This is a genomic window from Leptospira yasudae, from assembly GCF_003545925.1.
Taxonomy (GTDB): Bacteria; Spirochaetota; Leptospiria; order Leptospirales; family Leptospiraceae; genus Leptospira; species Leptospira yasudae.
Map to the genome: position 1 here is coordinate 173,015 of NZ_QHCU01000002.1, position 56,857 is coordinate 229,871.

At 43.6% G+C, this 56,857-nt stretch carries 56 protein-coding genes and 4 tRNA genes (1 of these 60 only partly in view); 27 read left to right on the forward strand and 33 right to left on the reverse strand.

All coding sequences use genetic code 11. The features are described 5' to 3' along the window. Positions 1-73 precede the first annotated feature (73 nt). On the forward strand, positions 74-3,274 hold the full coding sequence (locus DLM76_RS05945; protein ID WP_118954451.1) for a SpoIIE family protein phosphatase: 3,201 nt from the start codon (positions 74-76) through the stop codon (positions 3,272-3,274). A 103-nt stretch (positions 3,275-3,377) separates the two neighbouring features. On the opposite strand, the gene DLM76_RS05950 is transcribed toward DLM76_RS05945, so the two are convergent. The 3 genes from DLM76_RS05950 to DLM76_RS05960 all read right to left on the reverse strand — a co-directional run bounded on the left by DLM76_RS05950 (position 3,378) and on the right by DLM76_RS05960 (position 5,228). Next, positions 3,378-3,848, reverse strand: coding sequence for a DUF2147 domain-containing protein (locus DLM76_RS05950; protein ID WP_118954450.1), 471 nt, complete (start codon positions 3,846-3,848; stop codon positions 3,378-3,380). 75 nt (positions 3,849-3,923) lie between these two features. Continuing rightward, positions 3,924-4,445, reverse strand: coding sequence for a dCTP deaminase (gene dcd, locus DLM76_RS05955; RefSeq protein WP_118964665.1), 522 nt, complete (start codon positions 4,443-4,445; stop codon positions 3,924-3,926). Beyond that, positions 4,446-5,228, reverse strand: coding sequence for an enoyl-CoA hydratase-related protein (locus tag DLM76_RS05960; protein WP_118964666.1), 783 nt, complete (start codon positions 5,226-5,228; stop codon positions 4,446-4,448). It lies immediately after the preceding gene. Positions 5,229-5,326: 98 nt separating this feature from the next. Between DLM76_RS05960 and DLM76_RS05965 the strand changes: the two genes are divergently transcribed. Further along, positions 5,327-6,055 (forward strand): LIC10067 family putative lipoprotein, encoded by a 729-nt coding sequence (locus DLM76_RS05965; RefSeq protein WP_425528924.1) that lies wholly within the window; start codon positions 5,327-5,329, stop codon positions 6,053-6,055. Between the two features lie 54 nt (positions 6,056-6,109). After that, the gene (locus tag DLM76_RS05970) at positions 6,110-6,319 is read left to right on the forward strand and encodes a hypothetical protein (RefSeq protein ID WP_118954446.1); all 210 of its coding nucleotides are present in this window, start codon (positions 6,110-6,112) and stop codon (positions 6,317-6,319) included. A gap of 88 nt (positions 6,320-6,407) precedes the next feature. Here the strand turns inward: DLM76_RS05970 and DLM76_RS05975 are convergent, their stop codons facing one another. From DLM76_RS05975 to DLM76_RS05985, 3 genes are all read right to left on the reverse strand, one after another. Then, positions 6,408-6,776, reverse strand: a complete 369-nt coding sequence (locus DLM76_RS05975; protein ID WP_118954445.1) for a VOC family protein — start codon at positions 6,774-6,776, stop codon at positions 6,408-6,410. A 110-nt stretch (positions 6,777-6,886) separates the two neighbouring features. Then, positions 6,887-7,975, reverse strand: coding sequence for a hypothetical protein (locus DLM76_RS05980; protein ID WP_118964667.1), 1,089 nt, complete (start codon positions 7,973-7,975; stop codon positions 6,887-6,889). Next, on the reverse strand, positions 7,972-9,615 hold the full coding sequence (locus DLM76_RS05985; protein WP_118964668.1) for an NAD(P)-binding protein: 1,644 nt from the start codon (positions 9,613-9,615) through the stop codon (positions 7,972-7,974). Before DLM76_RS05985 ends, DLM76_RS05980 begins: the two co-directional genes overlap by 4 nt. 94 nt (positions 9,616-9,709) lie before the next feature. On the opposite strand from DLM76_RS05985, the gene DLM76_RS05990 reads away from it, so the two are divergent. Further along, positions 9,710-10,459 (forward strand): HAD family hydrolase, encoded by a 750-nt coding sequence (locus DLM76_RS05990; protein ID WP_118964669.1) that lies wholly within the window; start codon positions 9,710-9,712, stop codon positions 10,457-10,459. Here the strand turns inward: DLM76_RS05990 and DLM76_RS05995 are convergent. Continuing rightward, entirely contained in the window at positions 10,448-11,299 is an 852-nt protein-coding gene (locus DLM76_RS05995; RefSeq protein WP_118964670.1) for a class I SAM-dependent methyltransferase, read from the reverse strand. The genes DLM76_RS05990 and DLM76_RS05995 overlap by 12 nt on opposite strands. 147 nt (positions 11,300-11,446) lie before the next feature. On the opposite strand from DLM76_RS05995, the gene dapF reads away from it, so the two are divergent. After that, positions 11,447-12,292: a diaminopimelate epimerase gene (gene dapF / locus DLM76_RS06000; RefSeq protein ID WP_118964944.1), complete on the forward strand. Its 846-nt coding sequence runs from the start codon at positions 11,447-11,449 to the stop codon at positions 12,290-12,292. A gap of 51 nt (positions 12,293-12,343) precedes the next feature. Here the strand turns inward: dapF and DLM76_RS06005 are convergent, their stop codons facing one another. Next, positions 12,344-13,048 (reverse strand): lysophospholipid acyltransferase family protein, encoded by a 705-nt coding sequence (locus DLM76_RS06005; protein WP_118954440.1) that lies wholly within the window; start codon positions 13,046-13,048, stop codon positions 12,344-12,346. Positions 13,049-13,087: 39 nt separating this feature from the next. Further along, positions 13,088-13,378 (reverse strand): hypothetical protein, encoded by a 291-nt coding sequence (locus tag DLM76_RS06010; RefSeq protein ID WP_118964671.1) that lies wholly within the window; start codon positions 13,376-13,378, stop codon positions 13,088-13,090. 545 nt (positions 13,379-13,923) lie between these two features. On the opposite strand from DLM76_RS06010, the gene DLM76_RS06020 reads away from it, so the two are divergent. Further along, entirely contained in the window at positions 13,924-14,271 is a 348-nt protein-coding gene (locus DLM76_RS06020; RefSeq protein ID WP_118954438.1) for a slr1659 superfamily regulator, read from the forward strand. A gap of 14 nt (positions 14,272-14,285) precedes the next feature. Here DLM76_RS06020 and DLM76_RS06025 read toward each other — a convergent pair whose 3' ends face one another. Together DLM76_RS06025 and DLM76_RS06030 are read right to left on the reverse strand one after the other, a co-directional pair. Continuing rightward, positions 14,286-14,867 (reverse strand): slr1658 superfamily regulator, encoded by a 582-nt coding sequence (locus DLM76_RS06025; RefSeq protein ID WP_118954437.1) that lies wholly within the window; start codon positions 14,865-14,867, stop codon positions 14,286-14,288. 109 nt (positions 14,868-14,976) lie between these two features. Beyond that, positions 14,977-15,480: a WbuC family cupin fold metalloprotein gene (locus tag DLM76_RS06030; protein ID WP_174714639.1), complete on the reverse strand. Its 504-nt coding sequence runs from the start codon at positions 15,478-15,480 to the stop codon at positions 14,977-14,979. 655 nt (positions 15,481-16,135) lie between these two features. Between DLM76_RS06030 and DLM76_RS06040 the strand changes: the two genes are divergently transcribed. Next, entirely contained in the window at positions 16,136-16,834 is a 699-nt protein-coding gene (locus DLM76_RS06040; protein ID WP_147455780.1) for a hypothetical protein, read from the forward strand. Between the two features lie 220 nt (positions 16,835-17,054). Here the strand turns inward: DLM76_RS06040 and DLM76_RS06045 are convergent. From DLM76_RS06045 to DLM76_RS06065, 5 genes are all read right to left on the reverse strand, one after another. Further along, positions 17,055-17,131: transfer RNA gene (locus DLM76_RS06045), tRNA-Arg, on the reverse strand. A 5-nt stretch (positions 17,132-17,136) separates the two neighbouring features. Further along, on the reverse strand, positions 17,137-17,547 hold the full coding sequence (locus tag DLM76_RS06050; RefSeq protein WP_118964673.1) for a hypothetical protein: 411 nt from the start codon (positions 17,545-17,547) through the stop codon (positions 17,137-17,139). Then, a complete protein-coding gene (locus tag DLM76_RS06055) occupies positions 17,501-17,947 on the reverse strand; it encodes a hypothetical protein (RefSeq protein ID WP_118954432.1) in 447 nt (148 codons plus the stop codon). Before DLM76_RS06055 ends, DLM76_RS06050 begins: the two co-directional genes overlap by 47 nt. 43 nt (positions 17,948-17,990) lie before the next feature. Continuing rightward, positions 17,991-18,077 (reverse strand) — tRNA-Ser (locus tag DLM76_RS06060). Positions 18,078-18,088: 11 nt separating this feature from the next. Then, positions 18,089-18,172: transfer RNA gene (locus DLM76_RS06065), tRNA-Ser, on the reverse strand. A 101-nt stretch (positions 18,173-18,273) separates the two neighbouring features. Here DLM76_RS06065 and DLM76_RS06070 point away from each other — a divergent pair. Next, positions 18,274-19,539 (forward strand): class I SAM-dependent RNA methyltransferase, encoded by a 1,266-nt coding sequence (locus DLM76_RS06070; protein ID WP_118964674.1) that lies wholly within the window; start codon positions 18,274-18,276, stop codon positions 19,537-19,539. A gap of 100 nt (positions 19,540-19,639) precedes the next feature. Continuing rightward, entirely contained in the window at positions 19,640-20,233 is a 594-nt protein-coding gene (locus DLM76_RS06075; protein WP_174714640.1) for a hypothetical protein, read from the forward strand. Positions 20,234-20,337: 104 nt separating this feature from the next. On the opposite strand, the gene DLM76_RS06080 is transcribed toward DLM76_RS06075, so the two are convergent. After that, positions 20,338-21,090, reverse strand: coding sequence for a helix-turn-helix domain-containing protein (locus DLM76_RS06080; protein WP_206610251.1), 753 nt, complete (start codon positions 21,088-21,090; stop codon positions 20,338-20,340). 35 nt (positions 21,091-21,125) lie between these two features. After that, complete coding sequence (locus tag DLM76_RS06085; RefSeq protein ID WP_147455781.1) at positions 21,126-21,740, reverse strand: hemerythrin domain-containing protein; 615 nt, start codon at positions 21,738-21,740, stop codon at positions 21,126-21,128. 290 nt (positions 21,741-22,030) lie between these two features. Here DLM76_RS06085 and DLM76_RS06090 point away from each other — a divergent pair, with 290 nt between their 5' ends. The 5 genes from DLM76_RS06090 (at position 22,031) to DLM76_RS06110 (ending at position 27,593) form a co-directional block, all read left to right on the forward strand. After that, the gene (locus DLM76_RS06090; protein ID WP_118954429.1) at positions 22,031-23,302 is read left to right on the forward strand and encodes a hypothetical protein; all 1,272 of its coding nucleotides are present in this window, start codon (positions 22,031-22,033) and stop codon (positions 23,300-23,302) included. A 92-nt stretch (positions 23,303-23,394) separates the two neighbouring features. Then, on the forward strand, positions 23,395-24,081 hold the full coding sequence (locus DLM76_RS06095; protein ID WP_118964677.1) for a hypothetical protein: 687 nt from the start codon (positions 23,395-23,397) through the stop codon (positions 24,079-24,081). A 109-nt stretch (positions 24,082-24,190) separates the two neighbouring features. Further along, entirely contained in the window at positions 24,191-25,675 is a 1,485-nt protein-coding gene (locus DLM76_RS06100; RefSeq protein WP_167450745.1) for a HEAT repeat domain-containing protein, read from the forward strand. A gap of 8 nt (positions 25,676-25,683) precedes the next feature. After that, positions 25,684-26,727, forward strand: a complete 1,044-nt coding sequence (locus DLM76_RS06105) for an LIC_10091 family lipoprotein (protein ID WP_118954426.1) — start codon at positions 25,684-25,686, stop codon at positions 26,725-26,727. Then, complete coding sequence (locus DLM76_RS06110) at positions 26,724-27,593, forward strand: N-acyl homoserine lactonase family protein (RefSeq protein ID WP_118964679.1); 870 nt, start codon at positions 26,724-26,726, stop codon at positions 27,591-27,593. Before DLM76_RS06105 ends, DLM76_RS06110 begins: the two co-directional genes overlap by 4 nt. A gap of 59 nt (positions 27,594-27,652) precedes the next feature. On the opposite strand, the gene DLM76_RS06115 is transcribed toward DLM76_RS06110, so the two are convergent. From DLM76_RS06115 to pabB, 5 genes are all read right to left on the reverse strand, one after another. After that, on the reverse strand, positions 27,653-29,704 hold the full coding sequence (locus DLM76_RS06115; protein ID WP_118954424.1) for an AMP-dependent synthetase/ligase: 2,052 nt from the start codon (positions 29,702-29,704) through the stop codon (positions 27,653-27,655). A 175-nt stretch (positions 29,705-29,879) separates the two neighbouring features. After that, entirely contained in the window at positions 29,880-30,170 is a 291-nt protein-coding gene (locus DLM76_RS06120) for a hypothetical protein (protein WP_118954423.1), read from the reverse strand. A gap of 76 nt (positions 30,171-30,246) precedes the next feature. Then, complete coding sequence (gene aat / locus DLM76_RS06125) at positions 30,247-30,906, reverse strand: leucyl/phenylalanyl-tRNA--protein transferase (protein WP_118954422.1); 660 nt, start codon at positions 30,904-30,906, stop codon at positions 30,247-30,249. A 44-nt stretch (positions 30,907-30,950) separates the two neighbouring features. After that, entirely contained in the window at positions 30,951-31,490 is a 540-nt protein-coding gene (gene thpR, locus DLM76_RS06130) for an RNA 2',3'-cyclic phosphodiesterase (protein WP_118954421.1), read from the reverse strand. Positions 31,491-31,548: 58 nt separating this feature from the next. Further along, positions 31,549-33,315, reverse strand: a complete 1,767-nt coding sequence (gene pabB, locus DLM76_RS06135) for an aminodeoxychorismate synthase component I (protein ID WP_118964680.1) — start codon at positions 33,313-33,315, stop codon at positions 31,549-31,551. Positions 33,316-33,345: 30 nt separating this feature from the next. On the opposite strand from pabB, the gene DLM76_RS06140 reads away from it, so the two are divergent. From DLM76_RS06140 to DLM76_RS06150, 3 genes are all read left to right on the forward strand, one after another. Then, complete coding sequence (locus DLM76_RS06140; protein WP_118964945.1) at positions 33,346-35,520, forward strand: MASE1 domain-containing protein; 2,175 nt, start codon at positions 33,346-33,348, stop codon at positions 35,518-35,520. Between the two features lie 51 nt (positions 35,521-35,571). Then, positions 35,572-36,183 carry a TetR/AcrR family transcriptional regulator gene (locus DLM76_RS06145; protein ID WP_118954419.1) on the forward strand — a complete coding sequence of 204 codons (612 nt, stop codon included), beginning with the start codon at positions 35,572-35,574 and terminating at the stop codon, positions 36,181-36,183. Between the two features lie 282 nt (positions 36,184-36,465). Continuing rightward, entirely contained in the window at positions 36,466-37,380 is a 915-nt protein-coding gene (locus tag DLM76_RS06150; RefSeq protein ID WP_118964681.1) for a hypothetical protein, read from the forward strand. On the opposite strand, the gene DLM76_RS06155 is transcribed toward DLM76_RS06150, so the two are convergent. Next, positions 37,377-38,879, reverse strand: coding sequence for an aminotransferase class I/II-fold pyridoxal phosphate-dependent enzyme (locus DLM76_RS06155; protein WP_118954417.1), 1,503 nt, complete (start codon positions 38,877-38,879; stop codon positions 37,377-37,379). The genes DLM76_RS06150 and DLM76_RS06155 overlap by 4 nt on opposite strands. A 61-nt stretch (positions 38,880-38,940) precedes the next feature. Then, positions 38,941-40,005 carry a peptide chain release factor 1 gene (prfA, locus tag DLM76_RS06160; RefSeq protein WP_118964682.1) on the reverse strand — a complete coding sequence of 355 codons (1,065 nt, stop codon included), beginning with the start codon at positions 40,003-40,005 and terminating at the stop codon, positions 38,941-38,943. A gap of 40 nt (positions 40,006-40,045) precedes the next feature. On the opposite strand from prfA, the gene DLM76_RS06165 reads away from it, so the two are divergent. Both DLM76_RS06165 and DLM76_RS06170 read left to right on the forward strand, forming a co-directional pair. Continuing rightward, the gene (locus tag DLM76_RS06165; protein WP_118964683.1) at positions 40,046-40,651 is read left to right on the forward strand and encodes a hypothetical protein; all 606 of its coding nucleotides are present in this window, start codon (positions 40,046-40,048) and stop codon (positions 40,649-40,651) included. 26 nt (positions 40,652-40,677) lie between these two features. After that, positions 40,678-41,805 (forward strand): TolB-like translocation protein, encoded by a 1,128-nt coding sequence (locus DLM76_RS06170; protein ID WP_118954414.1) that lies wholly within the window; start codon positions 40,678-40,680, stop codon positions 41,803-41,805. Between the two features lie 115 nt (positions 41,806-41,920). On the opposite strand, the gene DLM76_RS06175 is transcribed toward DLM76_RS06170, so the two are convergent. The 5 genes from DLM76_RS06175 to DLM76_RS06195 form a co-directional block, all read right to left on the reverse strand. Then, positions 41,921-42,976, reverse strand: coding sequence for a hypothetical protein (locus DLM76_RS06175; protein ID WP_118964684.1), 1,056 nt, complete (start codon positions 42,974-42,976; stop codon positions 41,921-41,923). Between the two features lie 11 nt (positions 42,977-42,987). After that, positions 42,988-43,422: an NUDIX hydrolase gene (locus DLM76_RS06180; RefSeq protein ID WP_118954412.1), complete on the reverse strand. Its 435-nt coding sequence runs from the start codon at positions 43,420-43,422 to the stop codon at positions 42,988-42,990. 113 nt (positions 43,423-43,535) lie between these two features. Continuing rightward, positions 43,536-44,201, reverse strand: coding sequence for a rhomboid family intramembrane serine protease (locus tag DLM76_RS06185; RefSeq protein ID WP_118954411.1), 666 nt, complete (start codon positions 44,199-44,201; stop codon positions 43,536-43,538). Next, positions 44,198-44,890 (reverse strand): TetR/AcrR family transcriptional regulator, encoded by a 693-nt coding sequence (locus DLM76_RS06190; RefSeq protein ID WP_118954410.1) that lies wholly within the window; start codon positions 44,888-44,890, stop codon positions 44,198-44,200. Before DLM76_RS06190 ends, DLM76_RS06185 begins: the two co-directional genes overlap by 4 nt. 750 nt (positions 44,891-45,640) lie before the next feature. Beyond that, positions 45,641-45,724: transfer RNA gene (locus tag DLM76_RS06195), tRNA-Leu, on the reverse strand. Between the two features lie 117 nt (positions 45,725-45,841). Between DLM76_RS06195 and hisB the strand changes: the two genes are divergently transcribed. From hisB to DLM76_RS06230, 7 genes are all read left to right on the forward strand, one after another. Beyond that, entirely contained in the window at positions 45,842-46,423 is a 582-nt protein-coding gene (gene hisB / locus DLM76_RS06200; protein ID WP_118954409.1) for an imidazoleglycerol-phosphate dehydratase HisB, read from the forward strand. Continuing rightward, positions 46,420-47,052, forward strand: coding sequence for an imidazole glycerol phosphate synthase subunit HisH (gene hisH / locus DLM76_RS06205; RefSeq protein ID WP_118964685.1), 633 nt, complete (start codon positions 46,420-46,422; stop codon positions 47,050-47,052). Before hisB ends, hisH begins: the two co-directional genes overlap by 4 nt. Next, positions 47,049-47,774 (forward strand): 1-(5-phosphoribosyl)-5-[(5-phosphoribosylamino)methylideneamino]imidazole-4-carboxamide isomerase, encoded by a 726-nt coding sequence (gene hisA / locus DLM76_RS06210; protein ID WP_118954407.1) that lies wholly within the window; start codon positions 47,049-47,051, stop codon positions 47,772-47,774. Before hisH ends, hisA begins: the two co-directional genes overlap by 4 nt. Positions 47,775-47,863: 89 nt before the next feature. After that, positions 47,864-49,084: a vitamin K epoxide reductase/DsbA family protein gene (locus DLM76_RS06215; RefSeq protein ID WP_118954406.1), complete on the forward strand. Its 1,221-nt coding sequence runs from the start codon at positions 47,864-47,866 to the stop codon at positions 49,082-49,084. A 17-nt stretch (positions 49,085-49,101) separates the two neighbouring features. Next, positions 49,102-49,626, forward strand: a complete 525-nt coding sequence (locus DLM76_RS06220; RefSeq protein WP_118954405.1) for a zinc ribbon domain-containing protein — start codon at positions 49,102-49,104, stop codon at positions 49,624-49,626. Between the two features lie 6 nt (positions 49,627-49,632). Continuing rightward, complete coding sequence (locus tag DLM76_RS06225; protein WP_118964686.1) at positions 49,633-51,039, forward strand: PP2C family protein-serine/threonine phosphatase; 1,407 nt, start codon at positions 49,633-49,635, stop codon at positions 51,037-51,039. Between the two features lie 75 nt (positions 51,040-51,114). Then, complete coding sequence (locus DLM76_RS06230) at positions 51,115-52,932, forward strand: DUF885 domain-containing protein (protein ID WP_118964687.1); 1,818 nt, start codon at positions 51,115-51,117, stop codon at positions 52,930-52,932. 7 nt (positions 52,933-52,939) lie between these two features. On the opposite strand, the gene thiD is transcribed toward DLM76_RS06230, so the two are convergent. Genes thiD through DLM76_RS06245 form a run of 3 tightly spaced genes read right to left on the reverse strand, consistent with a single transcriptional unit; the run spans position 52,940 to position 56,027 of the window. After that, positions 52,940-53,749, reverse strand: a complete 810-nt coding sequence (thiD, locus tag DLM76_RS06235) for a bifunctional hydroxymethylpyrimidine kinase/phosphomethylpyrimidine kinase (RefSeq protein WP_118964688.1) — start codon at positions 53,747-53,749, stop codon at positions 52,940-52,942. A gap of 44 nt (positions 53,750-53,793) precedes the next feature. Continuing rightward, complete coding sequence (locus tag DLM76_RS06240) at positions 53,794-54,207, reverse strand: MGMT family protein (RefSeq protein ID WP_118964689.1); 414 nt, start codon at positions 54,205-54,207, stop codon at positions 53,794-53,796. A 2-nt stretch (positions 54,208-54,209) separates the two neighbouring features. Then, on the reverse strand, positions 54,210-56,027 hold the full coding sequence (locus DLM76_RS06245; protein WP_118964690.1) for an ATP-binding protein: 1,818 nt from the start codon (positions 56,025-56,027) through the stop codon (positions 54,210-54,212). An 18-nt stretch (positions 56,028-56,045) separates the two neighbouring features. Here DLM76_RS06245 and rsgA point away from each other — a divergent pair, with 18 nt between their 5' ends. Next, positions 56,046-56,857, forward strand: the 5' portion of a protein-coding gene (gene rsgA / locus DLM76_RS06250) for a ribosome small subunit-dependent GTPase A (protein ID WP_118964691.1). The gene runs 145 nt beyond the window's last position; the window shows 812 of its 957 coding nt (coding positions 1-812); it begins with the start codon at positions 56,046-56,048; its stop codon lies off the right edge, out of view.

Here is a 56,857-nt window from a genome sequence, read left to right on the forward strand (position 1 = left end):
TGTTCGGAAAAAATAGAAATCGGTTCGAATTGAATCGCCGAGAGATTTTTTAAAAGAAAAGGTTTGTAAGACTATGGGCGAAACAGGATCCATTTGGGACAATATACTTCTCAATTATTATTCGTTTGGAAGTTTGTTATCGTTTTTAACAGCCATCCTTATTTCCGGGGTTTTTCTTTTTATCGATAAGAAAGTATCGAGCACTAAACATCTCGCGCTTGGCGCGTTTTTGCTCGGTGTTTTTCAGTTCGGTTATGTTTTTGCCGCGGTTCTTTATCATCCGTTTGCAGCGTATCACCGATGGATTACGGCGGGCTTAATTCTTCCGGCGATTCTCCATATCGGACAGTTCGTCGCACGTTATCCTGAAAATGATTTTCCGAGATTCAACTTCGTCACAACGATCGTGTTGTGGGTCGTCGCCGCTTTGTCCGTAGGCTACTTCTGTTTTTCCACCTGGAACGCTTCGGTTAAATATCACTTCACGGCGCATCATTGGGATTTTAACGCGGAAAACGTAAGTCGCACGATTGCGATCATCATCTTTACGTATGTGTTCATCAACTTCGTCGCGATTCCTATCTGGAGAATGACGTTGCTCAAAGGTAAAACGAGATGGATCATCTTCGGGTTTATGATGTCCTTTCTGATCGGCGGAACCGTTCCGGTCGTCGCCAACCTTTTGAGCCGAGACGGTTATATCGAAAGATCGATTTATCTTACCTCGATCGTTCTTTTGTTTATGGCGGCTTTCTTTATCATTCTTATCTTATATCTGAACTTTTCCGTAGAAAAAACTTCGTTCATGTTGAAAATCGTAGGAATCACTTTCGTTACGGTTCTCATCATCATGCAAGCGCTCGTCTACATCTCCAACCAGGACAAAGAATCAGAGTACGACACTCTGAGTCAGATTCATATGGAAAGAGCGTTGGAAGGAGGTGCGATCGAAGAAGGAATTTCGTACGTAATCCGATGGAATAAAAATAAGAATACGTTCGATCGCGATAAATACGATCCGAAGATCCATCCCGATCAAGAACAGCTTGAGATCGATTTCAAGAACACGCTTTTATACGAGGAGATATTCGGTCTCCAACCCCAAGGATTTCGCGAATCCTTAATGAAACTCGTGGATCATTCCCATGAGAATTTCGGAGGATATAAGTATTCCATAATCAACTTTCTAAAAGATCATCCCGAGTTGGAAGACGCGGCTTTGAAAACCGCGTTGGGCAAGGAACTATCAAGACTCGGTCTTCACGTATTCGTTGCTTCTAACAAACTCGATAATATTTTTGCGGAGGATTTCTGCGCGAAAGGGAGAAGTTATCTGGACGGCGCAAAAGAAGTGAAGATGTTCCGCATCTCCTTGGAATATCGATGGAACTTCTGTAAATGGGACGGCAAAGCCGTAACTCCCGCAAAGTTAAAGGAAGAAGTTTTGAATTACTTCCGTCCGTTCGTACCTTCTCTTACGAGATACTATCGTAAGAAGGATGTGGACAACCATAGCCAGCATTATATCGGCTTTATCAAATACGATCGCGAAAACGATACGGTGAACGAAGTCGGTTTTTCCTATAGGGCTTACCGCGAATTTATGCACCCGACCGCGTTGAAACAAATCATCGTGTTGGGCGTCGTGATCGTAGTGATCATTCTTCTCTTTCCGTTGTTCTTTAGAGGAAGTCTCGTTTCGCCTCTGAACGATTTGCTGAGCGGCGTGGAAAAGGTAAACGACGGAAGTCTGGAAGTTCAGGTGCCGATCCGCGTTAAAGACGAGATCGGATTTTTAGCGGATTCGTTTAACAACATGGTTTCCTCGATTCGAGACGCGAGAAAAGAACTCCAGGATTACGCGGAACACCTCGCGACCAAAGTCCGTTTAAGAACGGAGGAATTATCCGAAAAAATCGACGAATTCCAAAAACTGAAGATTCAACAAGACGGGGATTATTTCTTAACATCCCTTCTTGCAAAACCTCTGAACTACAACGCGAGCAAGTCTTCGCGCATCTCCACTCAGTTTCTTCTGAGACAAAAAAAGCAGTTCGAGTTTAAGGGAAAGCGCGCCGATCTCGGTGGGGATATCTGCGTTACCGGAAATCTCCGTTTAGGAACTCCTTCCGATTTTAAACGATACGTCTTTGCGATGAACGGGGATGCGATGGGTAAGTCCATGCAGGGAGCGGGAGGTTCTCTTGTAATGGGGGTCGTTATCAATTCGATTTTGGCCCGATCCGCGGCTGACAATCGAATTCTTGACATGTCTCCGGAACAATGGTTAACCGAAACTTACGAAGAAGTAAACGCGGTCTTTAAGTCGTTTAACGGGAGTATGGTGATTTCCGGGTCGTTCTTTCTCATCGAAGAAGAATCGGGAAAATGTTTTTATTTCAACGCGGAACATCCATTTACCGTTCTGTATCGTGACGGACGCGCTACGTTTTTGGATTCTTCCTTAACGCTGCGTAAGATCGGATTAGAATCGGAGTATCCTTTCAAAGTTTTTAATACGACTTTGCGGAAGGGGGATGTATTGATCGTCGGTTCGGACGGAAAGGACGATTTGGATCTTACTCCCGATAAGGACACTCGATCGATCAACGAAGACGAGACTCTCTTTCTCAAAACGGTTGAGTTAGGTAAAGGAGATCTCGACAAAATAGAGCATCTGATTTACAAAAACGGGGAAATCACGGACGACCTTTCACTCTTAAGAATCGAATTCGGAATTCTTAAAACGGAACAAACGCGAGGATCGTCCCTCGATGCGGATCATTCGATTGCGGCATCCTTAAACGAAGAGCCGAACGATTGGAGCATTTCGTATTCCCACGCGCGTCAGCTGTATAAGGATGGAAACGTAAAAGAGGCGATCGACGAACTTGCGGATCTTTATTCGAAAACACCGGAAGATTCTAAGGTTATAAAATTACTCGGCCTTTTGAGTTTTAAGGATAAGGATTACGTCAAGGCAGTCGAGATATTAGGAAAGTATCTCGAGCTCGATCCGGAATTGAGCGAGTATTGGTATTATCTTTCCGTAGCGAATAAGAAATTGGGAAGACTTCCCGAAGCGATTTCTGCTTCCGAAAGAGTGATCGCCAAACAGCCGGATAACGCGAACAACTTGGTCAATCTTTCCGATTTATATCGGATGCAACAGGATTACACTACCGCGAAAGAGTTTGCGATAAAAGCTTTGGATTTGGATCCACAGAACGAAAACGCGAAGAAGATTTTAAAGAAGATTGAAAATCACGTTTGAGGAATTAGAATCTCTCCGTTTGTATTGATCGGAGAGATTCTAATTTTCAGTTTTGCAACAAAGGATCTTTTTTATTTCCTCTGATTGGCGAGAATAGACCGAATTATTTTACTCTAGTCCAAGTGGATTCTTTTCCGATCATCATGAAGCCGACTTTGTATCCGCCTTTGAGATCCAGAGTATCCGCGTTTCTTAAAGTAAGTCTTCCGTCGTATGTTTTACCGCCTTTCGGATCGTAAACTCTTCCGCCGGTCCAAACTTGTTCACCTTCATAGGAGAAGCCGGTAAGGAACACAAGTCCCAAAGTAGGGCGTGTGCGAAGACTTTCGTCCTTATTATGAATGTCCAATTTTGGAGTCCCCGGAGTTCCCTCGGTGCTTCCCGCAGGATAAAGGGGCTCTTTCAACCATACGATTTTTCCGCAAATTTTCGCTCCGCATTTGTGTAAGTCTACTTGTGCGTCTTTTTCTTTGTTCCACCATTTTCCAAGAATTGCATCGTCTTCTCCGGCAAACGCAGGCGCGGAAATAAATGCGAACGCAAGAAAAATTGCGACCGTTTTAAACTTCATCATTCCATACTCCAAAAAGTGTTTTGAGGTCAAAATTCTCGAGAGAATGCGAAGAAAGTCAACAAAAAAGAAAGAATTCTATTTCTCGAAGTCTTTATATAACATCGAAGGCTGGATACCCTGGTTCGCTTGATATTTGCCTGATGTGTATTCCGTTATTTGTCCTTCAAGCGTGTGATAAAAAATCTGACAAACTTCCACACCCGGATAAACGATGAGAGGTTGAATGACGGAAATTTCCAAAGTCCAAAATCCTTTGAATCCCACGTCTCCGAATCCCGCCGTAACGTGAACGAGCATTCCCAATCTTCCGATCGAAGACCTTCCTTCGAGCATCGGTACTAAGTTATGCGTCTCCGTAAATTCCAAGGTTCTTCCCAGATACAATACTCCGGGTTTTAAAAGAAGACCGGTTTCGGGGATAATGAGCTTTTCCGAGGGATTCGGTTTTTTCATATCCAACGGAAGTTCCGTATAAATCAAAAGTTCTTCGTGGAGTCTTAGATTGTAAGAATTCGGATTGAGTTGTTTTTCGGAATAGGGAGTGATTACGATATCTTGACCGATTCGTTTTTGAATTTCTTTTCCTGTAAGAATCATTTATTTTCCTTTAAAAATCGGTTTCCGTTTTTCCTGAAACGCTTTCAAAGCTTCCAACCGATCTTCCGTCTTTAAGGTTTCGTCGTAGTATTTTTTTTCGGTTTTGAGAGCCGTTCGTATATCCTGACCATAACCTTCAGCGATTGCTTTCTTTGCAAGCTGAAGAGCGATAGGGGCCGAATGGGATGCGATTTCTTCCGCTAACATTTTCGCTGCCGGTAAAGAAGAGTCGTGCCAGATCGAATTTGCTAGTCCGTAGTTCAACGCGGTTTCTGCGTCGATCGTTTTACCCGTAAAGATCATTTCCTTTGCTCTGGAGATTCCGATTCTGCGAGGAAGTCTTTGCGTCCCTCCTCCACCCGGAATAATTCCCAAACGGGTTTCCGTAAGTCCGATTCGAATATCGTTTTTGAGAAGAATGAAATCGCAACACAACGCAAGTTCAAGACCGCCGCCGAACGCGTCTCCGTCAAGAGCCGCTACTGTGGGATAAGGAAAATTTTCCAGTTCCAAAAAACAATTTTTGAGATCTTCTAAAAAGCGAGTCACTTCTTTGGGAGCCATCGTCGCTCGTTCCTTGAGGTCCGCTCCTGCGCAAAAGGAAGGTCCGATTCCTCCCAGAACCAAAGCGCGAACCGTTTTTTCGTTTTTCGCTTTTAAAATCGATTGATGAAGAGTGGAAAGAAGTTCTTTACTGATTGCGTTTCTTTTTTCGGGTCTGTTCAAAAGAAGAACCGCGATTTCTTGTTCGGTGGAATAAATTACTGTGCTGGATTCGCTCATTTCAATGCACCATTTTCTAGGCAGAATAATTCTTGCCGAAACCTTTTTGTTCCGATAAACTAGATGCCCGTCGTAAATTTTTCAAGCCAAGTAAGGTTATGTTACATAAATCGAGAAAAATTTTCCTAACAATTCTGTTCCTATCCTTTTTCTTTCAATGTAAAGAAAGCGATTCCAACAACGATTTATTTACCGGACTCGGCTTGGGAAGTCCCGTGATTACTTCGATCGATCCCCCGTCCGGATCTCCTCCCCAGACAGATGGGGTTTCTTATACGGGGACACAGATTACGATCACGGGGAGAAATTTTGCTCCGAGCTCCGCTGAGACGCTCATAAAATTCAACGGGCTTTCCGGCACGATCTTTTCCGTGACTACGACGGAAATCATTACCACCGTTCCGTCGGGAACCACGGCCGGATTTTTGACCGTCGCCAAAACGGACGGATTCTGTGATACGGTGTACGGAACCGACGGATACAATTGTTCGGCGAGACGGTTTTACGTGGATTGTTACAAAGCCTACTCGAATATCTACGGCGATGAAACTGCGGTGAATTATCCCGATTCACAAACCATTAAATTTACGGATGATTATTCCACAAAAGCGTTCCGATCCAATCTCCGAGAAACTGGCGGGACGATTCTTACCTTTGAATGTGATAACTTAGTCGCCGTGAAATATTTTACGACCAGTTGTACAACCGTCGACGTAGGAACGCTCGCGGCTCCGGTATACAACCCTACGATCAATTTTGCGGACAATTATGCCGTTCAATATTTCATAACGACGGGAAAGGGAAGTTGTAAGATCGGATTTCAATAAAAAATGTTTGGTTTTTTTAGGTAAATCTGTTAGAGTTCGACTAGGAGTTGTATCATGAAGGTAGTTTCCTCCGTTCAGCTTGGGCTTCCGGAAAAAGGAGTCAAAGATACAAGAAAAATCCCAAAAGAAGAGGGGATGATTCACGTCGAGCCTTATGAAAATAAACAGGCTAACGTTTCGGACAAAAGAGCCTTTGCAGTTGAGGCCGGTCAAAACGGGGATTTCTACAAGGTTAAGGGTACATTTATCGATAAGGTAGGCTGAATCGGAGGAGAATGATTCAGAACTTTAAAGAATAAAAAAGCCTCTCAAAGAGAGGCTTTTTTGTGTACGGAGATTGTTTCGGTTAAAATCAATCTTTATAACTGATTTCTAAAACGTTTCCTGCTGGATCTAGGAAGTGTAAGAATTCTCCGCCGCTATTGGTTTCCGGTCCGCGAACGATGGAGATTTTATTCTCTTCGAGTTCCGCGATTGCTTCGGTAAAATCATCCACATCCAAAACAAAACTTAGCACCGGAATTTTGTTTTCGCCGAGGGAATTTTTGAAACCGGAAATTTTCTGAAGTCTGATATTGATCGAATCGAGTCCCATAACGACGTATTCGCCGGACTTTTCATCCACCGATTCGAAATCGAATATATCAGAATAAAACTTGGCAGAGGCTTCCGGGTTCTCCGCAGGTATTAAGAAATAGTCGATTCCTTCAACGATAATCATGGATCAATTCCTGTTTAACTTTTTCGTCATTATGGAAGGAAAACCTGGATTGTCTATTTAAAAACGAAAACCCATTCCGAATGTGTTGGAAATTCAAAACAAGGCGTCTATCAGCTCTTGTCCGGAATCTCAAAAAAGTGAAACAATCTCGGATTGGGCTTTCCGATCTTCCAAAGATACGCATCCAAAACGTAATGGGTAAATTGAGGTAGAAAAAGTAAGGAAACTAAAAGCGCCGAAACGATTTCGGGAAGCTCGAAAGAATAGAAACTCGAATTCTTAAAAATCTGAGAATGGTCTTTCCATATAAAACTGTCCCAAGTCCATTCCTCGACGAACGCAAATACGAACAGAACGCACACAAAACATACAAGAATCTTAATCCAATGCCCCGTTCTGAAAATTTCCAATTTGATTTCGGAAGGATTCCGCGCCGTGTAATAGAAAAGTAAGAATAAATACGGAACTCCGTGATTGATTACGTTCGTAACCGTAAAAGAAAAGTCGGAATTGAAATCAACGATCCCGAAATACCATACGATCCATGTGTTCAAAACAAGAAGAATCTTCCCGGATGGAAACGAACGTTCCTTTATAAAAAGAAATCCATGGACGAGAAGATAAATACAGAGCCAAACAAACTGAAACCAAAGCAAAGCATCCGCGACGTTCGGCAGAGGATAGATCAGAAAGTCTCCGTCCATAAACCAGGAGAATTCCCGCTTTTGATCCGTTAGGTGCCAGTATACGATCGGAATTCCGCCCATTAAATAGATCGTACCCTTATCGATCCAAAACGGGATTTGTTTCGAATCCGTTTTTTTCCGATAAAGAGCCATGAACCCGAACTGCTGCCGTATAAAGTGGAAGACCGCGATATAACTCATCACTCTCCAAAACCAAATCATTCCGAACGAATACAGAAACACGGAAAACAAAAAACATACGATCGGAACCGTTATCAGAAGAGTTTTCTTTTCCTTCCATTCTTCTTCGTTGAAATAGGAGCGAAACAAAGTCGAATAAACATGGGCCACGTCGATCAATAGAACCGTGCAAAACCAAATCCACGGATCGACTTCGGAAGGAAGAATATTCCAGATTTTGAATATGAATAAGAGTGCGACCGACGCGATTCCCGGAAGAAGAATAAACGCGAGGTCTAAAGACGGTTTAAAAATCCATCCTCTCGGATTCACAGCTTTTGTTCTCCGAGAACTTTATGGGCGGCATCGTGTCCTCTGACGAGAGCTTCTTCAAAGATGGAAATTCCGCTCAGATCCGAATGTGCAAAGTGAAGATTTGAATACGAGATGGAAAGTTTTTCCCTTCTTCCGCCCCAGATCAAGCCCGGAACCGGACGAATCATTGCGTGTGCATAAGTCATGATATCGATGTTTTGAATTCTCTTTTCGATATCCGGGTGCGCTTTTTTTAAATCGAAGAGAATCGATTCTTTCCAATCGGACCAAGAGGTCCGCATCATTTTTTTTCGGGTCGCGAGCGTGTCCGCGGCTCCGAAGGCCTGGTAATACGTTAAAACGGATTCTTCCCTTCCCGCGCGTAAATCTTGATGCGTGGATACTATGTATCCTAAAGAAGGACTTTGATAGATGACGTTGTCCCAACACGGAGGAATTCCTTTTCCCGTTGGAATTTTGTCTACGCTTAGATTGGCGACCAGCCAAGGGGAATACGTAAGTCCTTCGGCGATGCCCGTTTTCTCTCCGAGAATATATTTTCGTGTGAAGGAAGGCAGCGCATACACGATCGAATCGCAAAGGAGAAGTTTTTGTTCCCCGCTTACGGGTGAATATGTCTGAACCGCCAAATTCGCTTCTTTCGAAAAGTTCGGTATCACCTTTTCAACCAGAGTTTCGGTTTGAATCTTCGATCGAATCGGAGCTCGTAACTTCTCCGTTAAAAACCCGTTCCCTTCCGGCCAGGTTAGAAGCGTAAGATCTTCTCCGTTTGCGTCTACGGGTCGGGAACAAAAATAATGCAGACCGATCCATGCCGAAACCGTTTCCATCGAACCGCCGAAATCATCTCGAACGGAATAATCCAGAAACCAGAACAATTCTTTCGTTTGAAATCCTTGTTCCTTGATATATTCAAAAAAATGAATCGTATCCAACTTAAGGATTTCGGGATCTCGCGATGAAAGATCGATCGGAATCGAAAACGCCTTTTTTCCGTCTCTTCCGATTTTGGATCTCCAGCCTTGAATGAACTTTTTGAATTTCCTCTCTTCGTTGGCGGCGGATGAGTCGGGAGAACCGCTTGGAAAAAGACCTTCGTTCCATCTTCCTTGATGGAAAATTCTTTCTTCCGGATCGAAACAAAGATATCGCTCGTTATAGATCGGTTTTCCTTGTTTGTCTTTGCCGATCATAATTCGATTCTCTTCCAAGAATTTTCGGACAAGAACCGCTTCCTCTCCGGGTTGAGGAAGATAATGCGCGCCCCAAGGATAAGATCCGATTCGATTCGTTCCCGATCTTGAGTTTCCTCCGCTTTCGTTTTCCAACTCGAGAATTTTGAAATCGTTAAAGCCCGCTTTGTGAAGATAATAACCCGCGCTGAGCCCGGCGATTCCTCCGCCTAAAATCAACACCTTCGTTTTTTCGGAAGTTGCGAGATGGATGTTCGAAGAAGGGACGGCATCCTTGTTGTTTCGAATTCGATGCGCGACATTTCCGTTCGGACCCACGATCGTTCCCATGATTCTATGTCTGAATTTTAGGAACCAAGCTCCGCCCGCGAGCGCGGAAATACAAAGACCCAAAACGGTGAGAAAGGATTTTCTAGAAATGGATTTGGAATCTTCTTCTTGCATCGTTGTTGAGAAGAATGAAGGGAATTGGAATTCGTGCAAGGAAAAATGGAGTAAAAGAATTGCGTTTGAAATCGGAAAGATTCTTTTGCAAGGAATGGCTCTTTTTCTGGACTTCGATAATACGTTTTTGGATTCGATCGGAATCTACGAAGATACGATAAAACGACTTATGCGAAACGCAAAAGAATACGGATTCTCCTCGGTAAAAGAATTTTCCGAGTTTTACGAAGCCGCCAGAAAAGAAGCGAAAGTCGAACTCAAAGATTCTCCCTCCAATCGTCTTCGTTTGATTTATTTCAAAAAAATGTCTCTGTCCAAACACGGAACCCTGGATCCGAAATGGATTCTTCGGATGGAAAAGGATTACTTCAAATTCTTTCAAGAAGGGATTCAAGTCCGTAAGAAGAGATTCCAAAAGGAATACAAGGAAACCTTCGTTCTTCTCGAAACGATTGCGGAAAAACACAAACTTCTTTTTTGCACGAACGAAAATCTCAGAACGCAATTGATCAAGTTCGGCCTTTTGTTTCCGAAAACGTTTCCGTACGCGATTTTGAGTTCGGAAGAAGTCGGAAAAGAAAAACCCTCCGAAGAATTTTTCACGATGGCATATCGCCTTGTGTTCGGAGAAAAGGCCGCCGCGATGATCGGAGATTCCTTAAAGGACGATGTGCAAGGAGCGCTCCGTTACGGAATTCCCGCGATTCGAGTTCAGTCCGTGTTTTCTAAGACGAAACCGTTTATCGAAGAGAAAACGACCGTATTCACCGTCGATGGAAACGAGCGGGAATCTTCTTACCGCGAAGCGAGCGATCTCAGAACCGCGCTGAAGTTATTTCTTTAAAACCGCGAATAAGGTGTTATTCAAATTCAAAGTTTTGAATGTGAATAACCAAAGAATCTTGGTCGCATAATAATACACTTTCTTAAAAAGAGATCCTAGATTTCCGCCCTGACTTCCCGAAACCGAAGCGATCGGTTTTAAAATCGTGAATTTACAATCCACGAATCCGGTTTGTTTTGCGAGCATCTTCATCGTTTTTTCGGTGTAGTCGTTGATATGATCTTTCGCTTCGAGGTAATGTCCGTCCGGTTTCATTCCTTTGAGCATAACTTTCAATTTCGCTTTAAAAAGTTGAACGGGAAAGTTCGGAGTCTGTAAAAAAAGAATTCCGCCCGGTTTTAAAAGAGAATGCAAATATTCTAATAAACTATGAGGTTTGGGAATATGTTCGATCACGTCCCAAAGAGTGATGATGTCCAGAGATCCTTTTGCGATTCCGGAGTTTTGAACGATTCCGGGAAAAACGTTTTTCAACCCGTTTTTCGTTCTCGCAAATTGAACCGCTTTTTCGGAAATTTCATAACCGGTCGCTTCCCAACCCGGTTTTTGATCTCCGATTCGTTTCACAAAAAATCCGAGTCCGCAACCCACGTCTAAAATTTTACCGGAAGGCGCGGTTAAGAATTCTCCGATAAAGTCCTGATAAATTTCCCTGTGAGCGTTGTCCCACCAACCGAGATCATACGAAGAATCATCGTCCCAATATCCTTCGTAGTGTTCTTCCTGTTCATACGTCGAAAAGACGTGGCCGCAATTGGAACAGCGGACGATATCGATTCCATTCTCCACAAAAACCGTGGAATGTTGCGTGCTTGAACAGAGATAACAGGTTTGATTCAAAAAAGCCCCCAGGCGAGTCGCCGGATTTTCAATGTCTCCGGGTGAAGCCGGAAAAGCCAGAAAAAAGTACGCTGCGTTTTCCCGTTTTTGAATTTCCCCCGGAACAGTCTAAGAAAAGATAGAATTCAATTTATCTTAGGAGTTCCCGTGGCCTCGCTCAAATTCACAAAAATGGAAGGGATCGGAAACGATTACGTTTATATCGATTCCACTCAAACCGACATTCGCCTTACGCCGGAACAAATTCAAAAAATATCCGATCGCAATTTCGGAATCGGAAGCGACGGGGTGATTTTCATCCGTAATTCTAAACAAGGCGATTTTATGATGGATATGTACAACTCGGACGGCAGCTCTTCCGAGATGTGCGGAAACGGAATCCGCTGCGTTGCAAAATACATCTACGATCACGGTTTAACGAATTCTAAAAATCCTAAGATCGAAACAGGAGCGGGAATCTTAGAAGTCGATCTAAAAGTCGGATCAGGAAACAAGGTGGATCTTGTCAGCGTCGATATGGGGAAACCGATCTTGGTTCCTTCTAAGGTGCCTGTGATCTGGAAGAACGAAGATACGATCATCGATCAGGTTTTGGAAGTCGCAGGCAGGAGTTTGAAATTTACCGCCGTTAGTATGGGGAATCCTCACTGCGTGATCTTTGTCGACGACAGCGATCAGTTTCCCGTAAGAGAAATCGGATCTTTGATCGAACATCATTCCATTTTTCCAAAACGAGTCAACGTGGAATTCGTAAGCCTACGCGGTAAGGATCATCTTTATCAAAGAACCTGGGAAAGAGGGGCGGGAGAAACACTCGCTTGCGGAACCGGAGCTTGCGCCGTGATGGTCGCCGGAAATCTAACCGGAAGATCCGGGAAAGACGTTCGGATCGATCTAAGGGGCGGAACTCTGAGAATTCAATGGCAGGAATCCGGAAGCGTTTTAATGACCGGACCTGCGAGAGAGATTTTTTCGGGAGAGATCGAGGTATAAAGTAGAAACGGTAATATCGAAGTTTAGAAACTTCTAAACTTCGAATGTTTCTTAAGCGACTTCGGTTTTCTGAAGATTTTCCATTCTAACTCGAACTTCATCCGAAAGTTTTTTCAGATTGTCTTCGAGCTTCCCTTCCAAATACGGTCTGTGATCGATTTTAGGTCCGTAAAGAACGCGGACCTTTTTGTAGATCGATCTGCGTTTGATATCGCAGACTTCTTTCGGCATTCCCATAAAAGAACGAACTAAGGAAGGAATCGGAATATCGGAATAACTTTCTTCGATCGGGACGATCACGGAAGGAAGAATATCGACTTTGTTCCGAATCGAGAAGGCCGCAAATCCTTCGTGAAATTTCACCATCGGACCGGAGAAATCGTTTTTGACCATGTAGTCGTGGCCTTCCGGAAAAATTCCTAGAACGCCTTCCCTTTTAAAAACCTGCTGCACCATCTTGATGCTCGCCATGGAAATCTTTCCGTCGATCGCCATCGGAATTCCCCCGGCTAACTTGGCTAAGTCCTTAAAAATCGGGATTCGAAACGTATAATCGGCCGCGATCCAGGAAATATATCTCGGGAAAGTGTAGGAAAGAATGAACGGATCCATATCGGATCTATGATTGCTAACAAGGATTAGCTTGCCTTCCTGGGTGATGTGCTCCGTTCCATACGCGTTGATGTTTACGGCAAAACCCAAGAAAGGAGCCACAAACTGTTTCAGTCTGAGATATGTTTGAGCTTCCTTTTCCATGATCTACTCCCTCGAATCGTTGCGACGAGGCCGGCTATTTTACTCCCCCGTAAAAATAGACCACCATTTCTTTTTTTCTTCCGGAGAATTTGCGTTTCTCGAATCGGAAGAAGAATCGGAATCGTAAGATCTTTCTCTACCGAGGTCCTGCGGACGCGACGGATCTCTTCTCTTTTTAACATTCTGCGGAACGGAGCGTCTTAATTCTTCCAATTCTCTTTGAGCGGAAGCGCTGGACTTAATATAATTTCGTATATCTGCCCATTCGGGATCGTGTTCGTTCCCGTAGACGGCGTAATTCATAAGATCAATCGAATCAAACTCAGGCATAGAGCTTCTTTCCAGGTATATTTATATGAATGGGTAAAATTCCCACAATCTCATATAGTCTTCTCAGGGGAGCGATGTTGCAAGAGTTTTCATATCGCAAGTTCTAAAAAATGCGGTTTGCGCGTTGAACGCCGAAGATACGGACCGAAAAAACGGAAAAGAATTTAGTCCCCGAATTTTCTTTTTTTATTCTCCGCTTCTGAAGATCGACTCCTCTAAATCCGAAAGTACTAATGATGGAGAATAGAGAGCCTGATTTCGGGAAACGACATAATCTTAGAAATGCGGAAGTAAAACAAAATGAAAGTCTAAAAAAGAATGAAAAAGGAAGAATCCTTCCGTTTCCGAAAAGAGTGATTTGGAATACGGAAAAGATAAGAAAACTTTGTGAAAAGCTGTTCTTTCAGTGAAGGCTTGCGCGGTGGAAAGATCCTGAAAGATTTGTCTTTTTTTTAAAAATATAAGAAATGCCTTCCTACTTTTTCAAGAGTTGGGATATGATCTTGTTAAAAGGATAACGTTCTTTTTTAGGCGCAGTGGTTAGAATGGAAATTTCAAAAGAAGATTATTCCGTTGAAACGGAAAAAAATCGCGGAAGAATCAGAATCTCCGGAACGCTTCGTCTCCTCAATGTCGAAGAATACGACCCCATCATTAGTCAAATCGAGACCATGCTCGACGATTCCGGTCGAGGAAAAGCGGTGATCGATATTAAGAATTTGGACTTTTTAAACAGCGCCGGGATCGCGAGTTTATCCCGATTCGTGGCCGCTTACGATAAGAAGAATATCAACAATGTCGAGATCAAAGGAAATAAGGATCGATATTGGCAGATTAAATTTTTGGAAAATCTTAAAAAGCTTAGATCGGAAATCAAAACAAGCCTTGAGTAACGGATAATTCCGTTTCAAGCATTGATGGATTTCAATCTGGTTCTTTCAACTTCGTTTAAGTCGAGATAAGCGCGGACGATGACTTCGTAGGTTCCGTACGAAATTTCGCTGATCAAAAAACCGAGTCGTACCGGAAAGTCTTTCGAAAGAAGTAAAAGGCCGATTCCGGAATTCGGCTCGTTTCCTTCCCCGTCTTTCAACTTGTTGAGATAGAGTTCGTCCGAGTTTCGGCTGATCAATGCGGAGATGGATTTTTCGAGTTTATTTTTGGAAGCTTCGTCTGTGGAGTTTTTAATTTCTATCTTTATGATTTCGGAATAATACTTCAGATCTAAAAAAATTTCCCCCTTCCGATCTTTGGAAAATTTCGCAGCGTTTTCGATGAGTTCGTTTAACACGATCGAAATGGTATTGGAAGAATCCGGATCCAGCGTTTCCTGAAAAGAGCAGTAGTTGGAAACGTAATCCGCAGTGAGAGAACAACGTTTCCATTGGACGCGTAAATCCATTGGCCGAAGTCGGAGCGTAAATTCGCTTTCGCTGGGAAGAGAATCCGGTATCAGATTGTAATGGCCGTATTTTACAGGATAACTCATAACGTTTCTTCGGACCTGTTAAATCCGACGACAAGGATTTCAAAAATAGAAACTTTGATCCTTATACGGGAAAGTAAAAAATCCGTTTCCTATAAAAAACGGAGTCGCTTTAAAAAAGGCTTCTTAGTTTTTCCAGATATTCCAATCGATCTGAATCCGATTCCGACGGCGCCCAGGGCGCAAAACCCTTGTCAGTCGTGGGATCGTACGGCCCTGATTTTCCTTCAAAGCAGATCGCGGTCTCGGAAAGACAAACGAGAGTGTGGTAAACTCCGGGCGCGATATCGATGCCGTATACAGGGCCTTCGGAACTTAAAAGATGCGTTTCTTGAATCGAACCGTCTTCGTTAAACAGAACGAAGCCGAGACTTCCTTTTAGAACCAAAAACGTTTCCGGTTTCGGCGGACTTTTATGCCTATGCGCTTGGATGTAGGTGTCCTTTGTGAGGACGTTTAGAAATCTTTGGTATACTTCTGAAAGTTCGTGAAAGTTGTGATTGGCTCTCTTTCGAGGGGAGGTATTTGCCTTTTGCAGTACCTCCGAGAAAAGGGAAACTGTAAGAAGTTGTTTAAGCGGTTTGGAGGAGTTCGAGTCTGGATTCACAGTACTCAATAAGATACGACTTACACGCCGTGCAAGTATTTCCTGCGTCGACCCTTTCCATTATTTCTTGATAGCTTACGCCTTCCGATTTCGCGGTTTCTACGATCGTCTCGAAGGCTACTTGCGCACAGTGGCATTTATCCATTTTGAAATCCAACTCTTCTCTATCAGTTTTCCCTTACAATGGAAATGAGACTCAGTCTTAGTGTCAATTCGTACACTGCAATTTTAGAAATAATTTCGGTAAAAATCGAAAAATTGGGATTTTGAGCGGGTTTCAAAAAGTGACATAATTTTAAAGACTGGAGATGGCTCTTACCCTAAACGAAAGTTCCCTTTTGAAAATCACTTTCAGAATTTTGCAGCTGCAATTTGCATTCGCCCATTTCGCTTTGAATGTATTCCAACGGAAAAGAATTTTAGATAAGAGGTGGTTCATAAACAGTAAGAGTCCTTGTATATTTTTATATTTGCTGTCTGTAAAAGCGAATATCTTTCATATTACGAATGAACGAACATGATTTTTCTTTAACAAAATTATCACGTTCATTCGTAAATTCATCAAAGGTAAAAATTTTTAATGATATCTAAGTCTCTCATTAGTATTCTCGGCGTCGGTTTTCTTTTAATGCAATGCTCGTCCGCTTCAGACGTGGTTTTGAAAATGCCTGGAATTCAAGCTTCACAAGCGACATTGAATGCTTCACCCATCAACGAAAAATTAGGAAAGAAAATGGCGTTTGATGCAAAGTCTAAAGATAACGCATCCGGATTTTATAACGAAAGCGACGCAGAATCTTTCAATCGCTCTCTCCAAAAAACAATCGTAGAAAATCAGCTGTTCTTACTTCCCGTACGAGACGAAAAAGGGAATATTCAGCCAGGTGCATATCATACTTTGGAACTTGTCGTATTAAATCACTTGTTAGCTTTCGATGCCGATACTTGCGCAGGCGTAACCGAGATCGCTTACTCTTTGAATGATCAGAATAACAAGAACCTTTTGACGGATCGTTTTAGTGTTTATACGAACGGTTCTAACTTAGGTAAAGTTAAAAGCAACCTTCACAAGGGAATTATCAACAAAGTTTTAAAAGATTCTCTCTCCACTCTGAATAAAACCCCTCTTTCCAAAGAGACAAATTATGAGGAAGCTCTTTATTTTCCGACCATCCAAGAATCAATTCAAAGAATGCCGATTACCGTAAATATGAGTGAATGTGGTCGTTGGACACAAACTCCAAACGGAATGGTGTGCAGTGCTTATAACAATTTTACTGAAACTAACATTGACTGGAAAAAATTTGTAGTAACGAACTTTTCGAACTTACCGGCTTGGGTAAATAATAAGAAGAAAAAATAAACATCCTTTTCTTTGCATGCGACTGAACTTCATCTTCTTTGTCGACTTATCCCGGATGAAGTTCAGTTTTAGCTTGCGTACCGTTCTTTTCCATCAATTCGTTTAAAAACAGGCCGGGAGGCCGTAAGATTTTTCCTAAGAATCCAACAGTACGGATATTTCTTCCGAAGGGGAGAGTGATATTATTTATAGACGGATTCAGGAAAATTTTAAAGAAAATTGGCGCGCCCAGAAGGAGTCGAACCTCCGACCTTCTGATCCGTAGTCAGACGCTCTATCCAGCTGAGCTATGGGCGCGGGTATCAATGGATATAGGATTCTAATCGAGAAAGGTGTTCCTCAGGAATCCTGAGTGCAATCTTTTTTCCAGTGGCGTAATTGTATAGCAGTAATCCTGAAATCCCTAGATAAATCAAAATCCCCGCAAGATGAACCAAGTGACCCAACCAAGGTCCGGCAACCGGAATCCAGGAAACAAAAACGCTTCCTAAAAGAAATCCGAGGAAATACAAAAAGTTGAGAAAGGACAATCCGGAATATTTTCGAACGACGGAATTCTCCCAATAAAAAGTAAACCCGATCAGCCAAGTTCCGAAAAGCGGTAAAGAAACCAGATAAACTAAAAACTGTTCGGATCTTAAAAATCGATTCGTTGTTTCGGGAAGACTACGGAGAACCGGTTCGTATTTTTTTAAATATTCTTTGAATTTCATTTTCCATCTCCGGGAAAAAAGGCAGGGTATATTCTTTTTCTTGAAATGCGTTCCAGGCTCCGAGCGCGCTGTAGCCTAAGAATGCAATCCAAGAAACATAACTGATAAAATCGGTCACGATCGGATTGACTCGAATCAAAGAAAGAATCCAACTCACGATCGGAAATTCTCTCAAAAACCAAACCACCGAAGAAATCGCGATAAAACCGACGTTGAGTTTCAACGCTTGTATGATATGAAACGAAGCGAACTTCTGCGTCTTACGAAAGATCCAAATGAACAGCCAGCCGAAAAAAGGAACGTAAGAGATCGCGGCGATCAAGCCGGGAAATTCTTCGCTCTTTAAGATTCTCAGTGTTTCCTGGATAAATTCCTGGGTTTTGAACCGCTCAGAGGACATAGAGGTGAGAATTCCGGGTATTGAGTAAAATGAAAGCAAAATCCGGAGACGCAGGGATTCGAACCCTGGGTACAGTTACCCGTACGACAGTTTAGCAAACTGCTCCTTTCGGCCACTCAGGCACGTCTCCAAAGGTTGTCGCGGAGAAGGTAGGATTCGAACCCACGGTGGGATTACCACGACGGTTTTCAAGACCGCTGCTTTAGACCACTCAGCCACTTCTCCTGACGGAATTACTTTACCGCGAGAAAACCCCCCTGTGTCAAGGTGAATTGTTCTTTGCGTTCCCGGATCTTCGGATTTCCTGGAAGACGTTGTCGAACGAGATGAAAACCGACTCTGAGGGACATAAAGATCGCCCTAAAAAACCTACTTCGAACATTCCGCCGGGTCCGATTTTACTTAGGCCGCGTTCTTGGGTGAACTTGGGTTATTCGATCGCCAATTCGGAAGAAGGAACTTTCTTTTTAAAGAACGCGATTCCAGGAGAAGAAGTTCAAACGACAATTTTAAAACGATCCGGTTCCCTGTATTGGGGAGTCGCATCTCGAATTTCCGATCCGTCTTCGGAAAGAATCGAATCCGATTGCGCTTCGTTTCCTCGATGCGGTGGTTGTTCCTATCGTCATGTTACCTACGGAAAGGAACTCGAAATCAAAACGTTTCTTTTGCGGGAAACTTTAGAACGCGCTTTTTCCAAAAATCATATTCAAATTCCTGAAATCGAAATTCTCAGCGCGGAGCCGAACGGATACAGAAACACGACTCAGATTCAATTAGGTTTTATCGGTTCCAAAAGAATCGCCGGATTTTACGAAGAATTCTCCCATTCGATCGTTGAACTTCCCGAAGACGGTTGTAAAAATCTTCCGAACGAAATGAATGCCGCTTTGTCCGAATTTCTCAAAAAAGAAAGAAGCGGATCGACTCCTCCTTCCAAATCGAAATTGTTTTCGCTTCGATTGGAAGGAAACAAGGTAGTTCCATATCAAAAAGAATCCGTACGGTTACGGGAAACGGTTCGCGTTCCCGAATCTCGTGAAATCGTCTGGAACATACCGGCAGGCGGATTCTCGCAGGTGAATCGATATTTAATCGCACCTTGGCTGGAAAAAATTTTCTCCTTAACTCCAGATCAGCAAACCGGAATATTAGAATTATATTGTGGATCCGGATTGATTTCGATCGCTTTAAACGCCAAGGCGAAACGGTGGACCGGTTATGAACTTTCTTCCGCGTCCGTAAAACAAGCACGGGAGAATGCAAAGCAAAACGGTATTTCTTCCTTTACGTTCGAAGTTTTGAATTTGGAAACGGATCGGATCGAGTCGAAGGAAGCTTTGAATTCTCCCTTTTGGATCATGAATCCGCCGAGGGCCGGGTTGTCCAAAAAAGTTTCACAGGCGCTGATCGAAAACAAACCGAAAGGATTTTTATATTCCAGCTGCAACCATACGACTTTGGCAAGGGATCTTTCTTTGATGTTAAACGAAGACTATCGGCTAACGGATGTGATTCTTGTCGACTTCTTTCCCCGAACAAAACATTTTGAAGTGATCGCAAAGGCGGAACGAAGAGATGTTTCGGTTTAAAAAATTACGAACTTCTTTTTCGAAAATTTATTGATAAACCTTGCACGTTGACAAACATCTCTTTTGACCAAAATGATACACGGTCTTTGTAGGAGATAGTATGCGTTTCAATCGACTTTTTCGCTCTTTATGGGCGATCGTAATCGCCGTAACTTTCGGTTTTTTCGGAACCGTTTCCCTTTCTGCGGATAGCGCTTGTCAAGGGCTTTCGGCTTCCTCTTGTAAATCCAACGATGATTGCACTTGGGTAAGCGGTTATACAAGACAAGACGGAGTTTCCGTCGACGCTTATTGCAGGGCGAAACCCGGAAAAGGCGGAGATGACGACGGAGATCGTAAACCCGTAAAGAAAAAGGACAAAGACGATGACGACGATTCTTCCTCTAAAGAGAAGAAGTCCAAAAAGAAAAAAGACAAGGATGATGACGGAGACGACGATAAAAAGTCCAAACGCAAAAAGAAGGATAAGGACGAAGACGATTCCGATAAAGACGACGACTCGAAAAAATCTAAAAAGAAAAAGAAAGATAAAGAGGACGACGGCGACGATGTGAAGAAGGAGAAGAAGTCCAAGAAAAAGGATAAGGACGACGATAAAGAGGATTCCAAAAAGTCTAAAAAGAAAAAAGACAAGGATGACGACGATAAGTCCGAGAAAAAATCCAAAAAGAAGAAGAAAAAAGATAAGGACTAATGCCGGTTCGATCTTGATTCAGAATGCAAAAAGCCGGATTCACCTCCGGCTTTTTTATGGATTTATGGAAAATTAATTAATTCTAATATGTAGTACGATCGAATTCAGTCGATCGTAGATTTTGTCCGAAACCACTTTTTCGGGCTTTTCCCGGTTCTCTTTTTAAATTCTCGGATAAAATGCGCTTGGTCGTAATAACCGGAAAGATAAGCCAAGTCGGTTAAGTTGGAGGACTCATTCTTAAGCCGAATTGCATTTCGAAATCGAACCAGAGAAGCGTAATCTTTCGGAGAAAGTCCCAAAAATACTCTATAATCTTTTTCTAATTTACTTTGGCTGATTCCCAAGTCGGAGGCCAGGGATGAAATCGAAATTTCTCCAGCCTGAGAACGGATTTTTTTGAGGGATTCGGAAAGATATTTCGGCTCCTCTTTGTAAACCTTAAGACCGAATAAAAATCGTTTCCAAGCCCATCCCGATTCCCGATCTTCCTGGAACTCTTGCAGGGAATTTTCTCGCAAATCATCGACTACGTTTTGAGGAAACAGTGTTTCCAAAGGAATGCTTTCATTTAAGATTTTGTTCATCGGAAGAGGCAAATACGGTGCGAGCGAGTTTGGAGCGATTCGAAGCAAAAAAGAAATCGTATCTTGTTCCGATCGGAATGTTTTTTGTTCGGTCATCATTCCCGTAATCCCAATCACATTCAACGCTTGGAAAGAATTCTCCTTAAGTGTGTGAATTCTTCCCCGAACTTGAACCCCGAGCACGCAATATTCATCCGGAATGATTGAATAATCCGCTGTTGACGCTTGCGTAATCCTTTGCAATTGAATCGATTGTAAGTCCAAGTTCATGGTTTGATTGAATGTATTCGCTCGAAAACGAAAGATCAATTCTTTCCCGAAGATTGAGAGAGAATTTTTTCGGTCATCGATTCGAATTTGAATCTTTCTTCCGATGGAAGCGTGGGCGCCACATAACGAATCCAAAGTTTCAAGTCTTCGACCTTTAAAGAGGCCATGATTTCCTTCCGATGATTTTCGAGTTCCGCGTCGCTGAATTCTTTCCAGAGATGCGATTGTGTTACGGTTTCCTCTTCTTCCATGTGAACGAGATATCGGGTTTGAAATCGCATGAGCGTATTATAAAATTCTTTTTTAAGATCGGCTTTTGACAGAGGTTTGGAACGGTCAATTTGTTCCAGGCGACTTTGAATCGTTTCGATTTCTTTTTCCAAGAGAGAATGGTTCGTTAAGTCTTTTTCGGAATACGACGGATCGATTTCGCCGAGATATTTTAGGCTGAATGCTTCTTCGTCTCTTGCATGGATCTCCAAGAGATGAATTATATCAGTACTCATGTTTTTTAAACGATTCCATTCTTCTTCGTTTTTGAAATCCGTTTTACCGGTTTCCAAAATCCAAAGGGAAAGAGCGTTTCTAATTCCTCTATGAGGAAAGTCGTATACTTCGAATCTTGCATGGGTTTGTGGATTTGTATTCATGAGAAAAGTGTAACAGTCCTTACATACTAGAAATTGTATGAATTCGGATTTCGGAAAGTTCTTCATGACAAACTTCTGTCACAATGGTTTTATATCGAACGTTACGCCAAATTGGAAAAAATTTTTCTACGTTAGGATCAATTTCATTATTCCTGTTGACTGACCGTTCGTTACAGACTTACGATTGCTCTGGGTCAAAAACCCGGGCCAGCAGATGAACGAGGGATGGGACCTTGCTTACAAGGGCTTTTCGTTCTCCAGGCCTAAATGAAAATGGAGAATAGTGAAAGATGAAAAAAGCTAATTGGATTGCGACTCTTCTGTTTGTGCTCGGACTTTGTGCGGGAAGTTTATCCGCTCAAACTCAGGCTCAGCTTTTTGCGAAGCCTGGTGTTATCGGTGATTCTTTGAGTCACGGTTTTTTCGGTGCAACGGTTGAGAAAAAAACTCAGGATTGGGCTTATCCCGTTCTGGTCAGCAAACAAGCCGGATCTTCCGTTTCGTATAACGTTCTTACCGGACCTTATATCAACTTGGAAGACGTTCTTAAAGGCGATTGCGGAGTTTTCTGCATCGCGGGTTCCATCATCGGAGGAAACGGATCAACCGTCAGCCTTCCGACTCACGCGGGAATTACGGGAGCTGAATATACTTCCGTTCTGAGAACCTCCGGTAAATGCGAAGACGTTACCGCAACAAAATGGGAGAAAGATTGGTATTGGGCGACATGGTATTGGTATACCTACCGCTGGGTACAAGTTCAGGATTGTAAAGAACCTGATAAATTCCATCAATTCGGTCTTCGGAGTTCCGGAACCCAAATTGAAATCATGGAAAAAGTCAGACCTAGCTTTCTTTTCGGAACCGTAGCCGCAAACCATGTTCTTTGTACTGCGCTTTCCACCACTACAGCTTGTTTGGACGAGGCTCGTTATAAGAGGGACATTCGCGAAGTGATGAGACGTTTGGCTGCGATCGGAAGTTTAAAAGGCGGCGTGCTTTTTACGATTCCGAACGTGACTGCGATCGCATTTCTCGAACCTTATAAAGATCCTCAAGGAAGAGCGAATTACACCGGATTGAAAGCATTCTTCCGTAATTCGGTATCCGATCCGAATCAAGTTTTGGATGCGGGTGAAGTCGCAACCATCACCAACTTCTTAACTATGTTGAACAACGAAGTTAAGGCTCAAGGTGCGGCGATGGGATTTGCTGTCGCGGATCTGAAAGTTGTCTTTGATGATATCAAGGAGAACGGACGTCTTGTAAAAAGCCCTTCCGGTTGGAGCCCGGGTTATGCCCGTGCAAATTGGCCTTTGCCGAACCAACCAGGAGTTTTCGGTCTGGACGGAGTGCACCCGAACATGTTCGGACATTCGGTTTTTGCGAACGAGTTGATTAAGGTCATTAACGCACGTTACGGATTGAACATCGCTCAAGTCAGCGAATACACCGCTTGGTACTACGACAGCCTGAATAGAAATCCGGTGGACTTGAAGAAATTCCTGACCGAAACCATTTTCGGACAGTTCATTTCTTGGGTTATCGGAATTTTCGTGTAAGAAATTCTTCCTCGTCTTAAACGAAGAAGAAAGAAGAATGAAAACGTCGCCTTCAATCAAGGCGGCGTTTTTTATTTTAAAAAGCGGGTTTTATGGAATTCAGAAAAAAACTCTTTTTTGCGGTGGTCGCACTTGCAGTTTTATTAATATTATTCATCCTTTTTTGGCCCGAAAATCAGAAGAAAGATTCCCTCTCCATCGCGGAAGAAAGCGATGCCGTATTAAAAACGAAATATTATTCCGAAATGGATCCCTATTTTCCGGACGCCCCTCATCCGTTCAACGAAGATCCGGAGCTGGAAGGCCAGGCCAAAAAACTCTGGCCCGAGGCTTTTAAACCCAGAAAAACCCCGGAAGAAAAAGAACAGATTCGGAAAGAATGGACCGACTTTATCGCAAGATATCCGAAAAATGTATATATCCCTTCGGAGTTTCGACCCGCTCTCAGCGAGGCCGAAGAAAAAGAAGCAAGAGAACGTTTGGATACGGTTACGAATATGGAATCGCGAAACGCGATCGTTCGATCTTTGGGAAAATACGCGGAGCCGGGGAACGAACCGAAGGCCCCGTCGGAATCGAGCGTAAATCCCAAGGAACAACGCGCTTATATCAATTATAAAATCGAGGAATTAGAATCTAGAATTCAATTGATTGAATATACGATTCAACAGGGAAAATTGAACCCGGAACAAATCGGAACCGCCAATCAGGATCTGATCGTTTGGAAAAAAGAACTTTCCACTTTAAGACAGGTGCAAAGTCAAATTCCGGGTTCCTGATTTTTATACGTCTGATTCAAATCGTTCGCCGTTTACAGGAGATTGCATGCGATTACTTCTCATTCTGTTTTTTATTCTTTGGAGCTGCGGAGGCCCGCCAAGGCCCGATATGCTCCCCGTTGCGGAAACGAAACCGGAACTGCCTTTGGAACAGATTCTAAAGGAATTGAATTCCGAAAATCCCCAGATCCGCGCTCAAGCTATTTTAGAAGTTTCTAATAGAGATTACAAACCGTCGATTCCAGTCGTTCGGAATCTTTTGAAAAACGAAACCAATCCCGCGGTGAAAGGAACCGCGGCGATTGCGCTGGGAACTTGGAAGGACGGCGCTTCTACTTCCGAAATCGTGAAACTATTTTCTTCCGAATCGGGCGTAACGCCCGACATCGTGATGGAAGCGCTCGCGAGAATGGAAGATTCTTCCACTGCGAAAGTGATTCTTCCGTTTTTGCAGTCTCAGGATTCCACCTTGCGATTGATCGCAGTCGATACTTTGGTGCGTATCAAGGCGGTTTCCTCCGGGGAAGCGATCTTGAATTTAGCGCGTAAAAATAAGGACGTGGAACTCGCGAAAACATACGCGATGGCATTAGGAAAATTGAAAGTTCGGTCGGCGGAATCGTATTTGATCGAGCTTGCAAAAACGACCGAACCTTCACCCACGCTGGCGGCTTCTTATTTGGCTTTGGGAAGAATTTCGAGCAAAAACGCGGTCCCCGTTTTGGTTCAAGGACTCGGTTCCGATTTTGATAAGGGCAGTGAGAACTCGATGATCGCTTTGATTGAAATTAAAGATGCTTCAGCGATCGCTCCGACGGTACCGATTTTAAAACATGCCAATCGGGAGATTCGTTATCGTGCAGTGAATGTTTTGTCTGACATTCCTTCCTCCGAAACGGGACCCAAGGTTCAAAAAATTTTAGAAGAGAATCATCCCGATGCGATCCCGCCTGCAGCCTTGGTTCTCGGAAGAATTCGTTTTAATCCAGCTCGAACTACGATCGAAAGAAAATTAGAAAACTTGCAACTACCCGACCGCGAAGTGATCGCGAGATCGCTCGGATATCTCGGAGATAAAAAAAGTATTCCGGTTTTATTGACCGTTTTAAAAGAAAAAGACGGAGAAGGTCGATACGGAGCGGTTTGGTCCCTCGGAATTTTACAAGCGAACGAAGCTCTGGAAGATTTGATTCTCGCGTCCAAGTCTTCCGATCCGAAACTTTCTTCCTTGGCGGTCGAATCCTTGGGTTTATTGCGTTCTCCAAAGGCGCTTGCAACTTTGGTTGAAATTGCGGAGAAGAACCCGAATTCCGCATCGGTCGTTATTCCCGCAATCGCCGCGATTCCAGGAGAAGAATCCCGCAAGATCCTGGAGAATTTTGCGCAGAAAGACAACGTTTCGTTGCAACAGGTTGCGATTTCCGAGCTGGGAAAGAGAAAGGACAAAGCCAGCCTTCCGGTTTTAATGAAAATTTTGGACGAGAATCGCGCGGCGAGTTCCAAACTTTTAATGTCTTCTCTTGCCTCGATCACAGGAAAGAACTTTTACTCTCGGAACGAATGGTTGAACTGGTATAAACTCAACTCGAAGTAATTAGGTTTATGTTTGATTCTAAATCGATCCCGCTCTTAGCAGCGGGATATATTCTTCTCTGCGCAAGCTGTAAGACTCCTCCGCCGAAAGATCCCTGGATCGTTCCTCCTCTGGAAGAATCGGAAAAGATTTTTCTGACTCCGTTGAAGGTGGATGAATTCGAATCCAAAGACCTCGGAGGAAGACATTATCCCGCTTCGAACGAACTTCGGATCGATCTATTCAAACCGTATATTGAAAACCTGGAAGGCGGTTATCTCGGCGCAGGAACGGATCAAAACTTTACGTTTATCGCATGGGCCAAGAGCAAATACGCCTGGCTGATGGACTTCGATTATACGATTTGCTTGATCAATCGGATTCATCTTTTGTTTTTTAAACTCGCACCCGATCCTGAATCGTATCGCGAACTTTGGTCGCGCAAAAATAAACAGACATCCTTTCAATTGATCAAGAACGAATGGGAAAAAGATCCGGAATGGCCTTTGATCCGCGAGGCTTGGGAAGTGGCACATCGGGGTAAATCCGATATTCCGCAGCGATGGAACGAACTGGATCGTACCTCGCAACGATTCGGATTGAAGACGTTCATCCATTCCAAAGAAGAATACGTTTACGTTCGGAACATGGTTCTTCAAGGGAGAATTCAGATTTTAAAAGGAGATATCAACGCGGAAAAGAGCATGCGTTCCGTGGGTGAAAGGGCGGCGCGTTTGAACGTTCCGATTCGAGTCGTTTATCTTTCCAACATCGAAGATTATTTTTCTTATACTCCCGGCTTTCGCGATAATCTTTTAAGTCTTCCCACCGATTCCAAGGGAATCGTTTTGAGAACGATGCAAAACGGAACCAAGGAAGAATACGGATCGCCGGACGGAGAAAAAATTCCGGTCGATTATCCTTTGCATTACAACGTTCAATCGTTGGAAAATCTGCAGGCTTGGATGCTTTTACCGGGACATCTTCATAAGGGAATTCTAATGCAGTTTAGGACTCCGATCCAGAAAGGATTTTCTAAGATTCAAAGCGAACCCGTTGAAACGTTGAAATGAAAACGATTCGATTCTCGTTTTGTCTGCTTTTCGTTTTATTTTGCGGTTGCGCAGGTAAGAATCGGGAAGCGGCCGAGAATGGATCAAATTCGAAAACGAACGTTTCCAAAAATTGTAAGACCGACGACGGTTTGTATGTCTTTTCTTATGGAAGGAGTTTATACCCCGATCGTTTTTTGAACGTAGAAGAAGACAAAGGAAGTCGCGAAATCGTATATCTCTTTTATCTGATTCGCGTTCCGGGAAAAAATATTCTGATCGATTCCGGTTTTTTCAACGAGGTTTATCGAAAGAAATTCGGTTTTTCGAGTTTTGGAAGACCCGACCTCCTTTTAAAAAAATGCGGTATCGATTCGAAAGAAATTACAGACATCGTACTCACGCATTTTCATTTCGATCACGCGGGTGGAATTTTTCTGTTCCCTTCCGCTACGATCCATATTCAAAACCACGATTTGGATCTTCTGAAAAAACAATCCTACTTTCCGAATCAAGCTACTTACATCCGTTCATTGAGTTCTGCGAATCGAATTCATTCCTTCGATGGAACGTATTCTTTACTTTCGGATATGCGGATTCTGTTTACAGGCGGTCATACTCCCGGATCGCAAGCGTTGGAATGGATCGCTTCAACCGAACGACGATTTCTGTTTACAGGAGATGAATGTTATCTCATCGAAGAATGTAAGAATGGAATCGGTCTTCCACAAGGCGCGGTTTTTTCCACAAAACGAAATCGGGACTTTATCGAATACGTTCGAATCTTAAACGAGAAAGGAACCAAAATTCTTACCTTACACGATCCCGCGATTTTACAAGACGGAGAAGAGATCGTTCCGGGAATCCGGAGATTGTATTCTCCATAAAAAAAGGCCCGAAGGAAAATCCCCCGAGCCTTTCGCTTTTACGGATGCAAGTTTGCCGTTCAGTCTTTGTCGTAGACTTTCTTGATTTCCTTGCTGTATTTTTCCGTAATCACGTGACGTTTCATCTTGAGAAGGTTGGTCAATTCGTCCCCGACCTCGAAAGGTTTTTTGGTGAGAATTACGTGTTGAACCTGCTCGAAAGATTTGAATCCCGTCTTGGTGCTGTTGTAGTTACGAACCTCTTTTTTGTAGAAGTCGATGACTTTCGGATGTTTAATCAACTCTTCGAGTTTGGAAGTATCAATTCCGTTTTCCTTGCACCAATCTGTTAACTGGTCGATATCCGGAACGATGATCGCTCCGAGAACCTTCTGATCCTGACCGATAACCATCGATTGTTTGATAAACGGGGATTCGTCCATCTTGTTCTCGATAGGAACCGGTTCCACGTTTTCTCCACCTAACAATACTACGGTGTCCTTCGCTCTTCCGGTCAAAGTCAGGGTTTTCTTGAAGTTGATGAATCCGATATCTCCGGTGTTCATCCATCCGTCCACAATGGTCTTCTTGGTGACTTCCGGATTTTTGTAATATCCTTTCATCACTTGAGGTCCTTTTACGAAGACGACACCTTTCTGTCCCAGTTTACCCGCGAGAACTTCGAACTTGTCGTTGATGTGAGTCAACACGTGGCCGTTATCGTCTTTGATCATCAGTTCCGATTTTGGAACTAAGAATCCGACCGAGCCGATGATCGGTTTTACGAAAGGTCTTACGGAGATTACGGGGCTGGTTTCGGTCATTCCGTAACCTTCCAAAACGAGCATTCCGATATCGTTGAAGAAGTTATCCACGTGCGATTGGAGTGCGCCCCCACCCGACATAGACCCCTTGAGTCTTCCACCGGTAGCTTGACGAATTTTGGAAAGAACGATCGCGTCCAAAGTCTTCGCGTTGAAGATCAATCCTAAACCTGCGATCGTTAAGAGGATCGAGCTTGGAACATGAACTCCGTATGCAGGGAGAGCTAAATACGCGAGAATCGCCATTGCGCTCACGGTAAACGGTCCAGTTAACAAAAGAACGATCAGGGATTTTGCTCCGATTGCGAGGGATTTGAAAATATTTCTGTTTTCATAATCCACTTCCAATCCGCTCAAGAATCTTCTGGACGCGTTGTAGTGTTTCGAGAAGAAGTAAGCGAGTTTAAACAAACCTCTACGGATCGGCGGTGTTTGTTTTGGATCGTTTACTTTGTTGTAAATTCCGGTGTAAACGCTTTCCCAAACGCGTGGAGCGGACGCCATAAAAGAAGGTCTCGCTTTTGCCAGATCGTTTTTAAGATCGGAAACTTTCGTATAATACGTTTGGATTCCGCTCGAGATGGCTCCATACTCATTGACCCTCTCGAAAATATGCCAAATCGGTAATATTGAAAGCATACTGTCCGTAGGCTTGATGTCCGTTAAAAGCATCGGCACAACATAAATCATCTGGTGAATCATGTTGGAATGCATGAGCATCACACCTTTCGGCATTCCCGTAGTTCCGGAGGTATAGATGAGGGTAAAGAGATCGTCGGGTTTGATTTCCTCGATTCTTTTCTCAGCTTTTTTGGATCCTTTGGCTCTAAGGGCTTTTCCTTCCTCGATCAGATCATAGATTTTATGGATGTTCTTTCCTTTTGCAGTGGAAGCTTTATCCATAATTACGATCGTTTCGACATTATGAAGTTTCGATTTAACTTTATTGAACTTTTCCAGCATCTTATCGTTTTCGATAAAAACGATTTTTGCTTCCGAGTGATTGAGGATGTACTCGAGTTCGGATTCGGTTACGTCGGTTCCTCTTGGAACGTTCGCCGCTCCCGAGAATTGAACGGCATAATCCGTAATCATCCACTCAAGTCTGTTGTCCGCTAATACTCCGACATGTTCTCTTGCTTTCAGTCCCAAATGAATGAGCGCTTCGGCAAGAGCGATTCCCATGTCATACAGCTGTTTATAAGAAGTAGGATGGAATTCCTTATCTTCTCCTTTGCTCCAGAATACGGGTCGATCTCCAAATTTCTCGGTGGATTGTATCAACATATCCGCGAGGTTTTTATACATTTCCAATTCCTCTTTAGTGAGTTTTTACCGGAATGATTTCCGATAAGGTAAAGGCTGAATTAAGTTAAGGGAAAAATGGCGCGAGTCAACCAAATTTTAGAAGGAAGAAAGAGAGGGTGCGGTGCAAAAAGAGAAGAAACCGTCTACCTCCGAGGAGATAGACGGGAAGGAGATATTATTGCTCTTCTCCGGCAGGAGCAGAAGATTCAGTCGAAGGAGCGGATGCTTCTTCTTTTTTGCTTTCTGCTTTTTCCTTCTTGGACTTTTTCTTAGATTTTTTTGCCTTTTTAGCCTTTTTGGATTTCTTAGATTTCTTTCCTTTCTTTTCGGACTTAGTTTCTTTCGGGCTTTCGGTTTGTTCCGTTGGAGCGTCCGCTGCAGGTTCTTGTGCGACGAGTCCCGCGAATCCGGTCAACGCCATCGCTGCGATTAAAAGTTGGGCAAGAATTTTCTTAAAAAGGGTCATTGTAAAGTTTTCCTATTGAAAGAGTGATTGATTGGAGAACTCCAACATCCGTAGAAAAAAAGTAAATACGTTTTTTTTAAGGAACGGAACGGGAAGGGTTCCATTTTTTTCCCGAGGCCACCGCCGATTCCAATCGTTTGAGATATTCTTTTTTCGGAATTTGATACGCTCCAAGTCCAAGAGTAACAACGTTTAGTTGCTGCGTATCGAAAAGGGTGAAGCGATCTTTTTTAAGAGCTTCGAATAAATGAAAGAGTGCGATCTTTCCAAAATCGGGAACGAAGGAAAACATGGATTCACCTGCGAAAAAATTTCCGATCGCAACTCCGTAAACTCCTCCTCCTAATTTTCCATTCTCATCCCAAACTTCCACCGAGTGAGCGTATCCGATTTTGTGAAATTCGGAATAGCCTTTGATAAAAAGATCGGTGATCCAAGTTTCTTCGCCGGGACGATGCGCGCAACAGCGCATGACTTGTTCGAAGGCACGGTTGAAAGTGATCGTATAACGTCTTTGATTGATCTTCCGTTTTAAGCGTTTCGAAATATGCAGACGGTTTAAATCGAAGATTCCCCGAGGATCGAGACAGTACCAAAGAATTGGTTCATCCGACCACGGAAAGATTCCGTTCTTGTAGGCATACAAAAGTCGTTCTGGAGAAAGGTCTCCTCCCACTGCGACGATCTCACGGTCCCACACGTGAGGGTTTCGAAAAAAATCCGAGAAATCTTTCAAGACACGCGCCTCATTCGAAAACGTTCTGCATTCTCCATCATTTTTTAAGACGGTAAAAGTGAAAAAGATTCTTCTATGGAATAGATCGGCCCATCCGAGAAAGTTTTGGAAGAATAGATATGAAATTCGGAAACGGGAAATTCCGAGGAGGAGAAGTCCGAGAATTCCTCCAAATAGGCGAGAACTCTCGTTCCGTTCGTATTCTTAAAACGGCCGATCGTTAAATGCGGATGATAATCCTGACGGTCCGGCGCAAAACCCAACCTGCGAAGTCCGCCGTCCAAGGTTTTTTGAAGTTGTAAAAGTTCGGGTGGAGCGCTAACTCCCGCAAAAAGAATCGAAGGGGACTTTTGTTTTCCGAACGTTCCCACCGACTTCAAGTTTAGACGAAACGACGGAGAAGAAACGGTGGAACAAAACTCGGATATAACATCCAGTTGCTCGTTTGATTGTTCGCCTAAAAAAACCAAGGTTACGTGAAAATTTTCCTTCGGAACCCAACGCACGTCCGGTAAGCCGAAACAGATGGAAGTTAGTCGTTCTTTTACTTCTTCCGGAACGGAAATTCCGAGAAACGTCCTCATACTTAAAAGTTTACGACCCCGTTCGATTTCCGCAACTAGATTCCAAAGATTCGTCTATCTAAGAATTTCGAACTTCTTCTATCCTTAAAATTCCGCGTAACGAGTTGCAAAGGAAAACGGAATTCGATTTTGTTAAATCCTCTAAGAAAAGAATTTTCTCGTAAAATCCATTTCGTTTTAGCAAACGTTCTCTGAAAACTCCCGGAAGAACTCCCGAATCAAGGGGAGGGGTAAAGTAAGAATCTCCGATTTTTACGAATACGTTGGTGATGCTTCCTTCCGTGATTTCATCTTTCTCGTTTAAGAAAATTGCTTCCAAACAACCCGCGTCCCGAGCGAGCTTCCCTTCCTGATCGTAAACAGCCCTTAAATTCGTTTTATGTTTTCTGAATTCGGAAGCGGAATCCATTTTGATTTTCGAAATCCGAACGTTTCCCTTCCTTTGGAACCCCGAAAGTTCGGAATGTTCCCAGTGCATCATACCGGAAACATGCAGGCTGATTTTTACCCGGTATGGCTTTCGATCGGAAACTTCGGATCGGATTTTTTGGAGGGTTGAATTCCATGTTTCCTCGGAGAATGGGATTTGCAGTTTTTGAGCGGATCTCCCGATTCTTTCCAAATGTTCTTTTAAAAAGTAAAATATTCCGTTTTTATAAAGTATCGTTTCGAAAACGGAAAAATCGCGGGGCGCCTCGGTGAAGAACTTCGCTTTTTCGAAAATTTCGGACCATTCCCTTTCAGGATCGGAATCCCAAGTGATTCCGGAGCCGATTCCGATATTTCCCTTTCCGTGTTTGAGTTCCAAGGTTCGGATTGCGATCGAAAACACCGCGTTCTGATTCGGTTGAATGACTCCGATCGCTCCCGTATAAATTCCTCTGGGCGGTTCGAGTTGCTCAATGAGTCGCATCGCCCTAAGTTTCGGAGCGCCCGTGATCGATCCTCCGGGGAAAAGCTGCTTAAAAATTTCTTTCCAACCCACGGAATCCGAAAGTTCGGAACGGATGGTGCTGGTCATTTGAAAGATCGTTTTGTACGTTTCCACGGAAAAAAGGGCTTCCACTTGAACGCTTCCTTCCTGGCTGATTTTACCGAGATCGTTCCGCATTAAATCGGTGATCATGAGATTCTCCGCTTTTTCCTTTTCGGAGTTCTGAAGAAGGCGGGCGTTCTCTTTGTCTTCGTTTTCGGATTTTCCTCTAGGATAAGTGCCTTTCATCGGCTTTGTGACGAGAGTTCGATTCTTCTTTTCGAAAAAGAGTTCCGGAGAAAAAGAAAGGAGATCCGTTTTTTGGAAGCGAATCCAAGATCCGTAAGAGACGGGCTGTCGTTCCGAAAGTACTTTATAAAACGATAATATATCACCTTCGAAGTCGAAATTGATTCGGTCTGTGTGATTGATTTGGTAGATTTCACCTTGAAACAAATGATCGCGGATCGTTTTCAGGTTTTGAAAATAGGTTTCCCGATTCGGCGTTTTTGAAATATAAAAACCGTAGTTTTGATGGGATTCTGAAAGAGGTTTAGAAATTTTTTCCGGCTTTTCGAAAACCGCAAAATACAAAAGTGGTAAAACTGTTTCAGTTCGTTTCCAATTCGCATCGGAAAAAAAATATCCTGCCTCATACGAGATAAAACCCGCTAAGTAATATCCTCGATCTAAAGAATCTTCGATTTTGTGAAACGCTTCTGTTAGGCCCGCGGAATTATAAGCTTCGATCGTTGCAATCGGATTGCGAAAGATAATGTTTCCGAATGGATGGAATCCTTCGTCAAAAATCATAAAAGGCTGGTCAGAGAATAGGAGCTCTTCAATGCTCATATTAGAACAAATTGAATAGGATTGATGATTTTGTCTCTTCGTTTCAAAGAAATAATAAGAATCTCAGGAATCGTTTTTATATCCGGGTTTATTTATTATATTCTCGCGCAGATCGGAAGAAACACCGCGATTCATCCGGGTTATGCTTCCGCGATTTGGCCCGCTTCCGGAGCGGCGCTCGGGCTTACGATTCTATTCGGAAATTACGCGATCATCGGAGTTTTTTTAGCATCCTTCTTTTCCAATTCAGGAACGGATCTTCTTTCCGGAATCTGGATGGATCCCGGAAAGAATTTATATCTTAGTTTTGTGATCGGGCTTTTTTCGGCTCTTCAGTCTTATGTGGGAAAAGTCGTTCTTTCTCTGAAAATTCCCGGGTGTAGAATTTCCGAAAAAACCCAATACGTTTTTCTTTTTATCGCTTTGGAAGCGATCGTATGTACGATCAGCTGCACCGGTTCGGTCGCTTTCATGTATTTCTTGGGAGAAATCGATCTCTCCTTGGTACGTCAAAGTTGGCTTACCTGGTGGGCGGGCGACACGCTCGGCGTTTATATCGGCGCTCCCTTTATCCTTTTTTGGTTTCGAGGCGCGTATAAAACTCCGCGCTGGACCGAGCTCTTGGAATCGATCGTGCTTCTTCTTTTGATCGTATTCTTTTCCCTCGCCTCTTTCGATTTGGTAACTCCGATCGTTTCCATCAGCTATCCTCTGGGTTATATTCTGATTCCGTTGATCTTATGGTCCGCGTTTCGATTGGGAGAAAGACCGAGCAGCTTGGCGGTGGTTCTTTCTTCGATCATTGCGATTTTAGGAACGATTTCCGGTTCTCCTCAGTTTTATGCGGAATCGATGAACGCTTCTTATATTCTTTTGCAATTCTTCGTGGCCGTGTTGTCCATAACAAGTCTGCTTGTTGCAAGTATGGTGAACGAAAGAAAGGATGCGGAGAATCAGCTTCGTATTTCTCATCAGAGTTTGGAAGACAAGGTAAAGGCAAGAACGCACGAACTTCTTCGCTCCAACGAAATTTTGCGAGAGGAAATTCATGAGAAGAACGAGGCGAGAGCCGCGTTGGAAAAAAGTCAGATCCGCTATATGGGTTTGTTCGAACATCTTCCGGTTGCGATCATAGAAGCGGATTATTCCCAACTCAAAAAAGTTTTGGACGGTTTGCCCGAAGATATTAACGGAGATTCGTTTACGGATTACGTCGAAACCCATCCGGATTTTGTTCAGCTTTGTTTCGATTCGATTCAAGTCGTCGGGGTCAATCAAGAGACCGTCAATCTGCTTCGCGTCGAATCCAAGGATGCGGTTTATAAAAATTGGAAACGATTCTTCAGTCAGGATAATTTCAAAGTATTCCGAAGAGTTTTAAGAAAGATCCGGGAAGAATCCTATTTTTACGAAGTCGAAGTCGGCTTTCGCGTTCAAGATGGAACGAGATTGGATATTAAAATCCGTTGGTCCGTTCCTCCTGGATTCGAATCGTCTCTTTCAAGCGTGATCGTGACGCTATTGGATTTTACGGATATCAAATCCGTGGAAAGAAAACTTCATCTTTCTCTGGAAGAAAAGGAAGTAATGCTGAAGGAAATTCATCACAGAGTAAAGAACAATCTCCAGGTGATTTCTTCCTTGTTGTCGATGCAATCGGACTACGTTCAAGATAAACAAAGTCTTTCCGTGTTTATGGAAAGTCAGAACCGACTCCGGACGATGTCGATGATTCACGAAGAATTGTATCAATCGGAGAATCTAGGAAAGATTCAATATTCCATATATATCGAAAAACTATTGAACCAGCTCTTTCAGGTTTACGGGAAATCGGATTTGGTCGAATTGATAACCGAACTGGAAACTTTGGATATCAGCGTAAACCGCGCGATTCCGATCGGATTGATCATCAACGAGCTCGTTTCCAATTCTTTAAAGTACGCCTTCCCGGAAGGGGAGAATTCTTCCGAAAAACCGGAACTTAGAATTTCTCTCGCTAAGATGGAAGAAAATCTGGAGATGCAGATCGAGGACAACGGAATCGGAATGCCTTCGGGTTTCGACTTAGAGGATTCCAATTCGCTCGGTTTAAAACTCGTGAATATATTGGTGCGGCAACTCAAAGGGAAAATCGATTTCTCATCGGATTCGAAACAAGGAACGCGCTTCAAGATTCACATTCCTCTTACCGTCGATCTCGTTTGAAGAATCTTCCGGTTTACAAAAAAACTCCGAAACAAAACATTCTCCCCGAAGATGAAAAAGGAAGATAAGATCCAGGCGCGCAGAGAGGAAATCTTAGACGCTGCCCTCGACATTTTTTCGGTCAAAGGATATCATGCTGCCGGGATCGCGGATATCGCGGGAAAGTTGGACATCGGTCACGGAACCTGTTATCGTTATTTTAAGAATAAGTTGGATATCCTACATGCGCTTTTGGATCGAGTGCAGAACGGATTGTCCGAAGTGATTTCACGACAAAGTCCCGACAAATCCAATTCGTTGGAAGAATACCGTTCTCAAATCGGAGAAATCGGAGTCGGCCTTTTTGAACTTTTTGGAAAAGACACTCGCATCGGGCAGGTTTTCTTTTTTGAAACGCAGGGAATCGATGAAACGGTGACCGTCAAGACTCGGAAGATCTATGAACTTTCGGCCCGCGTTACCGAGCTTTATTTGATCAACGGTGTAAAGAAGGGTTTTTTACGGAAGAATCTGGACACGGATATCGCTTCCAAAGCCATCAATTCCATGATGTTTGAAGGAATCCGCCAATCGATTTCCCGCAAATCCAATCGAGACTATGCGACTCGCTGGATGAAAGCCGTTCCCGATCTGATGCTGGACGGGATGAGAGCGGATTCCTAAGCGCAGACCTTTGAAATAACGTAAAACCTAAATCTCAGTTCAATCAGACATTAAACTGATTGAACCGTATTTCTTGGATTGGCTGCTTTGAACATCGGTGTTTGGCTGTGATATGGTAATCCTTAGACGCCTTTGTAAGGATTTTATTGAATTATGTCCTATAATTTGACAAAGTTCCCTTTTTCTAATTTAAGAATCGAAGGAGTTCCCACATTTTTTAGTTGAAAAAACTGAATGATATGTCATTCTATATTTAGATTTGAGAAATCAGGAGAATTGAAAATGGTACAAGTTGACGTTTTCTGGGCCTACGGATTAGGCGCAGGGTTTGCGATGGCGGCTTCCCGTCAGATTAAAAAAATTCAGTCGGGAGATTCCCTCGGTTCGGCTTCTTTGAAAGAAACAAAACCGAAGAGTTCCGACGAAAAGACTCCTTTTTGGAAGACAACATACTTTCTCATCAACGTGTTGTTTCTCTCTTTGGTTTTCGGACCTTCGGGTTTATATCTTGTTTGGCAATTTACGAGTTGGGAAACCATGCAGGCCTTGGACAAGTCGATGCCGGGTTGGCTCGTGACGTTATTCGGTTTTACGAACGTGTCACAGGGAATTCTTGCGTTTTGGGTCGTTTGGAAATTGCTCGAAAGATCCAAAGCCTTTTACGGTTTTTTACAAGTGATGCTCGGTTACTTCGGAATGTTTTTTATCCTCGTTCACGGTTGGGACGGAGAAGGGTATAAACGATTTTTTTCCGCAACCAGAGAAGAATATCTCTACGATTGGACTTGGGGCACCGCACTTTCCTGGTTAACTTCCGACGTCGCGATTACGTTGTATGTCATGGGAATCGTAATGATTCCGATTATGATTTCGATCATGTCCAACTGGATTGAAGAAGGTCTTGAAATCCGCGACGTTACCCTCGGGCAGGAAACTAAGGAAGCCAGAGGAAGCGTAGTCGCGAGAATTCTTTACTTTTTAGGTTCGGTGTTTATCGGCGCGCTCGGACTCGCAATCGTCTGCAGTTTGTTGATTCACGCGCTCGGTTGGACGTTCGGAACGATTCTTTCTTTGGGAATTCTTTATATATTAGGAATCTCTAAATATGGAATTTTGTTCGCCTTTTACAAGGGAATCTTCCATTTAAAAGGAAATTCTTCCCCGGCATCGGGAGTAATCGCCGGAGCAAGAGCTTAAGCTTCGAACGCTTTTTCGTATTCCTGAATCAAAAGATCCGGGTCTTCGGTTCCAACGGAGATTCGGATCAGGTTCGGATCGAGTCCGTTTTCCTTCAGAAATTTTCTTCCTTCTTCCTGAGTCACCAGCTCGTAATGCGCGAGATAAACGTAGAGCATATTAAGAGTGAACTCGGTTCCGAAACTCGGTCCTTTTAGCAACGCGAGTCGATCGTAAAATTTTTCCAAAGGAACCGCGAGTTCGATCGATAAAACGCCGGATTGAATTCCTGGAATTCTCGTGATCTTTTCAAAATTTGCGGAAGAATCGGCGGAGCCGGTCCAGAATACGTTTCGGATTCCAGGATGTTTTGAAAAATACGCGGCGAGTTTTTTCACATTCTCACTGATCTTTAATACACGTTCTTCATAATCTTTGATTTCATACGCAAGACGTTCGCAGTCCCGAATATACGGTTCTTCGATCAATTCTTTGCAGATCGGAAAAATTTCCGAAAACCATTTCGAATCTTGATTGAATACGACCGAACCCATCATGAGATCTCCGTTTCCGCAAGCGAACTTGGTTAAACTTTCCACGATCACATCGACATACGGAAGCACGTCGATCACCGCGGACCCGGCGACGGAAATATCCGCGATCAAAGGAATTTCATATCGGTCCACGATGGATTTTAATTTTTCATAATCGGGAACCAACAAAAGCGGATTGGTCGGACATTCGGTGATGATTCCAGCGACTTGTTGTGAATTCCGTTTAAGAAATTGTTCCAAGTCTTGAAGATCCGTGGCGTTGTGAATCACGTACGAATCTTTCGTATATTTTTCCAAGATTCGGATGTTGTCCACATACAACCAACCGAGACGAATCCAAATCGTTTTTCCTTTTTTTCTTTGAACGCGATCGAACGCTTCGAACGCCGTATAGACCCCGTTCATTCCCGACATGGAAAGTAAAATCGGAGGATTCGCATTTCCGTAAAAAGAGGAAAGCTTTGAAAGAATTTTTGCAACGGGAGAATCCTTCTCCGCTTTTTCACGGAAAACTTCCTGCAAGATTCCTTTTTTTAATAAGAAGTCTTCCGCCATTCTCGAAGACGCAAGACATCCCGTATGCTGTATGAAGGAGAGAATTTCCTTTTCCAAATCCTTGAGATTCGGAATTACCAAGGTAAAGATTCCGTCGTCTTCAAGGATTTCGTATTTTTCTATGGAGAACTTTTCTACGATTGCGTTTGCCGCTTTTTTGGAAGAGACGATGAACTGAGGAGTGGAGACGTTTTTTACTTCTCGGTTGTAATCTAAAATTCTCGCGATATAAGAATGCGCCACAAACCTCGGATAACCGGATTTCAATCGGGAAAGCGTTTCGGTTCTTTTTTCTTCGTAACCGATTACGTCCGCCAAATGAGGAAGGCTTACGGAAACCGCGTGAATATTTTCAAACGGAATTCGTTCTCCGCACAAGGTCCGGTGGGGTTCGTTGATTTCTTTTAACATCTCTATGATTCCAGTCGTCAATCGGTTCGGGATTTTTCAACCCGGATTCGATTGAAATTCTTCAATGAGTTTGCGTTTCCGAAATTTTACGCGCTCTATCTTCTTCGGTCAAAGCTCCGATCAATTCGTCCAGTTCCCCTTCCATGATCGCGGAAAGATTGTGGCTCGTAAATCCGATCCGATGATCGGTGCATCGTCCTTGCGGAAAGTTATAGGTTCGTACTCGTTCGGAACGATCTCCGCTTCCCACCATCTGTTTCTTGATCGCATCGGATGCTTGTTTTTTATCTTCGGCTTGTTTTTCGAGAATTCTCGCGCTCAAAATCCGAAGAGCCTTGGCTTTGTTTTTATGCTGTGATTTTTCATCCTGACAAGCGACCACAACCCCAGTCGGAATGTGAGTGATTCGAACCGCGGAATCCGTCGTGTTTACGTGCTGACCGCCCGCACCCGAGGATCGATAGACGTCGATGCGAAGATCGTTTTCGTTGATTTCGATTTCTTCTTCGTCGGCTTCTGGAAGAACCGCAACCGTGACGGCGCTCGTGTGAATTCTTCCCCCGGACTCGGTGCTCGGAATTCTTTGAACGCGGTGCGTACCGCCTTCGAATTTAAAAAGATCGTAAGCGCGATCGTCTTCGAGTGCGAAAATAATTTCTTTCAAACCCCCGATTCCCGTAGGCGATGAATCGATGACTTCGGTTTTGATTTTTTGTTTGTCCGCGAATTTGGAATACATTCGGAAAAGATCGGCCACGAACAAACCGGCTTCTTCTCCTCCGGTTCCGGCGCGGATCTCCACAAGAATATTCTTTCCCGAATTCGGATCGGGAGGTAAGAGAAGAATTTCGAGTTCCTTTTCCAATTCTTCCAGCTTTTCACCCGCCTGACGGATTTCTTCCTTGAGCATGGAATGCATTTCTTCGTCCTTTTCGGACTGGATTAATTCTTCGGCGTCTTTTCTATCTTGATGGATTTTCAGATATTCTTCCACTTTGAGATAAAGAGGAGTGAGCCTGGATCTTTCTTTGTACAGATTCTTTAACGCGGAAGGATCTTTCGCGAGATTCAACTCTTCGCTGATTCGAAGGTATTTTTCTTGTATTTTTTCAAGTCTATCTATCATTGAATGAACTCGACCTTTCCTTTGTAAATCAACGCACTCTATGGAAAACCATATTTCCGTCGCAGAAGCTTTTTCTGAAAAATTCTTATCGCTACTGACAGACCTTCGAGGTTATCGGAGTCCGTTCGGTAAAACCGTGGGTGATCCTTCCGATTTTGTTCAGGAATGCGTTCAAAAGGCTTCGATCCGAGCCGGGGCGATCAGCGCAGGGCTTTCGATTCCGAAACGACATCTCGGCTACCTGACTTTGATACCCGAAATGATCTTATTCTATAGAATCCAAGGTCATCTTGTAAAAGACATCGCCGCTCTTTACGGAAAGGAATCTCAAGTTTCTCCCGAAATTATGAGTTATTGCATCTTTCCGGATAAGAATCACGCCTTGATTCGTTCCCTTGTCCGAGACGCAGGAAGCCGCGTATTAGTTAGACCCGCTTCTTTGGAAATTCTTCGTTCGATCGGGTTTCACCTCGGTTGGAAGTTGTTCCGCAGAAACGGAAATTCCTCCTCCAAGTATGCTTGGCTTCCGTATATCGGCGCGATCTTAAACGGAGGAATTTCGTTTTTGGATACGAAAACGACGGGAAGAAGGGCATCCGAACTCTTTCAAAAGGAATTGGAATTTACGAGCCGAATCGCAGAATAGGCTTGTAAGAACTTTTTAACTATATTATGAAAATTGAATTTATTGCGAAGAATACGATCCTTGCGTTGGTTGTGATCCTTTTTTTCAATCTCTGCAAAAGCAGTCACGAAACTTTTATCGAAGAGATTCAGGAACTCGTAGAACAGGAAAAATACGAAAAGGCTTCCGAAAGGCTGAAAGAAAAACTTCAGTCGCCTAAAGACCGGGATGAGATTCTTTCCTCGGAAGCTCCCGATTCGGCGCGTATCATCGAATTTTCGAGCGATCGTTTGAAACTCGTTTGGACCGAGGACCAGAAAATTTACTTTCAGGATCTTGCCACGGGAGAAACCAATTCCCGCAGCTTGGATCAAACTCCTTCGAACCTTTCTCTTTCACAAAACGCAAACTATGCGCTTGTCGAATATACGATGCAGGCTTCGGGAGGTTGCAGATACGTCGCGATCTCCTTAAAAGATTCGAGCCTTTCCTACGAAGCCGGCGCGCAGGTTTCGTGCAAAAGCAGAGGTTCGATTTTGCCGGACGGTTCCAAAATTTATTACTTCGTCGACGACAATCTTTACGAAGAAAAAACCGTGGAACCGAGAAAGCCCGTTCTCGTTTTAAACAAGGAAAAAATCGTATCACCGTTTCCTAATTTAAAAACGAGATTTCTCATGTATCCCTCCGGAAATTCTTTTCTGATCTTTTCCGGAAACGCGGGCGCCTACAACTTATACTGGTTTCATCCTTCTCAAAAAACGGCGGAGAAGATCGATAAGGATATTTTGAGTCCGATCCTGTATTATGGAAACGGAGAAAGCGCGTATTACGTGGGCGGTGAAATCGGAAAACTGCATCTCCGAAGAATCAACTTTTCCTCGAAAGGAAAACCTTCCATTACGAAACTTTTTACCGTCAGTCGTAAGGAAATCAATCCTTGGAAACTTTCCAAAAAGAACGAATTTCTTTCCGGATATTCAGGGAAGGTTCATCTTTGGGGTCCGGCTAAGAAAAGTCAGAATCTTCCGATTCTTTGTGAACGCGCTTATTTAACCGGAGACGATCGGATCGTTTGCGAAAACGAACCCGGACAACTGCTTCTAAGCAAGCTGGACTTTCAACCGGAAGATTGGAGTATTTGGAAACTCTACGAAGAAGTTCGCAGTAAATGACGGATCGATTTCTCGTTGATCGAAAATCAAGATCGGTGTTCGGATCGGTTTATAGGAATCACGGAATCGGTCGGCCCGGCTTCGTTTTTACACCGCGCGCATTTCGTTTAACAATTTAGAGAAATAAATTTAAAATCAAAGGTTCTCGGCTATTTACGCCGGGGGTTGAAGCGCCGTATCTGGTTTTGATATAACTTCCTCCTCCGTAATTCCGATCTAAAAACGAACCGGAAGGAATCATACGAACCGTCGATTCGATATTGGATTTAGCCGCCCATTCTTTCAGTTCCGCTTCGGAGGAATCTTCTCCGATCGCGATCACTCTGGATACGAACGTCTTTTTCACTCTCTCTTGAAATTCGGGATTCTTAAAATCTTCCAGATAAAAGATTCCGAATCTTGCGAACGGAAATTGGAATACGGCCAACGGTCTTTCAGTGTTTTCGTTTTCCGTGGAACTTTCCGTTGACTTCAATTTTTCCAACTTCTTCTTCCAAGCTTCCGAAGGAGTTCTTACAAAGATCGCGTCTTTGAGAGTGATCGATTTGCTCGGATCGAAAATATAAACCGCTTCTTTCCAGGTTGTTTGTAATGCGTTGTCGGCATTGTCGGATTCGGAGTTTGTAATCGGCAGAAGAATCGAACCGGGCAAAATATAAACTCCGTAGGTTCGGGAGAGATTGGAAAAAATTCTCAAGTAGGTAGCGGCGGCTTCTTTATAAGGATCGGATTTTTTTCCGGAGGTTAAACCGATCAGGCTTTTAAAGAGGTTCTCCCATTGAATCAAACGGAAGGCTTCTTCCAACGAAGACTGTTTGAAGATTTCCTGACGGGAATTTAAAAAATACAAAAAACTTCCGGTATGAGCCGGATAAACGACGAGGGTATTCTTTTTTAAAAGTCCTTTTTGTTTCGCCTGTTTGAGAGGACTTTCCACCGATTTTAAAAATCGTTCTTCGGAAGAAAAATCTTCCAGTTTCCATTCGGGTTGAATAACGAGAATATTTCCGGCGTTTCGATCGTAACCGCTCGCGAGAATCTGATATTCTTTATTAGGGATCGAATTGTATTGTTCGGAAGAAACCGGTTTTCCCGAAAAGATATAAGCGATTCCGAAAAAAATCGGAATCAAGATCAACGAGGTAATTGCGTTTTTCCAAAAAGGAGTCATATTCTATTTTTCTAATGCACTAAAGATGCATATTCCTTAAGATACAGATTTACGGCGTCGAGCATGTATTCCGTAAAAAGCGGACTCGGCTCGTAAGTGCGGACGTCTTCCCAGGCGATGTAGTCGTGTTCGTCGGAAAGAACGATTTCTCCTCCGAGAAAATCCGCGTGATACGCGATGATGATGCAGGGAAAATTTCCTTCGTTGACTCTATGTTTGTGAACGAACAACGGTTTCGGCGCAACTTTGATTTGAACCTTCGAACCCAATTCTTCCTCGATCTCGCGTTCCATGCTGAGATTCCAGTCTTGGAAGAATTCGTCTTCGTTCATTCTTCCGCCGGGAAGGTCTCCTAAGCCGGATTTACGGTCTCGAAGAATGAGAAGTTCGTCCCCTTTTCTGAGAAAAAGTTTTTGAGTGATTTGAAAAAAGCCGTGTTTGCTCAAGGGATGAATCGTTCTCCGAGTTTCCTACAGGGGCTTATATTTTTGGCGGGCTGACAATCATTTTTATCTACGTTTGCTATTCAAAGTCGAGTCAGCCATGATCCGATCGAATGTCAGCGATTGGTATAAAAGAACGCCAAGATCAGGGTGAGAATGATGAAAATCAGATTGAGAATAAATCCGGAATGAAGCTGTTTTCGTTCCGTTGGTTTTAGAAAATAAGCTGCAAAGATCACGGAGATAAAACCGCCTAAGTGCGCCCAACGCGCAATTCCATCCTCCGAAAATACGTTCGTAATATCGGAATAGACCATGATCCAAGCGACGAGAAAAACCGGGAACGGAATATTCTTTCCGTTGAAACGAAGCGAGAAGGGAGAAAGCAAAGCGGCGACTGCGGCGATGCCCGAAATCGCGCCAGACGCGCCGACCACGGGGGTCGAGTCGTGGAGAATGACGCCTCGAATAAACGAGTCCAACAAAGATGAAATCAATGCCGCCATAAAAAAGAACAGCAGCCATCTTCCCTTACCGGCTTTGAATTCCACGGCTCTTCCGAGAAAGAAAAGATAAAACATATTTCCGAATAAGTGTATTAGATTTCCGTGATAGAATACGGCGCCGATCCATGCGATCGGATGAATTCTCCCGGGATGATTGAGAAAATAAAGCCGGATCAGATGTTCGGGAACGAAAATGTTCACGAGAAAAAAAGTCGCAACATTCAAAAAAACGAAAAAGGTTGTGAGAGGAAATTCAAAAAGGAGAATTCGAATCAAAGCGTTTCCTGTCCTTCGGGAAAATATCGGGTAAGATAGGATTTAAGAATAATCTTCAGTTCGATGATCATTCGATTTGAAAATTCCTTATCTTTTTGTTCGCGAATCCAGCGGTTGAGGATTGCATCCGTAACTTCGACGACGATTCTGGAGATGATTTTATTTTCGGCCGGATCGACGTTGAATTGGGAAAGAATCATAGAAACATTTTCCGCAATCTTAATGTTGTTTTCGCGGTCGATTTCGATCAGCTCCGGGTCCTGTTTCATGGAAGACCAAAGAGGAGCGAAACCCGGTTCGGTTAGATAAAAGTTCGCAAAAGAATCGATCACTGAGTCGATCAAATCTTCCCAGGATTTTCCGGAGAGATCGGATTCAAAAATCGCCGAAAGCATCAGGTTGACTCGTTCCAAATGCCTTTGTCCGACCGCGTTAAGAACCGCGTGTTTGTTCGGGAAATATTGATACAAGGATCCGATGGGAATTTCCGCTTCGAGTGCGATCATATTGGTGGTGATCGCTTCCGCTCCGTGCCTTTCCAAAAGAACGGCGACTACGTCCAAAATTTTCTGAACACGATCGATGGATCGTTTCTGAGACGGTTCTTTTCGCGGGTTCAGAAGAGACGGATCTTTCCCTGTTTCGTTATTGATAACTTTCTTTGCTTTGACTGTTTTCTTTGAAATCAATTCCGATCTCCGTCCCCAAGAGGATCTGTCTCCATTTATAGATCTCGTTGGATAAATTCAAGAAAAGTTATTCATGTAAACATGAATTGTTTTGAGATTCCGATTCGATTGAAACTGAAATTCATTCTAAAATTTGAAAACGTTTTCATCTTCGAATTCGATTGAATTCTCCCATTACGTTTCTCAAAAATCCCCTTTGGTTCCGATGAATTTCCTGGTATTAAAAAAATCGGCTATCTCGATCGAATTGGAACGAATTTTTCCGAGATTCATTTTCCGTAATTCTTACAATCGAGAACCATTGAAGCAGCGCAGCGTTTTGAAACGACTTTGAGATCGTGGATCGGAACTCCAAGCAGCGGTCGGAAAATGGATTATTATTACGGGAGAAGGAAGAAGGGACTCGTCGTTTCGCAAGTTTCCATCCTGGAAACTTAAGCTCCACGACGTCTTTCTCACGTGTTCGTCCATCCATGGACTCACATCGCATTTCTTCGCTCCTTATGAGTCGCTTGAAATGCTCTCGCTCAAAAGCTTCGAGTCCTCTGTTTTGTTGTTATGACTATTTCTGCCGAAGAAGGGACTCGTCGTTTCGCAAGTTTCCATCCTGGAAACTTAAGCTCCACGACGTCTTTCTCACGTGTTCGTCCATCCATGGACTCACATCGCATTTCTTCGCTCCTTATGAGTCGCTTGAAATGCTCTCGCTCAAAAGCTTCGAGTCCTCTGTTTTGTTGTTATGACTATTTCTGCCGAAGAAGGGACTCGAACCCCCACGACCTTGCGATCGCTGGCACCTGAAGCCAGTGCGTCTACCAATTCCGCCACTTCGGCGAGGTGGAATGCAGTGAGAAACTGCTCTTACAATTTCGGGAGACTCGGGTTTTCCGTCATCCATTATTTTGGAATTCATTGACACGGAGGTCGTTCCGATTCTATGATCCAGTTAGAATGAAAGCAGAAAGAAAAACGTCCGAAACAGAGATCAAATTGGAGATGAATCTCCGCGGAACCGGTAAGTATCAATTCGATACCGAGATCCCTTTTTTCGAGCACATGCTTTCACATATTTCCAAACACGGTTTGATCGATTTGAATCTCTGGCTGAGAGGGGATATCGAGATCGATTGCCACCACTCGGTCGAAGATACCGCCATCTTAATGGGATCTACGATCCACAAACAACTCGGCGATAAGGCCGGGATTTTTCGTTACGGACATTTTACTCTGACGATGGACGAGGTTTTAACAACCGTTGCCGTTGATTTGGGGGGTCGTTACTTTTTTAAATACACTGGCCCCGAGTTGACCGGAAAATTCGGAATCTATGACGCGGAACTTTCTCTGGAGTTTCTGCAAAAACTCGCATTGAACGCGAAGATGAATCTCCACGTGGTCGTTCATTACGGTGATAACAGGCATCATATTCACGAATCCATCTTTAAGGCTTTGGGTAAGGCGTTAAGAATGGCGATCGCACAAGACGCGGCCGCTGCGGGCACGATTCCATCTACGAAAGGAGTGTTGGAGTGATCGCCATTCTCGATTACGGAATGGGAAACATTCATTCCTGCATCAAAGCCGTTTCGCTTTATACGAATGATTACGTTTTTACGAATGATCGTTCTGTCATCGAAAATTCAAAAGCTCTAATATTGCCGGGCGACGGTCACTTTGATAAGGCTATGGAGAATTTGAATTCCACAGGTCTTCGCGAAACGATCGACAAACACGTGAACGCGGGAAAACCTCTTTTCGGAATCTGCATCGGCTTTCAGATTCTTTTCGAATCTTCCGAAGAGACCGCGCAAGGTACGAAAAAAGAACAGATCGAAGGTCTGGGCTACATCAAAGGAAAGATCAAAAAGTTTCAAGGCAAAGACTTTAAGGTTCCTCATATCGGATGGAACCGTCTTCAAATCCGCAGAAAGGAGAAGAGCGTTCTTTTAAAAGGAATCCAAGATCAATCCTTCTTTTACTTTATTCATTCTTACAGACCGACGGACGCGGAAGGAAACGCGATCACCGGTCTTTGCGATTACTATCAGGAAAAATTTCCCGCGGTAGTCGAAAAAAATAATATTTTCGGGACTCAGTTCCACCCCGAAAAGTCTCATACTCATGGACTTAAACTTTTGGAGAATTTCATTCATTCCGTATGATCATCATTCCCGCCATCGATCTATTAGATAATTGTGCCGTTCGTCTTTTCAAAGGAAATTACGAAGAAAAGAAAATCTATTCCTCAGAACCTTGGAAACTCGCGGAAGGTTTTGCAAAGAACGGCGCGACCTTGCTTCACTTGGTCGATTTGAACGGAGCCAGAAATCAACTCGGTATCAACGAGCTTTCCATTCTGAAAATACGTGAAACGACTTCCCTCAAAGTGCAGTTAGGCGGAGGAATCCGGGACAAGGAAAAACTCGCTTATTACGATAAAATCGGAATCGATCGTTTTATTTTGGGAACGGCCGCGGTGACCGATCCGGATCTTTTGAAATACGCCTTGGATCAATACGGAAAAGATAGAGTCGTCGTAGCGGTGGACGCGCGCGACGGTATCGTAAAGATCGCGGGATGGGAAAAAGATTCCGGCGTTCATTACCGAGATCTAATGGAACGTCTCGCAAAGGCGGGTATCGAACACGTGGTCTTTACGGACATCGCTCAGGACGGAACTCTGGCAGGGCCGAATTTGGAAGCCTATCGAGAGATTTTAAATTCTTATCCGTTTCAAGTGATCGCTTCGGGAGGAATCTCTTCCTTAAAGGATCTTATGGATCTTTCCTCGCTTGATACGAAGATTCCTTTGTTCGGTGTGATTACCGGCAAGGCGTTGTACGAAGGAAAGCTGGATCTTGCGGAAGCGATCTCTTCCATCTAAGGAAACCGAATTCGAAATTAGTTTTTTCTTTTCATCTGAAAAGGAACCATACATAAAGGTAAATCGATCTTAAAGGATCGGGGAAACTCATGAGCCAACTTTCTAAAAATAAAATATCCATCATTCTTTCCGCATTAGGACTGCTTCTTTCGTTTTTATTGATTCAAAAATATTACGGAGATCCGAGCTCCGTCGGCGAAACTCTCTGCAACGCATTGAGCGAATCCGGTTCCTGCGACAAGGTTTCCGAAAGTTCTTATTCCGCGATCCGGAACGTTCCCGGTTTAGGCGATATTCCGATCGCTTTGTTCGGCTTTGTATTTTACGGTTTCGTAGGTTTCCTTTTCGTATTATCAGAAATCAAAAAAGAAACGGCCGAATCCAATCTCAGACTCGCGTTTTACGTTTTGGTTCTCGGTTTGGTTGCGGATGCCGGATTGTTCATTATTTCGGTCGGAGTGATCAAAGCGTTATGCGGCCTTTGCGTCGCAACGTACGTGGTTACGATCGCGCTTCTCGCCGTGAACTTTTCCGAGTTTAAAAAACTTTCCGATAAATCGATTCAATCGGTTACGAATTCATTAAACGGAAATATATTGAATCTTTTGATCGTGGTTCTTTCCTTTTTCGTCTTCGGCCTTTATGGAGGGAGAATTTCCACTGGCGGCGCGAGATTGGTTTCGGGCGCTGCAAACGGAGAAAAATCCATTCCCGAACAGTTGAAGGAATTTGAAACCGCCGCGACCGTTTCGATCGATCTGAAGGATGTTCCTGTCGTCGGCGATCCGAACGCGCCGATTACGATCGTAAAATACGCTGATTTTAACTGCGGTCATTGTATGCACACGAGCAAGATTTTGAAATCATTCCTGAGTGAATACAACGGAATCATCAAAGTCGCTTATAAGAATTTTCCTTTGGACGGAAACTGCAATCGTCTCGTGGGAAGAAAATCCCCGGAAGCGAGTTCCTGCGTCGCTGCGAGCGCCGCGCTTTGTGCGAATCAACAGAACAAATTTTATCCGGTCTACACAGGGTTATACGATGACAACGAAGCCGGTGTGATGCACACGGCCGTAACCGTGAGCCGCCTTGCGGAAAAGAACGGATTGAAAATGGATCAGTTCCGCGCCTGTATGAGTTCTTCCAAGATCAGGGATCAGATCAATCGGGAAGTGGACGAGGCGGAACAATTGAAGATCAATTCCACTCCGACTTTGTTCATCAACAACAAACCGCTTCCGAAGAGCGGAACACCGGACGTAGACTTTTTACACCAACTGATCAATCAGCTGATTAAACAAAGCTGACGTTCTATCGTTCGAACATGGAGACGGATAAACGATTCTGCAGAAACTGCGGCACTCATATTTTAGCCGAGTCCGTTCAGTGCGTCTTCTGCGGATCGTTTCAAACTCCCGGTTCGGTTCCTTGGTATCGATACGTTTCCGAAAGTAAATTCTTTCGGACAAAGCTGCTTTATCCGATCTTTCCCGTTTTGGGTTTGCTTCTACCGGTACTTCACTTCTTTTTTTGGCTTGGAAAGATTCCTTTTTCCGTTTCTATATTATTCTTTTTATGGACGCTAATCTTTTCGATATCGGGTTGGATCGGGGAATTGATCTTGGACTTGAAATTTCGCGGAGACGTAAAGGACTTCAAGGAAGGATTTATAGAATGGCAAAAACATCTCTATGATCGTTCTCCGTATCTTTCGTATTTCGGTATGATCCTGTTCGTCGCGACGCCTTTGATTCAATGGCAGAATTCCCTTTGGTTCTCTATGGCTTCCGCGAGCATCTGGACTTTATTGATTTCCTTTATTTCCCTAATCATCGTTCCGCTAATTTAGAAATTTATGAATTTCTCAAATTTAAAAAGAACGCTCCGGCTTCCGGTCACGTTGAACTGGATTTTCGGAGGATTGTTCGTATCCGTATTATTTTCCATTCTTAAGTTTTTCGATACGGAAGGATTGGAAAAGGTTTCTTATTTCGAACTCACGCTTCTTGTCGTATTAAATATCACGGCCGCGCTTCCTTTGAATTATCAGCTCGCGCGAGGAAAATGGAATCTTCAGAGATGGATGAAGTTTTCTTTCTACTGCTGGTATGTTCCGATGTTGCTTTGCAACGCATGGCTTACAGTTCAAGTTCCCGATTTTTTAGTCGTAATGATTACGACGCTTTACGCGGGCTATCTCGCTTCCTTCGGAGTAATGGAGCGAAGATATTTTATCTTCGGGGCCTTGATCTACGCATTCGCTCTGTTCGTTTTTTATTTTACCGGAATCGCGGGAACTTCCCCCGTACGTCTGAGCGATCGGACCTTGGTGATCTTTTTTATCGTCTTCCTAGTAACGGTATTGTTATACTTTTATTGGATGAGCGAAGCCTCCGGATTTTTAAAGACACAAACGTCGACCGTTCAAAAACTTTTGCGCGAATCTAGGAAGGATAAACGAAAACTTTCGGAAGAAAGGAGAACGATCGAAGAACTGATGGCTCAGTTGAATAAATCGTTTCACATCATCAAAAAGGATCTTTCGACCGCAAAAAGAATCCAGAAGAGTATGCTTCCTTCCGGGTATGAAGAATTCTCCGAGTTGAAAATTCGCGCCGAATACATTCCCAAGGACGAAGTCGGCGGTGATTTTTACGACGTAACCCGAACCGGTCCCGGGACATATCGTTTGTTTCTCGCGGACGCAACGGGTCACGGGGTTCAAGGCGCTTTGATCACGATGGCGATCAAGGTCGCGTACGAGTTCGTAAAACAATCCGGAAAACGTCCCGGAGAAATATTAGAAATCTTGAATGACGATTTCATTTCCAAGTTCCGATCTTTGAATCTATATTACACATGTATTCTCGCGGATTTGGATTTAAACAAGGGAGTGTTGCGGTATTCGTCCGCTGGTCATCCCGAGCAAATTTTACTGCACGATTCCGAGTTTATGCTTTTGCATAAAACGGGGAGAATGATCGGGCTTTCTCCGGCTTCGATCTATAAGGATCGGATTCAAAAACTTGTACCGGGCGATCGGCTTTTCTTATTTTCAGACGGTTTGTTCGAGGAGCTGAACTCTCGGAAGGAATTTTACGGGGAAGAACGACTTCAAGCTTTGATTCGGGAGAATCTGGGTCGATCCGCAAAGGAGATCGTCGATCTGGTTTTGGAAGACCTCCGCGATTTCACGAAGGAGAACAATTTTCAGGACGATTTAACCGTGCTCTCGATTCAAATCCCCGATACGATTCGATAAAAAATTTCTCACTTTCGATTCATACAACGAAAATAGAATTTTCATTCTTTTTATCTTTTCGTATTTTGTTTCACTATGTCCAATCACTCCTATTTAAAAAGAATTCTTATCGGAATTCTGATTTTACTTTCGCTCTCCTTGACGTTATTGTTTCATACGATTTTTTTTAAACCGCTCACCCTCGGCTTATTTTATGAAAAGATGTTTTGGGAATCCGTTTTGGACGATCCCGAATATCTGACTTCTCTCGGCGTTTTAAACGGACTCGGTATCAACGGCTATCAAAGAAAACTAACGGACATATCTATCGACAAACAAAACCGCGATTTGGAAAAAGCAAAGAAGAATCTTGAAACTCTTTTGTCCTATGGCAAGAAAGGTTTGTCCGGCCAGGAGTTGTTGTCCTTTGAAATCTTGGAATGGTCTCTTCGATTAAAAGTTTCGGGAGAACGGTTTTTATTCCATGATTATCCGGCCAATCAGTTGTTCGGCGTTCAAAGTCAGCTTCCTACATTCTTGGCGACCCAACATCCGATTCAAAATTCTCAGGACGTGGAGAATTTTATCGCGAGGCTGGACGCGGTTCCGCAAAAGATCGATCAGCTTTTGGAAGGAATTCTTTATCGGGATAAAAACGGAATTCTTCCGCCTGATTTTATTTTGGATCGTTTGATCTCCGAGGTGAAAGGATTCACCGAAGTTCCCGCGAAGAAAAATCTTCTCTACGCGGCTTTGGAAAGAAAGATAGGAAAGCTCGATTCGATTTCCAAAGAAACGAAGGGTCGATATTTGAACCAAGCCGAACAGTCGATCCAATCCGGAATCTATCCGGCATATTCAAAATTACTAAATCTTTTTTTGGAACAGAAAAAACACTCCGATTCCAAAGCGGGAGTTTGGAAACTTCCCGACGGCGACTCCTATTATTCTCAGGAATTGAAAAAACATACCACCACCGATTTGCCGCCGGAAGAAATCCACAAAATCGGATTGTCCGAAGTCGCTCGGATTCAAAACGAGATGAAGACGATCTTAAAAAGTATCGGAAAGAATCAACCGATTCCGATCGCAATGGCCGAACTCAGAAAAGATCCCCGTTTTCTGTTTCCCGATACGGAAGAAGGAAAACTGCAGGCATTGGAAGAATATAAGAGAATTCTAAAGGAATCCGAAGACAAAACGAAACCTCTGTTTTTGAGAATGCCTAATAGCAAAGTCGAAGTGGAAAGAATTCCGGTCTTTAAGGAAAAAACCGCTCCGGGAGCCTATTACGACGAACCGGCGTTAGACGGTTCGAGGCCGGGAGTATTTTATGCGAATCTTCGCGATACGAAGGAAATTCCGAAATTCGGAATGAACACATTGACGTATCACGAAGCGATTCCTGGACATCACCTCCAGATCGCGATTATGCAGGAATTGAAAGGACTTCCCCGTTTTAGAAACACGATCACCTTTACGGCCTATGTGGAAGGTTGGGCTTTGTATGCGGAACGTCTTGCAAAGGATTACGAATTTTTTACCGATCCTTATGCGGACTTAGGAAGGCTACAGGCGGAGTTGTTTCGAGCGGTTCGCCTCGTTGTCGATACGGGACTTCATTACAAACGATGGAGCCGAGAACAAGCGATCTCTTATATGATGACCAATACCGGAATGGCTCCTAAAGACGTGACGGCCGAGATCGAAAGATATATCGTTTATCCCGGGCAGGCTTGCTCGTATAAATTGGGAATGTTGAAGATTCTCGAACTAAGGGAAAAAGTTCGCGCACATCAAAAGGAAAAGTTCGACATTCAAAAATTCCATTCCGTCGTCTTGGACAGCGGCTCCTTGCCTCTTACGATTCTGGAGAATCTCGTACAAACCGAATTGTTAAACGAAATCAAATGAGTTCGTTTTAAAATTTAGGAGTATGATTCAAGGTTTTATCTTTTCCGGCGGTATAGGCTTGTTCGATGGCCGCATGAAGATATTCTTTCGCGGAACGCACCGCTTCGAATAACGTTCTACCGTGTGCGAGATAGGATGTGATCGCGGAAGAATACGTGCAACCCGTTCCGTGCGGATAAAACCCGCTGATAAACGGTTTTTCGAATTTGGAGAGAGTTTTCCCATCGTATAAAATATCGAGGGCGATTTTCTCGTTTTGCAAGTGACCGCCTTTGAGCAGCACTGGAACTTTGAATTTTTTGAATATTTCTTCCGCAAGGCCCGGCATTTCGTCGCTCTTTGAGATTTTTTTTCCGGAAAGAATTTCCGATTCGTCCAGATTCGGAGTGATGAGATCGGAGATCGGAATCAACTTCGTCAACAGGGCTTCGATCGCTGAATCCTGTAAAAGTTTGGCGCCGCTGGTCGCAACCATCACTGGATCGATCACTAAGGAAAATATCCTTCCTTCTTTCTTTCGCAAAGTCAAAAGCGAACTCGTTCTTTCGATGATCGCAGTTGAAAACAACATTCCCGTTTTGATCGCTTGGACGGGAAAGTAATCGAGAACAGCCGTAATTTGTTTTTCCAAAAAGTCCGCATCCACTTCTAAGATGCCGGTTACGCCGGAGGGATTCTGCGCGGTTAAACAAGTGATCGCGGATGTTCCGAAAGTATCCAATGCGGTGAATGTTTTGAGATCCGCTTGAATTCCAGCGCCGCCTCCCGAATCCGAGCCGGCGATCGTAAGAGTTACTGGTTTGTTGGTATGAGTCATTGACGAATCTTCCAATTTCGGGTCGTAAGAAACCAGGAAAAATTTTATTTTCTTTTTTTGCGAGCGCTCTTGTGCGGGATCGTGTCCGGCCATCCGAAAACTTTCAAATCTACCGTTTCAGCGGAGTTGAAACGGATTCCTTCGTCTTCGAGAATTTTCTTTTGCAGAATCGAACGACCCGTATCTCCTCGAAATGAAATTTTTCCCTGGCCGTTGATCACTCTCTGCCAAGGAACTTTTTGCTCCTGACCTTTGGACAACGCGTTCAAAGCATAACCGACGGCGCGCGACGCTCTCGGTTTTCCCAAAAGAGCCGCGATTCTTCCGTAAGAAGTGACCTTACCTCGGGGAACTTTTTTGACGAGCGCATATACTTCCTTAAAAAAAGAAGTCTCCGAAGAATCCGTTTCCTCTTTCACGTTATGCGTCTTTGTTTTGAGTTTCGCTTTTAAAACCATGACTACGTATGTGCGATTTCCGTTGGAACGGCTTCCGGGTTAATCGGAAGTTCCACCCGAAAAACGGTTTTACCCGGATTGGATGTCAGAGTGATTTTCCCTTTGTGTTTTTCAACGATTCCCTTTACGATTCCAAGACCGAGGCCGGTTCCTTCTCCTTGATCCTTCGTCGTAAAGAACGGATCCCAGATTCGATCCTGGATTCTCGCAGGAATTCCGGGACCGTCGTCTTCGATTTGAACGATCACGGTGCCGTCCGTTGGAAAAACGGAAATCTCGATTCTCCCTTTACCTTTCATAGCTTGCACCGCGTTTTGAATTAGATTCGTCCAAACCTGATTGAGTTCGTCCGGATTGCAAGTGACGAGGGGAATTTCCTGAAAGTTTCGAATCACTTCGATTCCGTATTTCACTTGGTTATGAAGAATTACCAACGTCGTTTCCAAACCTTCGATGATATTCGCGGGAGAAAACGTTTTCGACTGATCCAAGTGAGAATAGGACTTCAGCGCCTTTACGATTCGAACCACGTTTCGAATCGCATAACGTATGTTTTTGATATTCCGGTTGATATTCGTCGCGTTTTTGAGCATCAAGTAACCGCGGTCGTCGTCTTTAAGAATGATGCTGTAGATGTATTTCCGTTCCTCTCCGATCTGATTCTCTATGATGAAATTGGAAAGTTCCGAAGTAAGAGCCGGACCGAAGTTCATGTTTTTCATCTCTTCCTTCAGCTCGTTTTTTAAACGGAATTTTTCTCGCGAATCCAATTCCGAATTTTTTTTATCACGAAGCAAATGAAGAAGGGCGAGTTCGAAATTCTTACGCAGCTTTCTGTTTCTCGCAAGAAGAACGATGTCGAAGATATTTCTTACGAGATAATTCATGTTTTGATCGAGATTGTCCGCGGCCCCGTTGATGACGCCGGCCGGCGTGTTGATTTCGTGCGCGATTCCGGCAACCATGATCCCGAGAGAAGCCATCTTCTCTGACATGATGAGCTGCGACTGAGCGTTCTCCAATTCGTGTGTCCGGCTTTTTACCTTTTCTTCCAAGGTTTCGGTCAACTCGATCAAACGTTCGTAAAAGATCGCATTGGAAAGGGACATCACGGAAACGGAGCGGATCTCGTTGAGCTTTTCGATTTCGGAGGAGGAATATTTTTTTCGATTCTTCTTTTCTCCGAGAACGATCATACCTAAAAGACTTCGGTTTAAAATCAAAGGAACAACGAGTTCCGCTTCCGTCTTCGTAAAAAAGGATTCCGCGGATTTCGCGATCTTACTCAAACCGGGATTGGTTTCGAATTCCTTGAGATCGTAGATCTTATCGTTTTCGGTGACCCAAAGCAAAAACGGATCAAAGATAAAGAATTGAATTTCGCCTTCGTCCGGAAACGGAGCGAACTTTCCCATCTCCTCCTTCCATAAAAAGATCGTGACCTTTTTTGCGGGAATGATCGTCTGAATGAATTTCAAAATCTTTTCGCATACGAGCGCAGTTAAGTTCGTGGCGATCAGATCGTTCTTAAACTGATCCAAAACGGAAAGATAACGAACGATTTCGGTATTCGAGGACTGAAGAAACGGAAAGATTCTTCCTAAGAATTTTCCGGAAATTCTTCTTAAAATTCGGATCGAAAGAATGTAGACTATAAATCCTAGGATCACACCGGGGAGAAGTGTGATGAGAATTCTGTAGGATTCGAAAGAAAAGAAATGGAATGACTGTAAAGTTAGCACGGAGATAAGCTGAAATCCGGCTATCAAAAGAATCAGATAAACGATTGGCCCTAAGGCGTTGAGTCTCTGGGTCGACATAGAAAACGCGTAAGAATCATGTTAGAGTCGGATAAATCAGTCAAAGAATTTTTTACCATTTCCCGCGTTTACGGAGCCTACTACGAAATTTATTCTCCGGAGCGCGGAACGGTACGAGCGTTTTTGCGCGGTAAGCTCCGGACCATCTCAGCGGAGGAAAGACATCCGTTCGTTGTCGGAGATAAAATTCTCGCGGAACATTCCGCGGGCCAAGACTGGGTGATCTCCGAACGATTGGAAAGAAATTCTTTCCTGACGCGGAAGAGCCGCGAAGGCGACACGCAGGTGTTATGCGCGAATGCGGATCAGACCGCGGTTTTGGTTTCTCTTAAATCTCCCGAAACCAAGGACGGTTTTATCGATCGTTGTTTGGCGGCGGTATTTACTTCTAAAACTCTTCCGTTGATCGTTTTTACGAAACTGGATTTGGCCTCGAAAGAAGAAGCGGAAACGCGTTCGAAAATGTATCGAGATCTCGGTTATCAAACCCTAGGAATTTCCTGTTCAACGGGCGAAGGAATCCCCGAATTGCGGGAATATCTTCGAGGAAAAACGACGTTTCTCGTCGGAAATTCGGGAGTTGGGAAGTCTACTTTAATCAATGTGCTGACCGAAAAGCAGGTTCAAAAGACTTCGGGGATCAGCGTTTCCAAGGATAAAGGAAAGCATACGACTACGAATTCCCTTTTGCTCGTTATGGAGGACGGAACGACTTTGATCGATTCTCCCGGAATCAAGGAGTGGGGGATTCTCCATCTAAAAAAAGAGGAAATCTTGGAGAGTTTTCCCGAGCTCGCGAGTCAAAAAAAGCATTGTGAAGAATCAAATTG

Bases quoted from the DNA above. Each gene is read 5' to 3' on its own strand.
- DLM76_RS06110 (WP_118964679.1), top strand. From the start codon at position 26,724: ATGAAAACGATTCGATTCTCGTTTTGTCTGCTTTTCGTTTTATTTTGC.
- DLM76_RS06080 (WP_206610251.1), bottom strand. From the start codon at position 21,090: ATGAACTTGGACTTACAATCGATTCAATTGCAAAGGATTACGCAAGCG.
- DLM76_RS05975 (WP_118954445.1), bottom strand. From the start codon at position 6,776: ATGATTATCGTTGAAGGAATCGACTATTTCTTAATACCTGCGGAGAAC.
- DLM76_RS06095 (WP_118964677.1), top strand. From the start codon at position 23,395: ATGGAATTCAGAAAAAAACTCTTTTTTGCGGTGGTCGCACTTGCAGTT.
- thiD (WP_118964688.1), bottom strand. From the start codon at position 53,749: ATGACTCATACCAACAAACCAGTAACTCTTACGATCGCCGGCTCGGAT.
- DLM76_RS05945 (WP_118954451.1), top strand. From the start codon at position 74: ATGGGCGAAACAGGATCCATTTGGGACAATATACTTCTCAATTATTAT.
- DLM76_RS06085 (WP_147455781.1), bottom strand. From the start codon at position 21,740: ATGAATACAAATCCACAAACCCATGCAAGATTCGAAGTATACGACTTT.
- DLM76_RS06175 (WP_118964684.1), bottom strand. From the start codon at position 42,976: ATGACTCCTTTTTGGAAAAACGCAATTACCTCGTTGATCTTGATTCCG.
- DLM76_RS06155 (WP_118954417.1), bottom strand. From the start codon at position 38,879: ATGTTAAAAGAAATCAACGAACCCCACCGGACCTTGTGCGGAGAACGA.
- DLM76_RS06090 (WP_118954429.1), top strand. From the start codon at position 22,031: ATGAAAAAAGCTAATTGGATTGCGACTCTTCTGTTTGTGCTCGGACTT.
- DLM76_RS06005 (WP_118954440.1), bottom strand. From the start codon at position 13,048: ATGGAAAAGGAAGCTCAAACATATCTCAGACTGAAACAGTTTGTGGCT.
- DLM76_RS05950 (WP_118954450.1), bottom strand. From the start codon at position 3,848: ATGATGAAGTTTAAAACGGTCGCAATTTTTCTTGCGTTCGCATTTATT.
- DLM76_RS05960 (WP_118964666.1), bottom strand. From the start codon at position 5,228: ATGAGCGAATCCAGCACAGTAATTTATTCCACCGAACAAGAAATCGCG.
- DLM76_RS06240 (WP_118964689.1), bottom strand. From the start codon at position 54,207: ATGGTTTTAAAAGCGAAACTCAAAACAAAGACGCATAACGTGAAAGAG.
- DLM76_RS06070 (WP_118964674.1), top strand. From the start codon at position 18,274: ATGAAAACCGACTCTGAGGGACATAAAGATCGCCCTAAAAAACCTACT.
- DLM76_RS05965 (WP_425528924.1), top strand. From the start codon at position 5,327: ATGTTACATAAATCGAGAAAAATTTTCCTAACAATTCTGTTCCTATCC.
- DLM76_RS06010 (WP_118964671.1), bottom strand. From the start codon at position 13,378: ATGCCTGAGTTTGATTCGATTGATCTTATGAATTACGCCGTCTACGGG.
- DLM76_RS06165 (WP_118964683.1), top strand. From the start codon at position 40,046: ATGGAAAACCATATTTCCGTCGCAGAAGCTTTTTCTGAAAAATTCTTA.
- DLM76_RS05990 (WP_118964669.1), top strand. From the start codon at position 9,710: ATGGCTCTTTTTCTGGACTTCGATAATACGTTTTTGGATTCGATCGGA.
- prfA (WP_118964682.1), bottom strand. From the start codon at position 40,005: ATGATAGATAGACTTGAAAAAATACAAGAAAAATACCTTCGAATCAGC.
- DLM76_RS06150 (WP_118964681.1), top strand. From the start codon at position 36,466: ATGGTACAAGTTGACGTTTTCTGGGCCTACGGATTAGGCGCAGGGTTT.
- thpR (WP_118954421.1), bottom strand. From the start codon at position 31,490: ATGAGGACGTTTCTCGGAATTTCCGTTCCGGAAGAAGTAAAAGAACGA.
- dcd (WP_118964665.1), bottom strand. From the start codon at position 4,445: ATGATTCTTACAGGAAAAGAAATTCAAAAACGAATCGGTCAAGATATC.
- DLM76_RS06145 (WP_118954419.1), top strand. From the start codon at position 35,572: ATGAAAAAGGAAGATAAGATCCAGGCGCGCAGAGAGGAAATCTTAGAC.
- DLM76_RS06215 (WP_118954406.1), top strand. From the start codon at position 47,864: ATGAGCCAACTTTCTAAAAATAAAATATCCATCATTCTTTCCGCATTA.
- DLM76_RS06055 (WP_118954432.1), bottom strand. From the start codon at position 17,947: ATGTCCTCTGAGCGGTTCAAAACCCAGGAATTTATCCAGGAAACACTG.
- DLM76_RS06245 (WP_118964690.1), bottom strand. From the start codon at position 56,027: ATGTCGACCCAGAGACTCAACGCCTTAGGGCCAATCGTTTATCTGATT.
- hisA (WP_118954407.1), top strand. From the start codon at position 47,049: ATGATCATCATTCCCGCCATCGATCTATTAGATAATTGTGCCGTTCGT.
- DLM76_RS06020 (WP_118954438.1), top strand. From the start codon at position 13,924: ATGGAAATTTCAAAAGAAGATTATTCCGTTGAAACGGAAAAAAATCGC.
- DLM76_RS06100 (WP_167450745.1), top strand. From the start codon at position 24,191: ATGCTCCCCGTTGCGGAAACGAAACCGGAACTGCCTTTGGAACAGATT.
- DLM76_RS05970 (WP_118954446.1), top strand. From the start codon at position 6,110: ATGAAGGTAGTTTCCTCCGTTCAGCTTGGGCTTCCGGAAAAAGGAGTC.
- DLM76_RS05985 (WP_118964668.1), bottom strand. From the start codon at position 9,615: ATGCAAGAAGAAGATTCCAAATCCATTTCTAGAAAATCCTTTCTCACC.
- DLM76_RS06075 (WP_174714640.1), top strand. From the start codon at position 19,640: ATGCGTTTCAATCGACTTTTTCGCTCTTTATGGGCGATCGTAATCGCC.
- DLM76_RS06220 (WP_118954405.1), top strand. From the start codon at position 49,102: ATGGAGACGGATAAACGATTCTGCAGAAACTGCGGCACTCATATTTTA.
- DLM76_RS06105 (WP_118954426.1), top strand. From the start codon at position 25,684: ATGTTTGATTCTAAATCGATCCCGCTCTTAGCAGCGGGATATATTCTT.
- DLM76_RS06230 (WP_118964687.1), top strand. From the start codon at position 51,115: ATGTCCAATCACTCCTATTTAAAAAGAATTCTTATCGGAATTCTGATT.
- DLM76_RS06040 (WP_147455780.1), top strand. From the start codon at position 16,136: ATGCCTGGAATTCAAGCTTCACAAGCGACATTGAATGCTTCACCCATC.
- DLM76_RS06050 (WP_118964673.1), bottom strand. From the start codon at position 17,547: ATGAAATTCAAAGAATATTTAAAAAAATACGAACCGGTTCTCCGTAGT.
- DLM76_RS06115 (WP_118954424.1), bottom strand. From the start codon at position 29,704: ATGTATAAAAACCTCGCGGATATGTTGATACAATCCACCGAGAAATTT.
- DLM76_RS06170 (WP_118954414.1), top strand. From the start codon at position 40,678: ATGAAAATTGAATTTATTGCGAAGAATACGATCCTTGCGTTGGTTGTG.
- DLM76_RS06025 (WP_118954437.1), bottom strand. From the start codon at position 14,867: ATGAGTTATCCTGTAAAATACGGCCATTACAATCTGATACCGGATTCT.
- DLM76_RS06120 (WP_118954423.1), bottom strand. From the start codon at position 30,170: ATGACCCTTTTTAAGAAAATTCTTGCCCAACTTTTAATCGCAGCGATG.
- pabB (WP_118964680.1), bottom strand. From the start codon at position 33,315: ATGAGCATTGAAGAGCTCCTATTCTCTGACCAGCCTTTTATGATTTTT.
- hisB (WP_118954409.1), top strand. From the start codon at position 45,842: ATGAAAGCAGAAAGAAAAACGTCCGAAACAGAGATCAAATTGGAGATG.
- DLM76_RS06225 (WP_118964686.1), top strand. From the start codon at position 49,633: ATGAATTTCTCAAATTTAAAAAGAACGCTCCGGCTTCCGGTCACGTTG.